Below are 57,671 nucleotides of genomic sequence, written 5' to 3' on the forward strand. Positions count from 1 at the left end.
GCCTAAGCGGGGCCGCCGGGGCGGAGTCGTCTGGTTGGAGCCAGAAGGCGCGCCAGGGGCCGGGCGGGCGCTATTGTACAGCGTCGCAGGAAGGGCTCGCCGGGATTCCGGCAGCGCAGCCCGTGCCCCAATACTTTCAACCTGATGACAGAATAATCACGCGGCCACTGGCGGCAGGCGCTTTATCTTGAGGCTCGCGAGCCCGATGCCGGCCACCACGCAGGCGAGCGCAATGCCGTGTGCGGGCGTGGGGCGCTCGCCGAGAAACGCGATGCCGTACACGGCCGCCGCCACCGGCAGCACGGCCGTGAACACGCCGGCGATGCTGCCCGGCACGTGGCGAATGCCCATCATCCAGAGACAAAACGAGAACACGCTCGCCGAAAGCCCATACCAGAGCGCGAGCCACCAGATGCCCGCGGGCACGCTCGCGAAATCGAACGACAGTACGCTGGGCAGCCCCACGGGCAGCATCAGCAGAAGCCCGAACAGGTGTGTGTATGCGCAGATGTCGAGCGGCGCGAGCGTTTGGGTGAGACGGCGCGAAAGGATCACATAGAGCGATTCGCAGCACACCGCGCCGAGCACCATCAGGTTGCCGATGGACGAGCTCGCACCGGTATCGCCGCTGGCGCCTGCGTGCGCGAGATTGATGACCGCGATGCCCGCAATGGCGAGCACGATGGAAGCGAGCGCGCGCGCGTCGGGGCGCTCGCGCAGGAAGAGCCATGAGAAGAGGGCGACCACGGCGGGAATCGTGCTCGTGATGACGCCTGCCGCGACCGCGCTCGTGCGATGCACGCCGCCGAGCATCAGCAGCGTAAACCCGAATGTTCCAAACAGCGCCTGGAGGAACAGATTGATCCATTCGCCACGCTTCACGTGTTGCATTTTGGAGCGACGCAGGAGCGGGCCGAGCACCGCGAGGGCGATCACGAAGCGCAGCAGCGCGAAGAGTGGAACGGGAATGAAGACGACGATCGACTTGCCGATGCCGACGTTGCTGCCCACGAGCAGCATCGAGGCAATGAGAAACAGAGAATAGCGATTCAAGCTGGAATCCGGGTGCGCAGTTCAGTTAGCATTCTAAATGCCTGCTTACTTGCGTGCCATGGCGCGCCGCTTGCCTTATCTGCATGTGCGCGCGTAAGTGGCCGGTAAGTTGCTACGCTTAATCTTGCTGGCATGGGTGGTTTGGAAGATCGCGCACGTTCGTGCCTGTATCGCGCGCCCATGCATGCTGCGATGCCACAATGGTGGCTCCCAGCGCAAGCCAATAGCGCCGCGCCCGCATGCGGGCGGCGGCGCACGGAGACGGCGCGCACGGGCATTGAAGATGCCCGTGCGTGTCCACGAGTTTGACGTTTCATCTTCACCAAGGGGTTGTCGATGTCTGCGATTGAATCGGTTCTTCAGGAACGCCGCGTCTTTGCGCCTTCCGAGCAAACGGTGGCTGGCGCCACGGTGTCCGGCATGGACGCATACAAGGCGCTGTGCGCCGAAGCCGAACGCGATTACGAAGGCTTCTGGGCGCGCCTCGCGCGCGAAACCCTGAGCTGGCAAAAGCCCTTCACGAAGGTGCTCGACGAATCGAAGGCGCCGTTCTACACGTGGTTCGAAGACGGCGAACTCAATGCCTCGTACAACAGCCTCGACCGCCACGTCGAAGCGGGCAATGGCGAGCGCGTCGCGATTGTCTTCGAAGCCGACGACGGCACCGTCACGAACGTCACCTACAAGGACCTGCTCGCGCGCGTATCGCGCTTCGCCAATGCGCTGAAGAAGCGCGGCGTGAAGAAGGGCGACCGCGTGGTCATCTACATGCCGATGTCCGTGGAAGGCGTCGTCGCCATGCAAGCTTGCGCGCGCATAGGCGCAACGCATTCGGTGGTGTTCGGCGGCTTCTCGTCGAAGTCGCTCAACGAACGCATGGTCGACGTGGGCGCGGTCGCGCTCATCACAGCCGACGAACAGATGCGCGGCGGCAAGGCGCTGCCGCTGAAGAACATCGCCGACGAAGCGCTCGCCATGGGCGGCTGCGAAGCGGTGCACAGCGTGATCGTCTACCAGCGCACGGGCGGCAAGGTCGCATGGCACGAAGGCCGCGACCAGTGGATGCACGAACTTTCGGCGGCCGAGAGCGACACGTGCGCGCCGGTGCCTGTGGGCGCGGAACACCCGCTCTTCATCCTCTACACGTCGGGCTCGACGGGCAAACCGAAGGGCGTGCAGCACAGCACGGGCGGCTACCTGTTGTGGGCCGCGCAGACCATGAAGTGGACCTTCGATCACAAGCCCTCGGACGTGTTCTGGTGCACGGCCGACATCGGCTGGATCACGGGCCACAGCTATATCGCCTATGGCCCGCTCACGATCGGCGCGACCCAGGTCGTGTTCGAAGGTGTGCCCACGTATCCGAACGCGGGCCGCTTCTGGGACATGATCGCCAAACACAAGGTCACGGTGTTCTACACCGCGCCTACGGCGATCCGCTCGCTCATCAAGATGTCCGAAGCCGACGCGAAGGTGCACCCGAAGAGCTATGACCTTTCTTCGCTGCGCATTCTCGGCACGGTCGGCGAGCCGATCAATCCCGAAGCGTGGATGTGGTACTACGAAAACGTGGGCGGCAAGCGCTGCCCGATCGTCGACACCTGGTGGCAGACTGAAACAGGCGGCCACATGATCACGCCGCTGCCGGGCGCGACGCCCCTCGTACCGGGCTCGTGCACGCTGCCGCTGCCGGGCATCATGGCCGCGATCGTCGACGAAACCGGCCAGGACGTGCCGAACGGGCAGGGTGGCATTCTCGTCGTGAAGCGTCCGTGGCCCGCGATGATCCGCAACGTCTGGGGCAACCCCGATCGCTACAAGTCGGGCTACTTTCCCGAAGAACTGGGCGGCAAGCTGTATCTGGCCGGCGACGGCAGCGTGCGCGACAAGGACACGGGCTACTTTACGATCATGGGCCGTATCGACGACGTGCTGAACGTCTCGGGCCACCGCCTCGGCACGATGGAGATCGAGTCGGCGCTGGTGGCGAACCCGCTCGTGGCCGAAGCCGCCGTGGTGGGCCGCCCCGACGACACCACCGGCGAGGCCGTGGTGGCCTTCGTGGTGCTCAAGGCCACGCGTCCGCAGGGCGACGAGGCCGTGAAGCTCGCCAACGATCTGCGCGCCTGGGTGGGCAAGGAGATCGGGCCGATCGCCAAGCCCCGCGACATTCGCTTCGGCGAGAACCTGCCGAAGACGCGCTCGGGCAAGATCATGCGCCGTTTGCTGCGCTCGCTGGCCAAGGGCGAGGCGATCACCCAGGACGTTTCCACGCTGGAAAATCCGGCGATTCTGGACCAGCTCGGCGAATCGCTCTAAACGCTGAGGTTCGCGCGGCGCCTTGCCTGGCGCCGCGCGCAGCATTGATCCCCGCATTGCCCCGGATTGCCGGCCATACGCGTTTTTGCTACACAAGCGCATGGCCGCGCCACACACTACCCCGCAGAACAATCTCAATCCATTGCCTGAGCCACCCCCGGTGAGCGAGGCGATGGCGCGCGCGCATCGGCGCTACTGGCGCTTCAATCTCGCGCTGATCGCCGTGCTCATGACGATTGGCTTCCTCGTCTCGTTCGTCGCGCCGCTCTTTGCGCGGCCGCTCGCCGACCTGCGCTTCGCGGGCTTCAGCCTGCCGTTCTACCTCGGCGCGCAGGGCGCGATCCTGATCTACGTGTTGCTCGTCGCGATCTATATCGTGTTGATGCAGCGCGCAGACCGCGTGCTGCAAGCCGCGCTCGAAGCCGACGTCGCCATTCGCGAGGCGAGCAGGGCCCAGCAACGATGAAGCTCGCGCACCGGCTCATTCGCTCCTACGCGTTGTACACGCTCGGCTTTCTCGCCTTCGTGTACGTGATGTGGCGTATCGAGCTTGCTACCGGTCCCGGCATGTGGATCGGCTATGTGTTCCTGTTCGTGCCGATTGCGGTGTACGCGGTGATCGGGCTGCTTTCGCGCACCTCGGACCTCGTCGAATACTATGTGGCGGGGCGGCGCGTGCCCTCGTTCTTCAACGGCATGGCGACAGCCGCCGACTGGCTTTCCGCGGCGTCGTTCATCGGCCTTGCGGGCTCGCTCTACGCAAGTGGCTACGACGGCCTGGCTTACCTGATGGGCTGGACGGGCGGCTATTGCCTTGTCGCCTTCCTGCTCGCGCCGTATGTGCGCAAGCTCGCGCGCTACACGATTCCCGACTTCCTCGGCACGCGCTTTTCGAGCAACCTCGTGCGTGCACTTGCCGTGCTCGCGACCATCCTCTGCTCGTTCGTCTATCTCGTCGCGCAGATCCAGGGCGTGGGGCTGATTGCCACGCGCTTCATCGGCGTGGATTTCGCCATCGGCATTTTCTGCGGGCTGGCGGGCATCCTCGTGTGTTCGTTTCTCGGCGGCATGCGCGCCGTAACGTGGACGCAGGTCGCGCAATACATCATTCTCATCGCGGCCATCCTGATTCCGGTTTCGCTGATCGCGCACCGCGACGGCCTGGGCTGGCTGCCGCAAATCGACTACGGCAACGCGATGCAGCGCGTGGAAGCGCTCGAGCACAACGTGCGCGGCGCGAGTACCGAAGCCACCGTGCGCGACGCATACCGCAAGCGCGCCGCGCAATGGCAGACGCGGCTCGACACGCTGCCGCAGTCGTACGTCGCGGAGAAGATGCACCTCGTCGAATCGCTCGCGGACCTGCGCCGCCACAACGGCCCGCTGCGCGATATCGATTCACTGGAGCGCGAGCTCAACGCCTTCCCGCGCGACGTGGACGCCGCGCGCATGGTGTGGACGCACCAGCGCGACGACCTGCTCGAGCGCGCCGCGCCGCCCGTGCCGATGAACGAACCGTTTCCCGCCGCCGACGATGCCGAGCGGCGCATTCATCAACGCAACTTCCTTTCGCTGCTCTTGTGCCTTTCGCTTGGCACGGCGAGCCTGCCGCACATACTCACGCGCTACAACACGACGACCTCGGTGGCCTCGGCGCGGCGCTCGGTGGGCTGGACACTTTTTTTCGTCGCGCTCTTTTATCTGACCGTGCCGGTGCTCGCGGTGCTGATCAAGTTCGAGATCCTCACGCATCTGATGGGGCAGCGCTTCGACGATCTACCGCATTGGGTCATGCAGTGGCGGCGCGTCGAGCCGTACCTCATCAGCATTGCGGATATGAATGGTGATGGCGTGGTGCGCTGGAGCGACATCCAGATGCAGCCCGACATGGTCGTGCTCGCCGCACCGGAAATCGCGGGATTGCCGTACGTGATGTCGGGGCTCATCGCCTCGGGTGCGCTCGCGGCCGCGCTTTCGACCGCGGACGGCCTGCTGCTCACCATCTCGAACGTGCTCTCGCACGACGTGTACTACCACATGGTCGATCCGAGCGCGTCGAGCCAGCGGCGCGTGACGATGTCGAAGATCATGCTGCTAGGCGTGGCGCTATTCGCCTCGTATGTGGCGTCGCTCAACGCGGGCAACATTCTTTTTCTGGTGGGGGCGGCGTTTTCGCTCGCGGCGTCGAGTCTCTTTCCCGTGCTCGTGCTTGGGGTGTTCTGGAAGCGCACGACGCGCCTGGGCGCCGTGGCGGGCATGACTGCGGGGCTGACTGTGTGCGTTTATTACATCGTTTCGACTTACCCGTTCTTCACGCAGCTTACGGGCTTCGCAGGCCCGCGATGGTTCGGCATCGAGCCCATCAGCTCGGGCGTATTTGGTGTGCCCGCCGGCTTTCTCGTGGCGATTGGCGTGAGTCTGTTCGATCGCAAGCCGGACGCGTATACGGTTGCGTTGGTGGACTATATCCGCCACCCGTGAGGGCAGGGACCTGATTGCCGGTGTGCGGTCGAGCACTTAAAAAACGGGCGGCCGAGGAGATACTGAAGTCCTCTCGTTCCCGCGCCGGTCCTCGAAGCAGTACGCGGGAATTCGACGTCGGGCCGCGGCCCGACGTCTTTTTCTGTTGCCTGATCTGATCGACTCCGCCTTCCTTCCGACGTTAAGTGTTCAACGACTAGCGGCGCTACCGTTCTCTTTCCGCTCATCAAGTCATCCGTTTTTTGTCCGATAACTAACGGGAGCATGCGATGCAGCGCATCCAGCGCATCCGGTAGATCGCCTTGGCGGCTACGGTACAATTTCGCGCGCCGCCGGCTTGGGATTCGCGGTGAATCGAGCCAGAAAAAGGGCGTTTTCTCGGGGAAGTCATTGAAGCGCATTGCACTCAGCCTCATCATTTTCTGCGCCTTTGCGGCGCCTGCCGCATTCGCCAAATGCTGGGGCAACGACGCCTTCCAGAATTGCGTCGACGAATCGGGCAATTCGTACACGGTGCAGCGCTTCGGCAACACGTCTACGGTCAACGGGCATCAGCAGAAGCTGCCGGGCGAGGCCTGGGAGCAGACCGGCGCATCGATTGGCGACACGACGTTCATCACGGGACAGGCCGCGGATGGGTCGACGTGGACCGAGACGATCACGAACTACGGCAACGGCACGCGAACGATTTCGGGCATGGATGGGAAAGGGCTCGTGTACAACAAGTATTGCACTTCGAGTGGGTGTAATTGAGGGTGCTCGGGTGCGCTTCAACTGGCGAGACAGGGATTCGCCTCGCGCAGTACGACTGCGCTTGGCAGCGTGCGCTGAAGGCTTTTGCTGCTGGGGGGATTTCCAGGCTTGACCAAGCGCGGAAGAAAAGTGGCGGAGAGACGGGGATTCGAACCCCGGATAGGCTATTAACCTATACACGCTTTCCAGGCGTGCGACTTAAACCGCTCATCCATCTCTCCGGCGGGAGGCGAATTATAGCAGAGTCCGCGCGCGGGAGGAAAGCACCCGCGCAGCGCCTGGCACGATCTGCACTTTGCAAAGTCTCTCACACCCCGACGCACCGCAGAAATTGTTCGTTCCCCGCTTGCCGGGCATTCCGTAACGTTGCCGCACCGGCCTTGCAACCGCCTCGCAAGGACCGCGCCGCGACAACCACCCACGCAACGGAACGCTCCGCATGAACAACAAAAACGCCTCCCTCACACGCCGCCCGCGCACCGTCTCTCTCGCGCTTGCCTTCGCGGCATCAGGCGCCACTATCGCCACGAGCGCCCACGCGCAAAGCAGTGTCACGCTGTACGGCATCGTCGACGCCGGCCTGGCCTACGTGCACAACGCTCAGGCCGCGAACGGGCAGAACCAGTCCACGCTCGTCAAGCTGAGCAGCGGCAATCTCTCGGGCAGCCGCTGGGGCCTGCGCGGCACCGAAGAACGGCCTCGCCGCCATCTTCCAGCTCGAAAACGGCTTCAACGTGGGCAACGGCGCGCTCGGGCAGGGCAGCCGCGAATTCGGGCGCAAGGCCATCGTCGGCCTCGCCAGCACGACGTGGGGAACGCTCACGCTCGGCCGTCAGTACGATCCGCTCGTCGATCTCGTGCAGCCGCTCACCGCAGACGGTCCGTTCGGCGGCGTGTTCGGCACGCCCGGCGACCTCGACAACTACGACAACAGCCTGCGCGTGAGCAACTCGGTCAAGTACGCGAGCCCGCTCGTCGCAGGCCTGCAGTTCGAAGCGCTGTACGGCTTCGGCGGTGTTGCCGGCGCGACCGGCAGCGGCCAGACATACAGCTTCGGCGCCGCATACTCGAACGGGCCGCTCTCGCTCGCGGCCGGGTATTTCTTCGCCAACGGCGGCAGCACGCTCACTTCCGGCGTGCGCACCTGGACGAGCAGCTCGGATAGTCTCTTCAACACGGTCATCAATCAGGGTTTCGCGAGCGCAAGCTCCATCCAGATCGTGCGCGCTGGCGGTAGCTATTCGGTGGGCGCATTGAGCTTCGGGCTGGCCTACTCGAACACGCAATACGGAAACGATGCGTACTCAACCTTCCACCAAACCGCCAAATTCAACAGCGGCTCGGCGTTCCTGAACTACCAGATCACACCGGCGCTGCGCGCGGGCGCGGGCTACAACTACACGTCGCTCACGGGGCCCTCGTCCGCGCACTACAACCAGGTGAACCTCGGCAGCGACTACTCGCTGTCCAAACGCACGGATCTCTACGCGCTCGCCGGTTACCAAAAGGCGAGTGGCGGCACGCTCGACGCAAAAGGCTCGAGTGTCGTTGCGCAGGCTTCGATCGGCGACTTCGGCGTGAGTTCGGGCGCCGACAATCAGGCGCTCGTCGTGGTGGGGATCCGTCACAAGTTCTAACGCAAATTCGCGCCCGTGCAGCGAGCGTCGGCAGTTGCGCGGGGGATCGCCGATAATGATTCGTCGATTTCCCGAGGAGAGTCTGCTTGAAGGTCAGCGAAGCCGTTACCAGCCGCAAGTCCGTGCGTCAGTTTTTGCCCGATCCAGTGGATCCCGCGATCATTCGCCGCGTGCTCGATGCCGCTGCGCGCGCGCCCTCGGGCGGCAATCTGCAGCCGTGGCATGTTCATGTCGTGGGCGGCGACTCGCTCGCGAAGCTCAAGGCGATCATGGCCGATCGCATTGCACAGGCGCCTGCGGGCGAGCAGATGGAGTACGACGTGTATCCGCGCGAATTGAGTTCGCCGTATCGCGAGCGTCGTTACCAGGTCGGTGAGGATCTTTACCGCAGCATCGACGTTGCGCGCGAGGACCGGCCGGGCAGGCTGCGCCAGTTCGCGCGCAACTACGCGTTTTTCGACGCGCCGCTTGCGCTCTTTTGCAGCGTGGATCGTCAGATGGGGGCGCCGCAATGGGCCGACCTCGGCATGTTCCTGCAGACGGTGATGCTGCTCCTGCGCGAAGCCGGCCTCCATAGCTGCGCGCAGGAATGCTGGGCGCGCTATGCGCAAAGCGTTGGCGAGTTTCTCGCCTTGCCGCGCGAACGCATGGTGTTCTGCGGCATGGCGATCGGTCACGAAGACCCGGGCGCGCCCATCAACCAGTGGCGCTCGGCTCGCGCACCGCTCGACGAATTCGTTCAATTCGACGGTATTTGAAACTTAAGCGCCGCCCACGCCGACGATTACATATCGCTTACAGCGCGGCGCGAATGCGCGCGGCCAACGTTTCGAGTTGCGCCATGTCGGCCATTTCACGCGCATGCGGGCGCAGTTCTTCGCCCGCGCGGCGCGGAATCACGTGAAAGTGCACGTGCGGCACGGTCTGCCCAGCGGCAGCGCCGTTGAACTGCGCGATCAACAGGCCTTCGGGCGCAAGCACCTTGCGCACGGCGGCCGCCATCTTCTGCACCGTCGCCATCGCGGCGGCGCCAGCTTCCGGCGAAAGATCGTAGATGAATTCGGCGCCTTCCTTCGGCAGCACGAGCAGGTGGCCTTCGGATTGCGGCATGACGTCCATGATCGCGAGTGTCGCGTCGTCCTCGTACACCTTGATGCAGGGTGCTTCGCCGCGAAGGATGCGCGCGAAGATATTTTTCTCGTCGTAGGCCATGGTCTGTCTCTCCAGTTCGGGCGCGCCGTTTGCTCGCGCCGGGGCGATGGGTTGAGTCGAGTTTGCGATTATGGCCCGCCCTGTATGGGCTGTGCGTGTTCCTGCACGTTTTTTGAAGTGGGTGCATCATAGCGTTTCTCGCAGCGCGCGCGACGACGAACGTCTTGATTGCAACCTCTTGAATGGCATCGGAGCAAGGTATTAAGGACCCAACTCCAGCCGCATGGAGCACGTATGGCAACGACTGATTTCGAAGCAGTTCATCCCGTTCGTGAGGCCACCGTTTCGGCGGCCTGGCGGTTTACAGCCCAGCTATTGGCGCGCGCAGACGTCAAGTACAACGGCACCCGGCCGTGGGACATGCGCATCCACGATCCGCAGGTGCCCGAGCGCGTGCTGGCGCTAGGCAACCTCGGCCTTGGCGAGTCCTATATGGACGGCCAGTGGGACTGTGAGCAGCTCGACGAATTCTTCGCACATGTGTTGCGCGCGCATCTAGATGACCAGATCGATCCGTCCCGTCTCGTCTTCTACGCGCTCAAAGCGCGCCTTATGAACCGCCAAACCTTACGCCGGGCATGGAAGGTGGGCCAGCAGCACTACGATATCGGCAACGAGTTCTACGAAGCGATGCTCGACAAGAACATGGCCTATACCTGCGGCTACTGGGCGGGCGGCGCGAAGACGCTCGACGAGGCGCAGGACGCCAAGCTCGATCTCATCTGCCGCAAGCTGGGCCTGAGGCCCGGCATGCGCCTGCTCGACATCGGGTGCGGGTGGGGCAGCTTCATGAAGTTCGCAGCCGAACACTATGGCGTGTCGTGCGTGGGCGTGACGATCTCGAAGGAGCAGGCCGCGTACGGCGCCGAGCGATGCAAGGATCTGCCCGTCGAATTCCGCATGCAGGACTATCGGTTGCTCGACGAGAAGTTCGACCGCATTGCGAGCGTGGGCATGTTCGAACACGTGGGCCCGAAGAACTATCGCACCTATATGGAAGTCGCGCAGCGCTGTCTTGCCGACGACGGTCTCTTCGTACTGCACACCATTGGCAAGAACCGGCGCGACACCACGCCCGATCCGTGGATCGACAAATACATCTTCCCGAACGGCGAGCTGCCAACCATCGGCCAGATCGCCGACGCATCGGGCGGCCTCTTCGTGACCGAAGACCTGCACAACTTCGGCGCCGACTACGACCGCACGCTCATGGCGTGGCACGCGAATTTCGAGGCCGCGTGGCCGCGTTTCAAGGCGCAGATGGGCGAGCGGTTCTACCGCATGTGGCGTTACTACCTGCTTTCGTGCGCCGGGGCGTTCCGTGCGCGCGACATCCAGTTGTGGCAGTGGGTGTTTTCGAAGAACGGCTTGCCGGGCGGTTATCAGCGTCCTGCCTGAATTTCCCGTCGCCTCACCAATGCGGCCGCGTTTCGCGAATGGCGAACGCGGCCGTTTTCTTTTCGGTTCAGCGAACCAGTGCTGAGATCGTTGCGATGCCAAGGATCGTCATGATGACCGAGGCGCACACGTGAATGGCGATCTCGCCCGCGGCCCAGCCGAAACGTCCATGCTGCAGATGCGAAACGACTTCGGCCGAGAACGTCGAGAACGTGGAGAGGCCACCCATGAGGCCGGTAATGACGAAGAGGCGCCACTCGGCGGAGAGCTGGGGCATGCGCCCGAAGTACGCGACCGCGACGCCGATCACATAGCCCGCGATGATGTTCGACGCGAGCGTGCCGAGCGGCAGCTCAGGGTAGAGGGCATTCAGGCGTAGCCCGAGAACCCAGCGCAGCAGCGAACCGAGCGCGCCGCCAATGCCGACGGCGAGGATGGACAAATACATGGTATGGAGTGGTTGAGGGCGCAATATGAGCCGGTGCGCCATGCCGCCGGCTCTGTCTTTCTACCGTTTTCGAGCACGGAGTGTAGCACCGGCCGGGACCGGCGGTTTCACGCCAGGGTTGCTCGCCCTCAGACCTCGCCTGCCCGGGTTCTGTTGCGAACCCACGCCGGGCGGCGTGTCAGACGATCCCGCCGTTCGCGCGCAGGACCTGGCCATTGACCCAGCCACCGTCCGGGCCCGCGAGGAACGATACGGCACTCGCAATGTCGCCGGGTTGCCCGAGGCGCTGCAGCGGCGGCATGTTCGCGAAATGCTGGACCTGCTCTTCGGTTTTGCCGCTGAGGAACAATTCTGTGGCCACCGGCCCCGGCGCGACCGCGTTCACGCAAATGGAGCGTCCGCGCAGCTCGCGTGCGAACACGCGCGTGATCGTCTCCACGGCCGCCTTGCTTGCCGTATAGAGCGCGTAACCGGGCAGATTCATCGCGAGCACGGAGGTCGAGAAGTTGATCACGCGGCCGCCTTCCGCGAGCTTCGTCGCCGCTTCGCGCAGCGTGTTGAGCGTGCCGCGTACGTTGATGTCGAAGGTTTCGTCGTAGATCGCGTCGGTCGAATCGGCAACCGTGACCGTCTTCATGATGCCCGCGTTGTTCACGAGCAGCGTGGGTTGGCCCAGAGCTTCGGCCGTGGTTTCGAAGAGGCGGCGCACGTCGCCGGTCTTCGCGATGTTCGCTTGCACGGCGATGGCGCGACCGCCGCCCGCCGCGATCTTCGCGACGAGCGCTTCGGCTTCGGCGCTGCGCGAAGCGTAGTTGATGACGACGGCGTAACCGTCGCGTGCGAGACGTTCGGCAATGGGGGCGCCTATGCCGCGCGAGGCGCCCGTGACGATGGCGACGCCGCGCGAGTTCGTGGATGCGTTCATGATCGGAGTCCTTCTCGTGAGGGGTGAGAACGGGCTCGATCATGAACGAAACCATGGCGGCGATCGTTGTGTGCCGCCGGATTTCATCATTCCATTTCGATTAACAATGCTGCATTGCGGCGCTCAGTAGGCGATGCAGACGGATTTCGTCTCCGTGTACGCGTCGATGATCGCCCGGCCGTGCTCGCGGCCGATGCCCGAGGCCTTGAAGCCGCCGAAGGGGAGTGCCGGATCGACCATGTTGTGCGTGTTCACCCATACGGTGCCCGCCTGCACGCCGTCTACTACGCGCAGCGCGCGGTCGAGCTGGTTGGTCCAGACGCTCGCGCCCAGACCGTACTCCGAAGCATTCGCCGCCGCGACGGCCTCCTCGACATCGTCATACGGCATGGCGACGAGCACCGGCCCGAACACCTCTTCGCGTACGACGGTAAGCGGCTTGTTGGCCGCGTTCGAAATCACCGTTGGCTCGATGAAGAAGCCGGGTCGATTGCCGTCGCCGCCGCCCGCCACGATCTCGCCGCCTTCGGCGCGTCCCTGCGCGATCATGCCGGCGACCTTGGCGCGATGACGCGCCGAAACGAGCGGGCCCATCTGCGTGGCCGCATCGAAACCCGAACCGAGCACGGTTGCGCGCGCAACGTGTGCGATGCCGTCGACGATCTCATCAAAACGCGCTCGCGGCAGATACAGGCGCGAGCCTGCCGTACAGACCTGGCCGTGATTGAAGAAGATCGCGCCGGCCGCGCCTTCGATCGCACGCTGCGGATCGCAGTCGTCGAGCACGATCACGGGGCTCTTGCCGCCCAGCTCCAGCGACACGCGCTTGAGGTCGCTCGCGCATTGCTTGCCGATGATGCGGCCGACTTCGGTCGACCCCGTGAAGGTGACTTTGTCCACCTGCGCATGGCGAACGAGCGCCGCGCCCGCCGTTTCGCCCTGGCCCGTGACGACATTGAACACGCCCGGTGGAAAGCCGGCTTCGTGCGCGAGTTCGGCAAGGCGTATGGCGGTGAGCGGCGTTTCCTCGGCGGGCTTGAGCACCACGGTGCAGCCGCAGGCGAGCGCGGGCGCAATTTTCCAGACCGCCATCAGCAGCGGAAAATTCCACGGCACGATCGCGGCGACCACGCCCGCGGGCACGCGCCGCGTGGAGGCGTTGTAGCGCACGCCGGGTGGGAACGCGAGCGAGAGATCTACGGTGCTGCCCTCGATCTTGGTGGCCCAGCCGGCCATATAGCGCAGCCATTGCACGCTGCCGCCCACTTCGAGCATCTTGGAGAAGCCTAGCAGCTTGCCCTGGTTGAGCGTTTCGAGCGCGGCGAGTTCGTCGCCGTGCTGCTCGACGAGGTCGGCGAGTTTGAGCAGCAGGCGCTCGCGCGCGGCGGGCGGCATGCACCGCCACGTGTCGGCTTCGAAAGCGCGGCGCGCGGCGGTGACGGCGGCGTCGATGTCGGCGTCGCTGGCGTCGGGCACCTGGGCGATCTCCGCGCCCGTGGCGGGATTGAATACGGCAAACGTGCGGCCGTTGCCGCTTTCGCAAAAACGGCCGTCGACGAACATCTGTGTGCGGATCGTGTGCGTGAAGTCATGGCGGTCCATACCGTCTCCTGATTTAAGTAGCAATGCGAACGTTTCTTCGGTGATTGTTTCAGAGTAAGTCGATTGTGCTGCCCGCAGCGAGTGCGGCTGAAGCAGCGTAGGGCGCGTGCGTAGGGAATCGGCGTGGCGTCGCGAATGCGTATGCACATGCAAGATTGAGCGCGCCGCCAACGAGGAACAGCGCGTAAAAGCCTTGTCCAAAGCCCCATGACGTGGTGGCGAGCGCCGCGCCTGCAAGCATGCCTGCGTGATGCGCGAGGCCGGGGCAGCCGGCACCCGACGCGCGAGACGCTCGGCCGCCGCGCATGAGCGTGGGGAGCGTCAGGTAATCGAGCACGGCGAATGCGGGGGCAGCGAGCGCAGCCCACGGCGCGAGACAATCGAACGTGAGCGAGGCGAGCAGCGAGCCGCGCAATACGAAGAGCACGAGCAGCGCGCGCCGGTAATCGACGCGATCGGCGAGCCAGCCTGCGAGACTCACCACGGCGAGCGACGTCACTACCTGCGTCACGGATATCGGAGCGCCACCGCAGAGCGCAAAAAACTGGAAGCGCGCGAGCACGCCGCTCGATAGGCCCGCAAGCAGCGCGGGTGCGGTGAGCAGTATGCCGTTGTGCCACACTGGCGCCGTTGCGTGCGTATGCATCGATCGTGCCGCGCCATCACGCGCGCACCGCAAGTGCGCACACGCAGCGGCGATCAGGGCGATGCCGCCCAGGATGAGCGGCGTCTGCGCGAGCGTTGCACCTGCGCGCGCGCCGGCGCTCATTGCCGCGATCGTGAGGACGAGTGCGCTCGCGATCGGCACGGTGGCACGCGTCGCGATGCAGCGAGCAAGCGTGCCTGGGATCAGCGCCATCGCAAGCAAGGCAAGCGCGCTCGCGGCGAATGCGGCAAACGGCGCGCCGGCCTGCATCGCCGCGATCATGACGCCTCCAGCAAGCGCGCTCGCGCCGCCTGTGATCGACGCCCAGACACACAGCGGACGTCCCGCGTGCATCACAGCAAGGCGGCGCTCGCGCGGCATCATCGCGTGCTCACTGCTTGCTGCGGCAGCACGATTTTGCTTCGGGCGCATTTGCATCGTCCTGCACGCTATGCGGATCGCGCCCGCCCGGCAGGTCCATCGCGGGATTGCCATAGAAGAAGTTGTTGGGCTTGAGCATGAAGCCCGCATACTCCACCGGCATCACGGGGAAATCCTCGGGCTTGCACACGTGCGTGTGGCCGAAGCTGTGCCACAGCACGATGTCCTCGTTCTCCACGTTGCGGTTCGCCTCGATATAGCGCGGCAGGCCGTCGCCGCCCGCGTGCTGGTTCGGATAGTCGCCGCTCGCGTAGCGCTGCGTCGCGTCGTACGGCGTGACCCACACGTGGCGTGTGGCAAAGCCGCCGCGCTGGCGCACTTTCGAGTTGGGATCGGCGAGCATGAGCGGCGAGTCGTTGATGATGAGCTTGTAGCCCGGATTCGCACCCACGCGGTTTTTCACGTTCGGGTTCACGACTTTCCAGAAACGCCCGGTTTGACCGTTGGCGTTACGCGCCGCTTCCTGCTCGGTCTTGAGCACGCGCTTGCTCGTATCGAATACGTTGCCGTACGGATTCTCGGCACCCATCGCGCGCGGCGTGAATTCATGCTCGGTGACGGAGTTCTTCTCGCCGTCCACCATCATGTGCAGGCGCGCGTTGAAGAAGTGCTGATGCGTCGGGCCGCCCAGGTTTTCGGTGACCATGCCGCCCCACGGGTAGGTGTCGCCGTCTGCCACTGCCGAGGTCTGGATGATGCCCGTGAGCTTGCATTCGAGCTGGATCGTGCCGTCTTGATAGAAGTACCAGTAAAAGCCGTAGTCGTAATTGCCCACCGTCGCGAAGAAGGAGATCACGAGGCGCCGCGAACGGCGCATCTCGAACACGCCCGTGCGGAACTCATAGTGCTTCCAGAGTGTGCCGTAATCCTCCTCGTGCAGGCACACCGCATTCTTCATGTTGAAGCCGTTGCCGAAGTCGTCGGCGGACGGAATGTCGAAATAGCGGATCGTGCCGAGGCAATCGCAGCCCAGTTCGAGCTGGTTCGCGAGCTTGCCGAGTCCATATTCGCCCGCATCGAAGGCGCTTTTCCAGTAGTGGTTCGTGGTGGGGTCCGAGTAGGGCACGCACATCTCGGTCACGCTCGCGCGGTAGACGATAGGGCGCGGCGCGCTCTTACCATCGTCCCACGTGATCTGGTGCAGCACGAGCCCTTCGCGCGGCGTGAAGCCCACGCGAAATTTCCAGTTCTGCCAACTAACCTGCCAGCCGTCTATCGTGAAGCTCGGGCCTTCAGGCTGGCTGATGGAGAGCGGCTTGACGGTGGCGCGCGGCGCGCCGAGGCTTGGCGTGTCGTAATTGTGCTTTGCGCGCGGAATGGGGATGATGCGGCCGTCGTCGATCAGCTCGATCACCTTGTGCGCGAGCAGGTCCACCACGGCGACGACGCCTTCGATGGGGTGCGCGTAACCATTGTCGGTCAGGGACTCGCGGTAGTAGCTCACGCAGCGCACGAGGCGGCGGCCGTTTTCGTTCGGACGGTCGAACGCGCCAGCGGAGAACGGATCGACCTGCACGCGCTCGAGTTCGTCTTCGGTGAGGCCGCGCTTTTTCATGGCCTCGCGCCACGCCGCGTCTTCCTTGACGATGCGCTCCGCATTCATGAAGTCTTCGATCATCACGGGCGGCTGGCCATAGGGCGCGCTTTGCAAGCCGAGCGCCTTGCGCGATTCCACTTTCTTCTCGCGCAGGTCCACGACGAATTCGAGCGTCTGGCTGCGGGTGCGATCGATCGCGATGACGAAGGCGCGGCGCGAGTAGTAATCGCCATGCTTGTATGCCAGCACTTCCGCTTTGGGCGGCTCTCGCAGTTCGGCGACAGGAAAGCGCCCATATTCATCGAGCTGCTCCGTGGCTTTCACGATGTCACAGGCAAGCTGCATTTCGGCAAGGCTCAACGGGTCGAGCGGATACGCGTTCGGATTCGTGTTCATAAGCATTTCGTAAGGATGACGTTGGGCGCAACATGGCGTGGGACGGGATGAAGAATCCGCATTCGTCTCACACGATGTCGATGGGTCAATCGTAGAAACGCCGTAATTTTTTCGCGCTTGCAAAACGCGCCAAAGGGGCGATAGAGTGCGCCAGAGACGATCGATGGCTAAAACCGTCGGCGCATACAGGCCCTAATGGAGCGAGACATGAAAAGAGTGCCTGTCAATAGCGGTTTCCCCATGATTCGCGGTGCCGTGATGGGTCCCATCGTGCGTGCGCTCGACGCCGCTGGTGCGGACTGCGATGCATTGCTGGCCGAGTTCGGCCTGAGTCGCCGGCAACTTTCCAATCCCTATGAAATCGTGGCGCTGGGGCGTTACGTCGGCGCATTCGAACGCGCGGCGCAAGTGCTCGACGAACCCTTTCTCGGCCTGCGTTTAGGCGCTGAATTGCAGCTCACGGAACTGGGGCCGGCTGGCCTCGTGTTCATGTCGTCGCCCACGCTCGGCGCCGCAATCCGTAAGTTCACCGATACGCTTGGCTCGTGGCAAAGCGCGACGGCTGTCGATCTCGTGAGCGACAACGCATGGCCGATGTGGAGCTATCGCATCGCGCATACGCAGATCTGGCCGCGCCGGCAGGACGCCGAGTACAGCGTATCCGCCATGTGCCACATGATTCGCCAGGTGCGGGGCGTGGCGTGGACGCCGTGCGAGATTCATTTCGAGCACGCAGCGCCCGAGGACCTCAAGCCCTATATGCGCCTCTTTCGCGTGCCGGTGCGCTTCCAGCAGCCGGCAAACGGCGTGGTCGTGCACCCGCACGATCTCGACACGCCGCTCAAGAGCGCCGACGTGCAGATGGCGCGCATGATGGAGCGCCACGCGACCGACCTCATTTCGCGCGACACGATCCCGCATACGCTCGTGGACCAGGTGCGCGATCTCGTGACGCGCCGGCTCGCGCGCGAGAAGCTCGTGGTCGGCGATATCGCGAAGGACCTCGGGCTTTCGGACCGCTCCTTGCAGCGGCACCTCGCCGACGCCGGTACCTCCGTGCGCCAGATCATTCGCGAAGAGCGCGAGCGCAGCGTGGCGGTGCTGCGCGAGCAGGAGGGCATGACCAACGCGGCCGTGGCCCGCGCAGTAGGTTATGCCGACGCCACGGTGCTATGGCGTGCGACGCGCAACTGGGGCCGCCCAGGCGCTAAACGAAGCCGCTAGCGCCAAAGTCGTGAAAGCAGATTGATGGCTTTCGGTAAGTTTGTGGGCTGAATAAAGTACGAATTCCCAGCTCAAGGCATTAATGAGGATGCCGAAGGTAATATCGACCGCTTCCACGCGGTTAAGTGAAAACCCGCTCCAGCCCTGGCGCACTTTATCGAGTAATTGGCGCGTTGCGCCAAGTCGGCGAGTTTATTAGCTGCCTACCATGCGCTCAATCCGAATCGGGAAATTCGATTCGTCGAGCGCCAGAGGCACGCGGTTCTTCATCGTGTCGTATGGCGAACCCAGAACAGACACCAGCAGAGGCAACGATGAACGAACCGTATTCTCCCGCTCACCTCGTTGGAGACAACGCGGCAGTGGACTCACAGCGCAGCCTGCTCGGACTTTGGCAGATCGTCTTTCTCGTCATTTCCGCAGCGGCGCCGCTCACCGGCATGCTGGGCGCGGTGCCGCCGGCCATCAGCCTTGGCAACGGTGCGGGCATTCCCGGCGCATTCGTGATCGCGGGCGTGGTGCTGCTCGTGTTCAGCGTGGGCTTCGCTTCGATGAGCCGCCACATCGTGCGCGCCGGCGCGTTCTACGCTTACATCACGGCGGGTTTCGGCCGCCCCGTCGGCATGGCCGGCGCGCTCGTCGCGCTGCTCTCGTACACGAGCATCCAGATCGCGCTGTACGGTCTGTTCGGCTTCTTCTGCACGGTGGTGCTCGGCCCATTGATGCATGGTTCGCTGCCGTGGTACGCGTATTCATTCGCGTGCCTCGTCGTCGTGCAGTTCACCGGCATTCGCGGCATCGACCTGAACAGCCGCCTGCTCGGCGTGCTCATGTGTCTCGAACTCGGCATCCTGCTGGTGCTGAGTCTCGCGATCGTGATTCATCATGGCGGACCGGATGGCCTCACGCTCGCGCCGTTTTCGCCGCGCCACGTATTCAGCGGACACCTCGGCATCGCGGTGATGTTCGCGCTCGCGTCGTTCATCGGCTTCGAGGCCACGGCGATCTATGGCAAGGAGTGCCGCGACCCGAAGGTCACGGTGCCGCGCGCCACGTATGTTTCCGTTACGCTGATTCTCGTATTCTTTGCGTTCGTCACGTGGGCCATCGTTTGTGCCTACGGCATCAGCAACGTCACGGACGTCGCGGCGAAACAGCCGGGCGACTTCTGGTTCATCCAGTCGACGAAGTACCTGGGCGGCGCGATGACCACGACGATGAGCTTCCTGCTGCTTTCCAGTATCTTCGCGAGCCTGCTGTCGTTCCACAACACAATCGTGCGATACATCCACGCACTCTCGGGTGAGGGGATTCTTCCCGCGTTGCTCGACCGCCTGCATCCGAAGTATGGATCGCCGTATCTCGCGAGCTATCTGCAGACGCTTTCGGTCGCTGCGCCGGTGGGCCTTTTTGTTGTCGCAGGCAGCGATCCGTTCAATATCGTGTTCAGCTGGGGCTCGGCGCTCGGCACCATTGGCATTGTCATGCTGCAGGCGGTCACGAGTTTTTCGGTGGCGGCGTTTTTCCGCGCCACCAGGAAGGACACGCGCCTGTGGCACGCGTTCCTCGCGCCTGTGCTGGGCGGCTGCGGTTTGCTCGCCATCGGCATCGTGCTAATCGGCAATCTCGACGCGCTCGCCGGCTCCGATAGCCCCGTCGTGCGCGCCTTCCCGTGGGTCGTTCTCGCGGTGGCGCTGATCGGCGTGGCGATTGCCTTCGTGCTCAAGCGTTCGCGACCGGACATCTACGCCCGGTTCGGTCAATAAAAATTCGCCAGCGACGCGCTTCGCGCAAAGCCCTCGATTCACGCAGTTCTTGACAAGTGCGGCGCACTCTCCGGCGCCGCGCTCCGGCCGCGCACGTGCATGCAGCGCAGCGGCCCACCTCTCTCGAAAAGACAACGACATGGCAAATATCGTCAAGCGCACGGCGCTGGCGCTGGCTTCGTGCGCCGTAGCGATTAGCGCACACGCGCAATCTTCAGTCACGCTTTACGGCACGGTGGACGCGGGCCTCATCTATTCGAGCAACCAGCAGACCACGCACGCAGACGGCAGCACGAGCGGCCACGCAAACTGGCAACTGGGTGGCGGCAACCTCGTGCCGTCGCGCTGGGGCCTCACGGGCAGCGAAGACATTGGCGGGGGCACAAGCGTCAATTTCACCCTCGAAAACAGTTTCTTTTCGCAGAACGGCGCGCTGCTGCAGGGCGGCACGCTCTTCAACCGCAACGCCTGGGTGGGCGTTGCGAACAGCCACTACGGCACGCTCACGCTGGGTCGCCAGTACGATCCGTTTTCTGACGACCTGGGCGCGTATGTGTCGAGCAACAACTGGGCGACGCTATATGGCTCGCACTTCGGCGACGTGGACAATCTCAACGAAGCATTCAACTTCAATAACTCGATCAAATACGTGAGTCCGAGTTTCGGCGGCTTCACGCTAGGCGGCCTGTTCAGTTTTGGCGGCGTGGCGGGGAACTTCTCTCAGAACCGCGGCTGGTCGGTGGCTGCGAATTACGCAAACGGGCCGCTTTCGCTCTCTGCCGGTTACCTCGAGTTGCGCAATCCGCTGCAGGCAGCGCTGGGCGGAGAGACCGGCTATATCGGCGATTTCAGTTGCAGCAATCCGAATGCATCGTACTGCCAACTTCAAAATGCGCAGCGCGTGAGCATTTTCGGCGCGGGTGGCTCGTACGCGTTCGACAAGGTCAGCGTGGCGCTCAGCTATACCCATACGCTTCTCTCACAGAGTCTCTATTTCGCGGATGCGGCGCGGCCGCAGGGCGCGGACATCTCGTTCGATATTGCCGAGCTGAACACGTCGTGGCAATACTCGCCCGCGCTGCAGTTCGGCTTCGCTTATATCTTCAACGACGCGCATCCGGACGGCGGTTCGTCCACACGGCTTCACCAGATCAATCTGGGCGCGGTCTATAGCCTCTCGAAGCGCACGGCGGTTTATGCGGTAGCGATCGGCCAGAAGTCGTCGGGGGCGGGTCTTGGGATCGATGCTGCGAGCGGAGCGACGCAGAACCTGGCGCAGATTCCGAACCTCGTGAATTCGAACACCGACAAGCAGCTTGCCGTGATCGCGGGTATTCGCCACAACTTTTAAACGAAAAGCCGCAGCGCAGCATGATGCGCCGCGGCAACCCGCGGCGCGTACACGCTGGCGCGACGCACGCGCCGTTCGGCAGTAGAATGTTCGGGTCCGCTTTTCGTGTGAGCCCGCGCATGAAAGTTGCCTTATTCGTCCCTTGCTTCATCGACGCGTTCTACCCCGAAGTCGCAATCGCCACACTGGAACTGCTGGAGCGTTTCGGCTGCGAGGTCGACTATCCGCTCGAACAGACCTGCTGCGGCCAGCCCATGGCCAACAGCGGCGCGCAGGCCGAGGCAGCCGGCGCGGAGCGGGTGTTTGCGCGCGCCTTCGCGGGCTACGACTATATCGTCGGGCCTTCGGCGAGTTGCGTGAATCACGTGCGCGACCACTTCACCGCGATCGAGCAGACCGACGCCGTGCGCAAGGTGCGCGAGAGCACGTATGAACTCGTCGAGTTCCTGCATGACGTGCTGGGCGCGCGCGATTTCCCCTGGGCCGAATTTCCCTGGCGCGTGGGTTTGCACAATAGCTGCAGCGCGCTGCGCCATTTGAAGGAAGCTTCCGTTTCGGAAATCGCGGGTCCGACATTCTCGAAGCCACTCGCGCTGCTCGAACACGTGAAGGGCATCGAGTTCGTGAAGCCGGCGCGCCCCGACGAATGCTGCGGTTTTGGCGGCACCTTTGCCGTGACTGAGGAAGCGGTGTCGGTGCGCATGGGTCAGGACAAGGTGGTCGATCACGTGAGCGCGGGCGCGCAATACATCGTGTCTGCCGACATGTCCTGCCTCATGCACCAGCAGGGCTGCGCCGAGCGCATGAGCGCGGACATCCGCTTCATCCATATTGCCCAGGTGCTCAACGGAGCGCGCGAATGAAGCGAGTCGAACACGCGAAGCTCGCTGGCACGTTTCTCTCGCGGCCGGAGCATGTGGCTTTCCACGACAAGCGTCTGTGGGACTTGCGTTCGAAGCGCGACGCGCAGGCGCACGCCATTCCCGAATGGGAAATGCTGCGTACGCTCGCCTCGCAAATCAAGGCGCATACGCTCTCGCATCTCGCCGACTACCTCGACCATTTCACGCGCACGGCGCAAGCCAATGGCGTGCAGGTCCATTTCGCGGATACGGCCGAGGAGCACAACGAAATCGTTTATCGCATCCTGAGCGAGCGCGGCATGACGGCGCTCGTGAAGAGCAAGTCGATGCTTACCGACGAGTGCGAGATGCGTCCGTACCTGGAGTCGCGCGGCATTTCGGTGATGGAGACCGACCTTGGGGAGCGCATCCAGCAGCTCGACAAGCAGCCGCCCAGCCATATCGTCGTGCCCGCCGTGCACAAGCTGCGCGACGACGTGGCCGAAGTGTTCGGCCGCACCATCGGCACGGATCCGCACAACAACGACATTCACTATCTGGCGGAAAGCCAGCGCATGAATACGCGGCCGTGGTTCGTGCGCGAGAAAACGGCGGGCATGACCGGCTGCAATTTCGCGGTGGCCGAAACGGGCACGGTGGTGGTGTGCACCAACGAGGGCAACGCGGACCTTTCCGCCAACGTGCCGCCGCTGCACATCGTCTCGATGGGCATCGAGAAGCTGATTCCGCGCCTTTCCGATCTCGGCGTATTCGTGCGCATGCTCTCGCGCAGCGCGCTCGGCTCGCCGATCACGCAATACACCTCGCATTTCCGCGCGCCGCGGCCCGGTGCGGAAATGCATTTCGTGCTCGTCGACAACGGCCGGTCTGAGCGGCTCGCCATGCCCGAGTTCTGGTACTCGCTCAAATGCATTCGCTGCGGCGCGTGCATGAATACCTGTCCCGTGTACCGGCGCAGCGGCGGCCTCTCGTACGGTAGCACCTATGCGGGGCCGATCGGCGCGATCATCAATCCGACCTTCGATCTCAAACGTTTCAGTGCGTTGCCGTTCGCTTCGACGCTCAACGGCAGTTGCACGAATGTGTGCCCCGTGAAGATCAATATTCACGAGCAGATCTACCAGTGGCGGCAGGTCATCGCGGCACAGCACGAAGTGCCGTTCGTGAAGCAGGAGGTGCTGAAGATGGCTGGCCGATTGCTCGGTAGTCCGACGCTTTATCGCGGCGCGGTGAAGTCGCTCGAGGGCGCGTTGCGGCGCTTGCCGAACTTCATGCTCTACAACCCGCTCAATATTTGGGGCAAACAGCGCGATCTGCCGCACGTGCCGCATACCACGTTCCACACGTGGTACCGGAAAAACCGCAAAGGAGGCGGCGATGGCGGATCGTGAGGCGTTTCTCGCGCGCGTGCGCGCCGCGCAACCCGCGCACGAACCGTTGCCGGAGGTGCCGCTGTTCGACGCGCCCGCCGGCGATTTGCGCGAGCGCTTTGGCGTCGCGCTGAAACTGATGGGCGGCGGCGAGACGCAGGTGCAAAGCGCGGCCGATGTGCGCGCCATGATCTTGCGCCGCTTTGGCAGCGAGGCGCGCATCGCGTCGGCCACGCCAGAGGTGCAGGGCACGCGCGAAATCAGCGCTGCCACGAAACCGGCCTCGCTCGAAGACGTCGACGTGGGCGTGGTGCGCGCGCGCTTCGGCGTGGCGGAAACGGGATCGCTGTGGCTGAGCGAGCGCGAGTACGTGGTGAACGCGCTCGGCTATCTCGTGCAGCATCTCGTGGTGCTGCTCGATCCCGCGCAACTGGTGGCGGGGCTGCAAGACGCGTACCGCCGCGACGATTTCCGCGGCGCGCGCTACGCGGCGCTCGTGACAGGGCCGTCCGCGACGGCCGATATCGAAGGCGTGCTGATCCAGGGGGCACAAGGGGTGCGGTCGTTGACGGTGGTGTGGCTACCGGCGCCGTGACGGTCGCACGCCATGGTCATCCACGTCCTTCTCCTGAGCGGCTTTCTGCTGGCGAGTATCGCTCTCGTGCAGGCGGTGAGTCTGCGCTGGTCGATTTCCGAATCGGTCCTGCTCGCCGCGTGGGGTTTCACGCTGGGCGGCATCTATCTCGTGAGCGGCGAGGCGTGGCCCACGCTCGCCGCGAACTTCGTGATGCCCGCGCTTGCGCCTCGATTGCCGCCCGAGGCTTACCTGTGGATCTTCCTGCCGCCGCTGCTATTCCAGGCCGCGCTCAGCGTGAACGTGCGCGAGATGCTCGGGGACGCGGCGCCCATTTTGCTGCTTGCCGTGGTGGCCGTGTTCGTTACGACCGGCGTGGTGGGCGGCGCGATCCGGCTCACGGGCCTCGGTCCGCTCGCCGACGGCCTCCTGCTCGGCGCAATGATCGCGACGACCGACCCTTCCGCCGTGCTCGCCGTGTTCCGCGAAGTGGGGGCGCCCGAGCGGCTCGTGCGCCTCGTGGAAGGCGAGAGCCTGCTCAACGACGCGGCCGCCATTGCCATTGCTGGCGTGCTGATCGCCGCGATCACGGGCGATGCCGCCAATGTCTCGGCAACGGCCGCGCTGCGTGCGCTCGGCATCGCACTCGGCGGAGGGCTGCTGGTCGGGGCGTTGGCCGGGCGCGCGTTCGCATGGCTCCTGCCGGTGCTGGGCGGCGAGGGCAAAGCCGAGATCTCGCTCAGTTTCGCGTTGCCGTATCCGCTCTATCTCCTCGCCGACCAGACGTTGCACGTCTCGGGCGTGGTGGCCGTGGTTGCGGCCGGGCTCGTCATTAGCGGTCTGGGAAGCACGCGCCTGTCGCCTGTCAACTGGAAGCATCTGCAACTGATCTGGGAACAGATCGCGGCCATGGCGGGCGCTGCGATCTTTCTGCTCGCGGCGATGCAGATTCCCGCGACGCTGCGTAACGCGCAGTGGATCGATCTCGTTGCGCTCGCCGTCGTGGTGGTGGCGGCGTTCGCGGCGCGGGTCGTCGTGGTGTTCGGCATGCTGCCGTTGCTGAGCCGCCTGCGGCTCACCGAGCCCGTGAGCGCTGCCTACAAGCTCGTGATTGCATGGGGCGGGCTGCGCGGCGCGGTGACGCTCGTGCTCGCGCTCGGCCTCGCGCAGGACACGGCGCTGCCCGATTCCACGCGCCGCTTCGTTGCGATTCTCGCGACGGGCTTCGTGCTCGTGAGCCTGATCGTGAACGGCACGTCGCTCAAACTGCTGATCCGGCGGCTGCACCTCGATCTGCTTTCGCCGCAGGAGCAGGCGCTGCAGCAGAAGGCGGTGCAGCTTTCGTCGATCGGCGTATCCGAACGCGTGCATATGGCGGCACGCACCTTTCACATTCCCGATGCGATCGCCGACCAGGCCTGCCATACGTTCCGGCGCAGCGTCGACATGAGCGCGACTGCATTCGATTTCGAAGCGGCGCTCTCCGACCGCGAGCGTCTTGTGATCGGCCTCGTCACGCTCGCGGCGAAGGAGCGCGACCTCATTCCGCAGTATGGCAGCGGCATCATCACGATCCGCAATCTCGACGCCATGATGCGCAACACCGACGCCATGATCGAAGAGGCGCGCGTAGGCGGGCGCCTCGGTTATCAGCGCGCCGCCGCAAAAATACTGGCGGATACGATTGAGATGCGCGTCGCACGATTGCTTTATCGCTGGCTACGCGTGCGGCAGCCGTATGGCGACGCGCTCGCCGATCGATTCGAACTCCTGATGTGCCGCCGGGTCGTGCTGCATCAGCTGATCGTCTTCAACGACCGAAGCCTCACGCCGTTGCTGGGCGAGCGTCTCGCGGCGCTGCTCAAGACGATACTCAGGGCGCGCATCGCGACGGCCGAGCATGGGCTTGCGGACGTGCGCCATTGCTTCGGCCAGGCTTCGGACGTGCTCGAGCGGCGCATGCTGCTGCTCTACGCGCTGCGGGAAGGGCGCGAACGCGTGCAGGCCATGTATGAGGACCGCTCCATTTCGAAGGAGATCTACGATTCGATCAAGCGCGAACTGGACACCGCGTGGAAGCTCGCCGTACCGCGGGCGCATCCGGATCTCGTGCCGGGCGAGACGCAGGCGAAGGCGATTCATACGCGCATCGACGCATTGAGCGTCGGCGGCGCCGAGGCGTACACAGAGCCTGCAAAGGCGCGCCCCGACACCGCCGCACAGGTGGAAAACGCCGCCGCCGATGAACGGAGGCCGTCGCCATGACCGAAATTCAGCAGGCCTTGCTCGTGTTCGCGCTATTGCTCGGGGGCACGGGCCTCGGCGTGCTGTTGCGACCGTTGTTGCCCGAGGAGCATCGCAAGCATGAAACCGTGCAGCTCGTGCAACTCGTGATCGGCATGCTGGTGACCTTTGCGGCGCTCGTGCTGAGCCTGCTCACCGCGTCGGCGAAATCGAGCTTCGATACGGCGACCAACGACATGCGCGCCTACGCCGCCAACCTGATCCAGCTCGATCAACGCCTGCGCGAATACGGTCCCGACGCGGCCGCGGCGCGCACCTTGCTGCGCGCCTATACGGCAAGCGCCATCGCCTCGACCTGGGCGCAGGAAAAGCCGCCGTCGGGCAACTACTATCCGCATGATCCGGGCGTCGGCAACGACGAACTCGAAAGCCGGCCACTCGGCGCGCTGCTCGACTCGGTAGGGCACGAAATCGAAACGCTCGCGCCACACGACGCCTACCACCAGGCGCTCGTGAGCCCGCTCTCGCAGATGTTCGACCGCGTGACCGATACGCGCTGGCGTCTCATCGAAGAGGCGCATGGCACGATTTCGCGGCCGTTCTTCACGATGCTCGCGCTCTGGCTGATCCTGATCTTCCTGAGCTTCGGGCTCGTCGCGCCGCGTAACGCGCTGGCGATCGTGCTGATCGTGCTTGGCGCGGTGTCGATTTCGTCGGCGGTCTACGTGATTGCCGACCTCGATACGCCGTTCACGGGGCAACTCATCGTGCCGAGCGATTCGATGCGCGACGCGCTCGCGCACATGAATGCGCAGGCGACGTAGCGACGCGGGCGAGCCACTGCGCTAGACTCGCGCGACGTGACGCCTACAGGAAAGGAGGTTCGCAATGTTGCGCAAGACGCTCAATGCTACGCGGCTGCAGGAGCAAGTGCACCGGCGCATCCACCGGCTGCAGGAGGTGGTCGACGACGGCGTGAAGATCGGCGTGCCGCGCCCGCAGTTACAGGAGCCCGACCGCGGCGGCTGCAACTGGACGATGCAGCACTTTCATAACGCGGCTGGCTTCGAAGCGAGCGTGGCGCGCGTGCTGGAGCAGGTGCGGTCCGAATACAACCTCGCGCAGACACAGGATGACGGCGTGGAGGACGATGCCGGCCAGGCGGCCGACGCGCGCGATCCGTTCGGCGGAGCAAAGCGCGCCGCCGCGGAGAATCCGTTTGGCGGACCGAAACCCGCCCAGGCTGCGAACCCGTTTGGAGAGGCGAGGCCGTCGGGCAAGCCGGATCCTTTCGGCGATACCGCACCCGCGAGTGATGAAGCGCCGCCTGCGAAGGACAAACGCCGGGCGAATCCGTTCGGCGATTGAGCGATGCGCCGCGCGCCGCCCATTTCGAGCGGCGCGCGTGGCGCAATTTTCAGCTTTCTTCCGCTGCGGCCTTGCTGCGCGCTCGGCGCGCACGCGACGGCGCTTTCTTTGCAGCGGGCTCGGCCGGCGCTGCGGCCGCGCCCGCCGGTTCGTCCGCGGCGCTCGCCGGCGTCTCGGCTGCTTTCTTCGATGTCCTCTTGCGCGCGGGGCTCTTGCGAGCCGCCGTCTTGCGCGGCCGCGCGGGGGCGGGCGCGGCGGTCTCGACATTGGTGGCCTGTTCGGGCGCCTCGTATGCCTCTTGCGGCGCGTGGGTGCTCCCGTTCGCGTCGAATGGCTCGGCGGAGAAGGGCGGCGCGGCGTCGTGCCGATGCGCTGCGTGAGCGAGCACTTCGACCGGCTCGAACGGAATCTCGCCTTGCGTCTCGACCGGTTGCTCGACTGCCGTTTCGCGCACGTCGGCCGCGCCGCTTCCACGCCCATTGCGGCGGCCCTTGCGCCTGCCGCGCGGCTCCTCGGCACGCGCCGCCGTGTTTTCCGGCGCTGACACACTGGCGGCGGCAGCCGCGAGCGGGGGCGGGTTCAGCCGTGACACCCACGTACCCGACTTGTCGTCGCGGCCCACTTCGAGCAGGCCGCGCGACTGCGCCTCTTCGAGCAGATTGCCGAACGCGCGGAAGCCGTAGCGCGTTTCGTTGAAGTCAGGCCGGCGGCGCTTGATGGCGCTCTTGAGCACGGAAGCCCAGATCTTGCCGCTTTCGCCACGCTCCAGCAAGAGCGCGTCGAGCGTTTCGATCGCAAAGGCAACGGCTTTCGACTTGCGCTCGTCGCCGTCCTGCTTGGGCTGGCGCTCCTCGCCGCCCTGGCGTTTCGCGCCGCCGGCGTCCTTGCTCTTGCCCTTGCCATGCGCCTGCTGATCGCGCACGAGGTCGCGCACCAGATCGTCATAGAAGATGAATTCGTCGCAATTGGCAACGAGCAGGTCGGAGGTGGAGTCCTTCACACCCACGCCGATCACCTTCTTGGCGTTTTCGCGCAGCTTCGAGACGAGCGGCGAAAAGTCGGAGTCGCCGCTCACGATTACGAACGTGTCCACGTGCGACTTCGTGTAGCAGAGATCGAGCGCGTCCACGACGAGGCGGATATCGGCCGAATTCTTCCCCGACTGGCGCACGTGAGGAATTTCGATCAGCTCGAAGCTTGCTTCGTGCATCGCGGCCTTGAAGCCCTTGTAGCGCTCCCAGTCGCAATAGGCCTTTTTCACGACGATGCTGCCCTTGAGCAAGAGCCGCTCCAGCACGGGCTTGATATCGAAGCGGTCGATCTTCGCGTCGCGCACGCCGAGCGCGACGTTCTCGAAGTCGCAGAACACCGCCATGCTGACGTTTTCCTGTGGGGAAGCCATGTGATTGATTCGTTCCATCTACCGTTTGAATTCACATGATAGCCGGTTGCACAGCGATGGGCCGGGAATCGTCATAGTGGCGTGTCGCCCCGCGCACCTGTTGGTTGTGTGCGCAAGCATGGTTATCTGGAGCGATTTTCGAATGTGAGGCCGTAAAACGCAGTCATTTTCACGTTTATCCAATTCCCTAACAGCTCCTTAACAAGCGTGTAACACAACTTACATAGACTTTCCGCGAGTCAAAATCCGTCGGGTGTGTCCGACTTATAACGAGGGACAGTTGTGAAGAAAATACAGTCGCGCAGGGGCGCGCTCGCGATGCTGGCGAGCATCGGCGTAATGGCGGGGTTATCTGGTTGCGGAAGCAACGGTTCGGACGGCGGACCGAAGGTCACCGGTCAGGTGCTCGGCAGCTATATCCAGAATGCGGCGGTCTGCCTGGATGTGAACAACAATGGCAAGTGCGACCCGGGCGAGCCGGTCGCGCGCTCGGATGCCCAGGGCAAGTTCTCGATCTCCGATACGAGCAATGGGTCGTGGAAGTACATCGTTGCCGACCTGAGCGGCGCCACGGAGAACGACGCATCGGGCAAGAACATGGGCACGGCGTTCAACAGCACGGCTACGTTCCGTTCGCCGCGCGGCGTCAGTTCCGTCAGCGCGATCACCACGCAGCTTTCGCAACTGATGGACAGCGGCCTGTCGCAGTCGGATGCTCAAACGCAACTGGCGAACAAGATCGGCACGACGCCGGACACCCTGCTGGGCGACTTCAACACCAACGGCAACGCCGTGGTGAAGGCAGCGAGCGACCAGTACATTGCAACCGTCGCTTCGAGCAAGGCCATCAAGCACGTCTGGGTTATCGTGCTCGAAAACAAGAGCGCGGAATCGACGTACGGCACGACGGCCTCGGATTCGAACCAGGACCCGTACCTGAAATCGCTGATGCCGCAGGGCACGTTCCTCTCGAACTACTACGGCACCGGCCACGTTTCGCTGGACAATTACATATCGATGGTGTCGGGTCAGCCGTCGACGCACGACACCGAAACGGACTGCTTCCAGATTTGGTCCGATATCGTGGATGCCGGCAACGACTCGGCGAACCCCAAAGTTCTCAAGGCAGGGACGGACGTAAACGGCCACCAGAGCGGCGGCTGCGTGTTCCCGGCTCGCGTGCAGCATATTGGCAACCAGATGGAACAAGCCAGGCTCACGTGGCGCAGCTACAACGAGGACATGGGCAACGACCTGAACCGTGACGGCACGAGAACCTGTTCGTTCCCGCGCCGTACCGCGCAGCTCGCGGGCACCGACCCGACGAAGGGTGTGGACGGCACGCAGGCCGCGCAGGCTCCTTCTGCTTCGGGTGACGTGGCGGGCGATGAGTACGCAACGCGCCATAATCCGTTCCCGTATTTCCATTCGACCATCGATGATCTGGCGAACTGCGACGCGCACGTGGTCAACCTGCAAGACGACCTGGCAACGGATCTTCAGTCGATTGCCACGACGCCGAACTTCTCCTTCATCACGCCGAACCTGTGTGACGATGGTCATGATGGTGACGGTACGGGCGCTGCGGGCAAGGGCTGCAAAAACGGTCAGCCTGGTGGTTTGGCTTCGATCGACGCGTTCCTGAAGAACACGATCCCGCTGATCCAGGCTTCGCCCGCCTACAAGCAGGACGGCCTGATCATCATCACCACGGACGAAGGCGTCGTGACCGGACTGACGCCGACAACGGCGGTCAGTGCAGATGGCACGACGCTTTCCCTGCTGGAGCCGGAGATGGGCAACCAGTGCCCTGGCTGCAACCAGCAAACGGGTCCGAACGTGACGCGTCCGGAACAGGTCACGATGTCCACGCTGCCGGTGGCTCAAGCAGCCCTGCTCGGTATCAACCCGGCGACGCTGCCTGCATCCGTGCAGAGCGTGTCGATTGCGTTGAACTACCTCGGAGTCGGTGGCGATCAGATTGGTACGCTTCTGCTGTCGCCGTTCATCAAGGGCGGTCACGTGGATAGTACGGGCTACAACCACTACGCGATGCTGCGTTCGCTCGAAGACAACTTCGGCATGGGCTCGTATCTCGGCTACGCCGATGATGCATCGCTCAAGCCGATCTTCACGTCGGCCAACATCGATAACCGCTAGTCTCTAGCGGTCTCACAAGTACTTTGTTGTCTAAGCCCGGTTCTCCGTTTGAACCGGGCTCTTTTCTTGATCCGTCATGCGCCAATTTCCTTTAAGGGCTGTTCTCGCAACGGCCCTTTGCATTTGCCTGCTTTCCGCATGCGACCAACATGTACCGGACGCTCAAGCAGCCACGGTCAAAGCACGTGCGCCTGATCTGGCAGCTATCGGCAAGGCAGCGTTCTTTGATCCGTCGCTGTCGGCTTCCGGCAAGCAGTCATGTGCCTCCTGCCACAGCCCTGAGAATGCCTATGGGCCGCCGAACGGTCTGGCAGTCCAGTTGGGTGGTCCAAACCTCGATCGAGCCGGACTGCGCTCGGCGCCGTCGCTGCGCTATCTGCGTGCTGTGCCTTACTGGACGTTCACGCAGGCAAATAGCCTGAAAGAGCGTCTCGAGGACGGAGATAATCAGCCCATCGGCGGATACACCTGGGATGGCCGCTACAACACCCCTGCGGATCAGGCTGCATTTCCCCTGCTCAATCCGGATGAAATGGCAAACAGCAGCGCGGATGACGTGGCGCAGAAGCTGAGCAAAAGCGCCTACGCACAGCAGTTCCGGGAAGCATTCGGTCAGGACATTTTCTCGCGACCGACGCAGGCGCTGGCGGACCTTGGAAAGGTATTGCAGGCATTCCAGTTCAACGATCCGTCGTTCGCGCCGTACTCCAGCAAGTTCGACCGAGTGCTCGACGGCAAGGATCATTTCACGCCACAGGAAGCGCACGGATTGGTGCTATTCAGCGACCCGGACAAGGGCAACTGTGCAAGCTGTCACCTGATCAACAAAGGCGCTCACGGCGCGCATCCGGCACTGACGGACTACAACTTTCAGACGCTGGGTGTGCCACGCAACATGGAAATTCCGGCCAACCGTGATCCGAATTTCTTCGACATGGGGTTATGTGGGCCGCTGCGTCAAGACGAGGCGAAGCAGCAGAAGTGGTTCTGCGGGATGTTCCGCACGCCCACGCTTCGCAACGTCGCCACGCGACGCGTCTTCTTTCACAATGGCATGTACCATACGCTTGAAGATTCGTTACGCTTCTATGTCGAGCGCGACACGAACCCGGAGAAGTGGTATTCGAAAGACGCGCACGGCCACGTCGTGAAGTTTGACGACCTGCCGAAGAATCTGCGCAGTAATGTGGATACCAAGACGGAGCCGCTGACGAATCACCTGGGCGGCAAACCGGTCTGGTCAGACTCGGATATCCGCGACGTGGTGGCGTTCCTGGATACCCTGACTGACGCGGACGCACAGACAGTGCCTCGCTAACATCGTGCAGAAAAAAGAAAAGCCCGGTCAGTTTTTGAACCGGGCACCAACGAAGCCGGCCGCCCCCGCGCCGACCAAGCTAACGAAGCGTTAAGCGCTGCGCGCCACGTAGCCGAGGAGGGCGCTAACGGCGTCGGCCTCGCGGCGTACGGCGCGCCCGTTCGGGCCCTCGGGCGTGGCGTCGAAGCCGCCCGTGGCGCCCAGCGCCGTGAGCACCCCGCAGAGCTTGCCGGTGTGATCGAAGAGCGGCGCCGAAACGGCGCTGATGCCCTTGAGATTCGTGTCGCGCACGCTCGCGCAGCGCGCCGCCTGCACGTCGCGCCGCAGCGTGCCGATCGGATCGCTCGCACTCAGTTGCGCGCGCAACGAAGCATCGGCGTGCGCCAGTTCTTCTTGCGCTTGCGCGAGCACGCGCGTGTCGTCGAGCAGGCCGAGAAACACGCGGCCCGTCGACGACCAAAGCAGCGACATCACCGAACCCACCCGCACGTTGACGGTCACGGGCAGCCCCGGCTCCTCGAAACGGATGATCGTGGGCCCCTTGTTGCCCATCACCGCGACGAACGACGTCACTTCGAGCGTCTCGCGCAGGCGCACGAGCGCGGGCTCCGCCATGCGCACCGGATCGGCCTGGCGCATGGCGGCCACGCCGATCATCATCGCCTCGGCGCCGAGCAGATACTGCTGGGTGGCGGTGTCCTGCGCGACGAGGCCTTCCTCGATCAGGCTCACCAGGTAGCGATGCACCTTCGCAGGACTCTCGCCCACGCACGCGGCGAGCCCCGAGAGACTCGCGCGGCCGCCCAGGCGCGCGAGACCCTTGAGCACAGCCATGCCCGTTTGCGCGGATTGCACGCGCTGGCGGCGCTCGCGCGGTGCGGCTACGGCCTCCGTCTCTCTGGCGACTTTGGGCGGCGTTGAGGCTTCGGCGACTTTGGCCGCGGGGCGACGGGGAGTGGTTTTCCTGCTTTCCATGCTGGGCGGGGACGCTGCGGAATCGATTGGGTTCACGCGGGATTTTAGGGCGCGTAGGCGCGGCACAGTGCCTGCCATGCTTGCACGTTAACCCCTATCTCGCAATTACGCAATGCGTACTAGAGTTACGCAAAACGTAACGCATGCAGGATGCAGGAGAGGCATATGAGCGAGACACCTTCCCAGTCGACGGGCCGCTGCCCGTTCCCCCACGCAGCGAATCAGACACCAGGCGCAACGCCGCGCTGCCCGGGCAGCGCCAATGCCGCGGCATTCGACCCCTTCAGCGACGGCTACCAGCAGGACCCGCCCGACTATGTGCGCTGGGCGCGCGAGCAGGAGCCCGTGTTCTATAGCCCGCAGCTTGGCTACTGGGTCGTCACGCGCTACGACGACATCAAGGCGATCTTTCGCGACAACCTCACGTTTTCACCCTCCATCGCGCTCGAAAAGATCACGCCCACCGGTCCCGAGGCGAACGCAGTGCTGGAGTCGTACGGCTACGCCATGAACCGCACGCTCGTGAACGAGGACGAGCCTGCCCACATGCCGCGCCGCCGCGCGCTGATGGAGCCGTTCACGCCCGAACATCTCAAGCACCACGAACCGATGGTGCGGCGCCTCACGCGCGAGTACGTGGACCGTTACATCGACGATGGCCGCGCCGACCTCGTGGACCAGATGCTCTGGGAAGTGCCGCTCACCGTGGCGCTTCATTTTCTGGGCGTGCCCGAGGAGGACATGGACCTGCTGCGCAAGTACTCGATTGCGCACACGGTCAACACGTGGGGCCGGCCGCGCCCCGAAGAGCAGGTCGAAGTCGCGCACGCGGTGGGCAACTTCTGGCAGTTCGCGGGCAAGGTGCTCGACAAGATGCGCCAGAACCCGGATGGCCCGGGCTGGATGCAATATGGCATTCGCAAGCAGAAGGCGCATCCGGAAGTCGTCACGGACTCCTATCTGCATTCGATGATGATGGCCGGCATCGTGGCCGCGCACGAGACCACGGCCAACGCCGCGGCGAACGCGATGAAGCTGCTGCTGCAGCACCCGCACGCGTGGCGCGAGATCTGCGAGGACCCGAGCCTCATTCCGAACGCGGTGGAGGAGTGCCTGCGCCACAACGGGTCGGTGGCGGCCTGGCGGCGCCTCGCGACGAAGGACGTGCAAATTGGCGGCATCGACATTCCGGCGGGTTCGAAGCTGCTCATCGTGACTTCCTCGGCGAATCACGACGAGCGCCATTTTGCCGATGCCGACCTGTTCGACATTCGCCGCGACAACGCGAGCGACCATGTCACGTTCGGCTATGGCTCGCACCAGTGCATGGGCAAGAACCTCGCGCGCATGGAGATGCAGATCTTCCTCGAAGAGTTCACGCGCCGCTTGCCTCACATGCGTCTGGCCGGGCAGACGTTCACGTATGTGCCCAACACGTCGTTCCGGGGTCCTGAGCATGTGTTCGTGGAATGGGACCCCGCGCGGAATCCGGAGCGCGTGAATCCGGCGCTGCTCGGCGCGCATGTGCCGGTGCGCATTGGCGAGCCTTCGGCGCACGCGCTTTCGCGGCCTGTGGTGGTCGAGCGTGTGGACGCCGTGGCCGACGGCATCGTCCGTTTGCGTCTCGTCGCGCCGAACGGCGGTGCGCTGCCGCGCTGGGCGCCGGGCGCGCATATCGACGTGGAGTGCGGCGACACCGGCATCTCACGCCAGTACTCGCTGTGCTCGGACCCCGCCGACACGGGCGCGTTCGAGATCGCCGTGCTGCGGGAAACGCAAAGCCGTGGCGGGTCGGCCTGGGTCCACGACACGTTGCGCGCAGGCATGCGCTTGAAAATTCGTGGCCCGCGCAATCACTTCCGGCTCGACGAAGAGGGGCGCCGCGCGATCTTCATTGCGGGCGGCATCGGCATCACGCCGGTGAGTGCCATGGCCCGGCGCGCGCGCGAGCTGGGCATCGACTACGAATTGCACTATAGCGGGCGCTCGCGCAAGACAATGGCGCTCGTCGAGGAACTCGCGCAGCTGCACGGCGAGCGCCTGCATCTGCACGTGTCGGAAGAAGGCACGCGTAACGATTTCGCGGCACTGCACGTCGACGAACACACGCGTGTCTACGCGTGCGGCCCCGCGCGCATGCTCGAAGCGCTCGAAGCCTGCAGCGAGGCGTGGCCCGAGGATGCGCTGCGCGTGGAGCATTTCGCCGCGACCGGCGGCAAGCTCGATCCCTCGCAGGAGCAGGCATTCGAAGTCGAGTTGAAGGACTCGGGGCTCGTGCTCAACGTGGGTGCGGACCAGACCGTGCTCGACGCGCTGCGCCGCGCGAACATCGACGTGCAAAGCGATTGCGAGGAAGGTTTGTGCGGCTCGTGCGAGGTGCGCGTGCTGGCGGGCGAGATCGACCACCGCGACGTGGTGCTCACGCGCGCCGAGCGGGACACGCAAACCCGCATGATGACCTGCTGCTCGCGCGCGAAAAGCGGGCGATTGATACTCGAACTCTAGTCGCCGCAGAGCGATCGAGATGACAAAACAATGATTGGAGACATTGCATGAATCAGGCGGTGGAGGTTACCGGCATCATCGACGAAAGCCGGTTCGGGCCGTATCAGCTACTCGTGGTCACGCTGTGCGCGCTGTGCCTCGTGATGGACGGCTTCGACGTCCAGGCGATGGGCTATGTAGCGCCGGTCGTGATCCGCGAGTGGGGAATCGCGAAGGAAACGCTCTCGCCGGTGTTCGGTGCGGGCCTCTTCGGCATGCTGGTGGGCTCGCTCACGTTCAGCACGCTCGCCGACAAGATCGGCCGCCGCCCGGTGCTGATCGGCGCGACGCTGTTCTTTTCCGCGTGCATGGTCGCGACGGGCTTCGCGCATTCGATCGCGGAACTGGTGGCCTGACGCTTCGTCGCGGGGCTGGGTCTTGGCTGCATCATGCCGAACGCGATGGCGCTCGCGGGCGAGTACAGCCCGCGCCGCATGCGCGTCACGCTCATGATGATCGTCTCGTGCGGCTTTACGCTGGGCGGCGTGGTGGGCGGCCTGATCACCGCGGCGCTGATTCCTGCGTTCGGGTGGCGCGCCGTGTTCTTCGTGGGCGGCGCAATTCCGCTCGTGCTCGGGGTGCTGATGTGGCTCGCGTTGCCCGAGTCGATCCAGTTCCTGCTGTTTCGCGGCCGTGGCGAGCACATTCAGGCGCGCGTGCGCCGCAATCTGTCCCGCGTGGCGCCTACGCTCGCGTTGCCGGCCGGCGTGCAGTTCACGACCGCGGAAACGCGCTCGCGCGGCGTGCCGTTCGTCGAGCTGTTCAAAGAAGGGCGCGCGCGGGTGACCGTGCTGCTGTGGGTCGTGAACTTCGCGAACCTGCTCGCCATGTATTTCCTCTCGAACTGGCTGCCGACCGTGATCCGCGACGCCGGCTATTCGACCCAGACCGCCGTGTTCGCCGGCACGGCGTTGTGGGGCGGCGGTGTGATCGGCACGCTGCTGCTCGGGCGCATCATCGACCGGGCGGGCTTCACGCGCGTGCTCGCCACGACGTTCCTGATCGCCATCGTCTCGACGGCCGCCATCGGCAATCCCGCCGTGATGGTCTCCGTGGCCGCGATGTTCGTGGCGATCTTCGTGACGGGCTTTACGATCATCGGCGGCCAGCCTGCGCTCAACGCGCTCGCCGCCACCTACTATCCGACCTCGCTGCGCTCGACCGGCATCGGCTGGAGCCTCGGCGTGGGGCGGATCGGCTCGGTCGTCGGTCCGGTGCTAGGCGGCGCGCTCCTGCACTTGCAGTGGTCGTCCTCGTCGCTCTTTCTCGCGGCTGCCGCGCCGGCCTGTGTCTCGCTAGCGGGCATCGTGGCGATTCATCGGGCGAATAGTGCCGCTAAGGGCACGATGGGAGGCGAGCGTGCGGCGGCGCAGATGGAGTGACTGGCGGCAGCGCCTGCGTATGGCCGCGCAGGCGCAGGCGAGGCGCCCGCACGGGCATGGCGGCTACGCCGCGTGGGCCGGCCCGGCGAGTTCGTGCGCGGATCGGGCCGCCGCTACCGCGCGCCGGCGCCTCGCACGCGTAACCCGCGAGGACTGAGCGCCAGGCGAACACGCGAGCGGATCGAGACGATAGTCATCCCGAAGCCCCGGCTATCGGGGTGAATTCCGACTTCTCGGCAGACGAATGCCGGCTTTATCGAAAACGAATTGTTGGCAGGCCGCGCCTGAACCACACTGATACCTGTCGCGATGCGGCGTGCCACGGCGCGCCGTACGCAGTCAAAGAGCAACGACGGGAGGTGAGAGTGGTGAGGCGAGCGGCGCGCAAGATCAGCGATATCGCGCGGCACTGGGCGGAGGCGTCGCCCGAGGCCGTGGCGATACGCGAAGAAGCAAAGGTGACGAGCTTCGGGCAGCTCTGGAGCGACGTTGGGCAAGCGCAGCGGTTTTTGCGCGAGCAGGGTGTGGACGTGGGCGACCGCGTGCTCATCGTGGCCGAAAACTGCTCGGCCGTGGTGACGCTGCTGTTCGCGCTTGCGGAAATCGGCGCGTGGCCGGCCGTGGTCAATGCGCGGCTCTCGGAGCGCGAGATCGAGACGATCCGCGCGCATTGCGGGCCGCGTCTCATGCTGTTTACGCACGGTGCTTCGCCAGACGCGCTGCGTCACGGTGTGCGCTATCGCGCGCGCGAAATCGCGCCCGCCGGACTCGGTCCGCTGATGATGGCCGCGCCCGATCTCAACGCCGTGCGTGAGGCCGAAGCGCTCGCGCACGAGGTCGCGGTGCTCATCTACACGTCGGGCACGACGGGCCAGCCCAAGGGCGTGATGGCCACGCATCGCGGCCTGCTGCATTTCGCGCATGTATCGGCGACATCGCGCGACATGACACAGGCGGACTGCGCGTACGCGGTCATGCCGATGTCGCATATCTTCGGCCTCGCCACGCTGTTGCTCGCCACCTTCGAGGCGGGCGCGAGCCTGCATCTCGCTGCGCGCTTTTCGGCGGAGGAGGTCGTGAAAGCGCTCGGCGCCTCCGAGATCTCCATCCTTCAGGGCGTGCCGACGCTCTTCACGCGCATCGTCGCCTATGTGCGCGAGCACGGCGGCACGGTGCATGCGCCGCGTCTGCGCTACCTCTATACGGGCGGCGGTCCGCTCGATCCCACGCTCAAGCAGCAAGTCGAAACGCTCTTCGGCATGCCGCTGCATCACGGCTACGGCATGACCGAGTACGCGGGCTCGCTCTTCATCACACGTATGGACCGGCCGCGCAAGGACGTATCCTCGGGCGAGATCGTGGAGGGCGCCGAGTTGCGCGTGGTCGGGCCCGACGGCCGCGATGTGCCGCGCGGCGAAGCGGGCGAGTTGTGGGTGCGCGGTCCCGGCGTCATGCACGGCTACTATCGCGAGCCGGGCCTGACCGCTGAAGTGCTCGATGCAGAAGGCTGGCTCAAGACCGGCGACCTCGGCCGGCTGGACGCGGACGGCGCGCTCTTCATCGTGGGCCGCTCGAAAGATCTCATCATCCGTTCGGGCTTCAACGTGTATCCCATCGAGGTCGAGTCGGTCATCAACACCTACGAGGCGGTGCGCCAGAGCGCCGTGGTGGGGCGGCGCGACGCCGAAGGCAACGAGGAAGTCGTGGCTTTCGTGGAAGCGAAGGAGGGCGCGACGATCGACGCAGCCGATCTCGCCCACTACTTGAGCGAGCGGCTCTCGGCTTACAAGCGCCCCTCGGAGATCGTGACGATCGACATGATTCCGACGACGGCCAGCGGCAAGCTGCAAAAACAGCCGCTGCGCGAAATGGCCAAACGCGCCGTGCATGCTCGCTGAGCATTCCTGATTTTCCTTTCCATAGGGGCGGCGGCGTGCCGCCCGATCAACGATTGCAGGGCATACACCATGATTCGCGACCAGGAAACGATGAACGTTCTGCTCGACAACGTCGCGCGCTTCGTGCGCGAGCGTCTCGTGCCGAACGAAGAGCGCGTGGCCGAAACCGATGAAATTCCGGCCGACATCGTCGACGACATGAAGGCCATGGGTCTCTTCGGCCTGACCATACCGGAGCAGTACGGCGGGCTCGATCTCACGATGGAAGAAGAGGTGCTCGTGATGTTCGAGCTGGGCAAGGCCTCGCCGGCGTTTCGCTCGATCATCGGCACGACGGTGGGCATTGGCTCGCAGGGCATCGTGATCGACGGCACCGAAGAGCAAAAGGCGACGTGGCTGCCGAAGCTTGCGAGCGGCGAGATCATCGCGAGCTTTGCGCTCACGGAGCCGGGCGCGGGCTCGGACGCCGCCTCGATCAAGACGCGCGCCGAGCGGCGCGGCGACCATTATGTGGTGAACGGCACCAAGCGCTTCATCACGAATGCGCCGCAGGCCGGCATGTTCACGCTGATGGCGCGCACCCATCCCGACGAGCCGCGCGCGGGCGGCATCACCTCGTTCATCGTCGACGCGAAAACGCCGGGTATCAGCTTCGGCAAGCGCGACAAGAAGATGGGGCAGCGCGGCGCGCATACCTGCGACGTCATCTTCGAGGACGTGAAGGTGCCCGCGGAGAACATCATCGGCGGTAAAGAAGGCGTGGGGTTCAAGACCGCGATGAAGGTGCTCGACAAGGGGCGCATCCATATCGCGGCGATCTGCGTGGGCGTGGCGCAGCGCATGCTCGACGACGCGCTGCGCTACGCGATGGAGCGCGAGCAGTTCGGCGAGAAGATCGCCGAGTTCCAGCTCGTGCAAGCCATGCTAGCCGATAGTCAGACCGAACTCTACGCGGCGCGCTGCATGGTGCTCGACGCGGCGCGGCGCCGCGACGCTGGCCAGAACGTCAGCACGGAGGCCGCGTGTGCGAAGCTGTTCGCATCGGAGATGTGCGGGCGGGTGGCAGACCGCGCGGTGCAGATTTTCGGCGGCGCGGGCTATATGTCCGACTATGGCATCGAGCGTTTCTACCGCGATGTGCGCATTTTCCGCATCTACGAAGGCACGAGCCAGATCCAGCAGATCGTCATTGCGCGCAACATGATTCGCGCGGCCGGCGGACGGTAAACGATCGGGGCGGCGCGCAGCACGCGCGCCGCGTCATGGGTTTTATTCGAGGCGGCCGATGCCGTCGGCCACCAGCAGATCGACGAGCTTGCGCGCGAAAAGCGGCAATGCGTCGCGGTCGGCTATGCAGATCTGCAGTTTGCGCACGGCCCACTCGTCGGTGAGCGGCACGATCTTGAGCGACATGGTCTGCGCGTGGCGGCGCGCCGTGCCCTCGGGCAGCACGCCAATGCCGATATTCGCCTCGATCATGCGGCACGCGGCTTCGAAATTGCCGATCTGGATGCGCCAGCGTATCGTGCGCTGCAAATCCGACGAGGCGCGCTTGAGAAACGAGAAAATCGCGCTTTCGTCGGGCGGCCCGATGAAGTCGTAGCCAAGCGTATCGGCAAACGCCATTTCGCTCGCTTGCGCAAGCGGGTGGCTGAGTGCGGTGACGAGCACGAGCCGGTCGCGCCGGTAGGGCAGCACCTGCAGTCCCTCGGTGCGTACATTGCCGGCCACGATGCCGATATCGATCGTGCCGTCCTGCACGGCGCGTACGATATCGGGCGAAAGGCGCTCGTGAATGTCCACGTACACGTCGGGATGATTGATGAGGTAAGTGCGCAGCACGGCAGGCAGGAACTCGCTCATCGCCGTGGTGTTCGCAAACACGCGCACGTGGCCCTTCACACCCTGCGAGTATTCCTGCAGGTCTCCCGTGAGTTGCTCGAGCTGCTTGAGCACGCGGCGCGCGTGCGCGAGCAGCGTCTCGCCAGGGCCCGTCAGCGTGACCCCCTGGCTCGTGCGGCTCAAGAGCTTCACGCCCACCTGTTCTTCGAGATTCTTGATACGCGTGCTCGCCGCGGGCAGCGACAGGTGCGCACGTTCCGCGCCGCGCGTGAGGCTGCTCGCCTCGGCCACGTGGGTGAAGAGCTTCAGGTCGACGAGATCGAAATGCATGGGTTGACTTGCCGTGACTCCAATGTCTGTCAGCTCGTTTGTTCGAGGGATGCGTGAAACATAGGGGACGAGCAGACTCTGAGCATTATTGCGCCGCAGCGCAATGCACGCCATTAGCGATAGTACGGGTTAATCCTGGCCGAAACAGGCGTTCGGCATATCCAAATTGTGCAGCCGTAGCCGATGCGTCAAGCTGCAACACGAACGGCACAGCCTGCCGCATAACGAATCCAATCGAATGAATGCCCGGCGCAATGCCGGCTGGAGGAGCGAAAACGATGACGACTCAACGAATGCTGGACGGTAAGGTCGTGGTGGTGACGGGATCGGGCGGGGGCATTGGCCGCGATATCGCGCTCATGATGGCGCGCCACGGCGCGAAAGTCGTGGTGAACGACGTGGGCGCCTCGCTCACTGGCGAGGGACATAACGACGGCCCCGCGCAGGCTGTTGTGAACGAGATCAAGTCTTTCGACGGTCAGGCTACTGCGAATACCGACAGCGTGGCCTACGCTGCAGGCGCCGCCCGCATCGTGCAGAACGCGCTGGACGTGTTCGGCCGGATCGATTGCGTGGTGAATAACGCGGGTATTCTGCGCGACCGCTTCTTCCACAAGATGAGCGAAGAAGAGTGGGACGCCGTGCTGAAGGTCCACCTCTACGGCTCGTACTATGTCTCGCGCGCCGCTGCCGACCACTTCAAGGAGCAGCGTAGCGGGGCGTTCGTGCATATGACGTCCACGTCCGGGCTGATCGGCAATCTTGCACAGGCCAACTACAGCGCGGCGAAGCTCGGCATCGCGGGTCTTTCGAAATCCATCGCGCTCGATCTGGAAAAATTCGGTGTCCGTTCGAACTGCATCGCGCCGTTCGCCTGGAGCCGCATGATCAACTCGATCAAGATCGATTCGCCGGAACAGGAAGCGCGCGTCGCCAAGATCAAGCAGATGACGCCCGCGAAGATCGCACCGCTCGCCGTCTACCTCGCCAGTGAGCAGGCCGCCGACGTGACAGGCCAGATTTTCGCGGTCCGCAACAACGAAATTTTCCTGATGAGCCAGCCGCGCCCCGTGCGTTCGGTGCATCGCGGCGAGGGCTGGACGCCGGAGACGATTGCCGAGCATGCCATGCCTGCGCTGCGCAAGTCGTTCCATACGCTCGATGTTTCCGCCGATGTCTTCAACTGGGACCCCGTCTGATGACGCGCGGCCCGCGCGCGGCGCGCATCGTTGACGCCGCGCAGCTCGATTTCGCCGAATACGTGCGCCCGGGCGACACGCTCGCGTGGGGCCAGTGTGGAGCCGAGCCGTGCACGCTCACCGCGCTGCTGATGTCGCAACGCAAGGCGATGGGCGGGCGCTTTCGCGTGTTCGTGGGCGCGTCGTGGTCCGACACGCTCGAGCCCGCGTATGCCGACTGCGTGGACTTCATGGCCTATGGCGCGTCGGGTACGAACCGGCGGCTCGAACGCGAGGGCGTGCTCGATATCCTCCCGTGTCACTACTCGCAGTTTCGCAGCGCGTTGACCAGCGGTCCGAATCGCATCGACGTGTTGCTTCTGCAAGTTGCCCCCGCGGATAAGGCGGGCCGCTATAGCCTCTCGATCGCCCATGAGTATCTGGTGCCGCTGATCGACAGCGCGCGCGTGGTCATTGCGGAGGTGAGTGCGGCGGCGCCCTGGACCTACGGCGAACGCATGCTGCGCGCCGATGACTTCGACGCGCTGATCCACACCGACCGCGCGCCGCTGGAAGCGCCGGCCACGCAGGCCGGCGACATCGAGCGGCGTATCGCACAGCACGCCGCATCGCTGATCGAAGACGGCTCGACGATCCAGTTCGGGCTAGGCGCGCTGCCCGAGGCCATCGTCGCGCAGTTGCGCGACCGGCGCGACCTTGGCGTGCATAGCGGGACCATCGGCGACGCCGTGGTCGATCTGATCGAAGCCGGTGTGGTGACGAATGCCCGCAAGTCGCGCGATCGCGGCGTGAGCGTGGCCGGCACGATGATGGGCACGCGCAAGGTCTACGCGCATGCGCACCGCAATGCGCAGATTCAGTTTCGCGGCACGGCCTACACGCACGACATCGACGTGCTCGGCAGCCTCGATCGCTTCGTGGCGATCAACTCGGCACTCGAAGTCGATTTGACGGGCCAGGTCAATGCGGAGGCCGCCGGTGGCCGCTATGTGGGCGCGGTGGGCGGGGCGCTCGATTTCATGCGCGGCGCGGCGCGCTCGCACGGGGGCGTCGCGATCGTCGCGCTCGCCTCCAGCACGCGGCACGGCAGCCGCATCGTGGCGCGTCTTTCGGGGCCGGTCAGCACGCCGCGCAGCGACGCGGCGGTGATCGTCACCGAGCACGGCGTGGCGGACCTGCGAGGGCTTACGCTCGCGCAGCGTACCGAGCGCATGCTCGCCGTCGCGCCGCCGCAGTGGCGCGAACAACTGGCCGCGCAACACCATGAGCGGCGGGATGCGATAGCGGTTTGACGGAACGCAGGCGCATGGCGCGGCGAACAACAACCAGACAACATGCAAAGGAATCCGAAATGAGAAGAGCAGCGATAGTCGCGCCGGTACGCACGCCGGTCGGCACGTTCGGCGGCAGTCTGCGCCCTGTTTCCGTCGAGACGCTCGCGGCCACGGTGCTGCGCGAAACCATCGCGCGCAGCGGCGTGGACCCGGTGCGCATCGAAGACGTGGTCTTCGCGCAATCGTATGCGAACAGCGAAACGCCTTGCATCGGCCGCTGGGCCGCTCTCGAAGCGGGGCTGCCCGTGCAGGTGCCCGGCATGCAGCTCGATCGCCGTTGCGGCGGCGGGCTGCAGGCGGTCGTGACCGCCGCGATGATGGTGCAGAGCGGCGCGGCGGACGTGGTCGTGGCCGGTGGCGTGGAAAGCATGAGCAATATCGAGTACTACACGACCGACATGCGTTGGGGCGCTCGCGCGGGCTCAGTGAAGATGCATGATCGCCTCGAGCGTGGCCGCGAACGCTCGCAGCCCGAAGCACGCTTCGGCTATATCTCCGGAATGATCGAAACGGCGGAGAACCTCGCGAAGGAATACGGCATCACGCGTGAGGAAGCGGACGCTTACGCTGTGCGCAGCCACCAGCGCGCGGCGGCGGCATGGGAGTCGGGCCGTTTCGCCGAGGAGGTGGTGGCGGTTTCGGTTCCGCAACGCAAGGGCGACCCGGTGCTGTTCGCGCGTGACGAGGGCGTGCGCGCCGACGCGAGCGAGGCGTCGCTCGCGAAGCTCAAGCCGCTCATGAAAGGCGGCACGGTGACCGCGGGCAACGCGAGCCAGCAGAACGACGCCGCGGCTGCGTGCCTGATCGTCGCCGAAGATCAGCTCGACAAACTGGGCCTTACGCCGCTTGGCTACCTGACCGGCTGGGCCGCCGCGGGATGCGAGCCTGCGACGATGGGCATTGGCCCGGTGCCGGCAGTGCAAAAGCTGCTGCAAAAGACCGGGCTCACCTTCGACCAACTCGATCTCGTCGAACTGAACGAGGCTTTCGCGTGCCAGGTGCTCGCCGTGCTCAAGGGTTGGGGCTGGCACGACGAATCGCGGCTGAACGTGAACGGCTCGGGCATTTCGCTCGGTCACCCGATCGGCGCGACCGGCGTGCGCATGCTCACGACCTTGCTTCACGAACTGCAGCGCCGCAAGGGCCGCTATGGCCTCGAAACGATGTGTGTAGGCGGCGGGCAGGGTATCGCGGCTATTTTCGAGCGAGCGGCTTGAGTACGAACGCTTCGCACCCGTACTGGCCATAAATAGGAGGAGACGATGCTCGATGCACTCAACGCGCAGCTCTCGCGGCTGCAAACGCACCCGTTCTATGAGGGACGTCTGCCGCGTAGCGTCGCGAGCGCCGCGGAGTTCGCCGAGCGCGTGCCGCTCATGACGCGCGCCGAACTGGTGGCCGAGATGAATCGCCCGGGCTACGGCGCGTTCGCGCCTGCCGTGCCGCCGGTTCGCGTGCACCTCACGCCGATGGGCGCTTCGCTCGTGCCGATCCTGCAGAGCGCGGGCGATCTGCGTGCGATGGAAGCCGCGTGCAGCCAGCATCTCGACGCGTGCGGCATCGGTCCCGGCGACGTGTGCATGGTGACGTTCGGCTATCACCTCTTCGTTGCGGGGCTTTTCTATCAGACCCAGATGGAAGCCCGCGGCGTGGCGTGCATACCGCATGGTCCCGGCGAGACCGAGCGCGCCGCGCGCGTTGCGCAGCAATGCGGCGTGACGGTGCTGGCCGGCAATCCGTCGCACGCGCTCAAGCTCATCGAAGCGGGGTGCCCCGTGCCGCGTGTGTTCTTCGCGGGCGGCGAGGCGTTCACGGGCAATGCCGCGCTTTACGCACGCGTGCGCGAAGCGATGCCGGGCACGTTGCTGATCGACAGTTACTCGCTTTCCGAATGCCTGCCCGTGGCGCGTACATTCCCCGGTGGTACGGGTGTGCATGTGTTCGATGAACTTCTCTATGCCGAAGTCGTCGACCCGGACACCGGCATGCCGGTTGCCGAGGGCGAACGCGGCGAACTCGTGCTCACCCATCTGCAGAAGGAACTGCAGCCGCTCGTGCGTTATCGCACCGGTGACCTTACCGTACTCGAGCGCACCGCGCCCGTGCATGGGCGCACGGTGTCGTTGCCGCGTGTGGTGTTCGGTCGCGCCGATTCGATGGTGAAGATCAAGGGGGTGAAGGTTTATCCATCCGAGTTGAAGACGGTGCTGCTGGGCGTAGAGGGCGCGACGGGTGGGTATCGGCTCGTGGTCGGCACAAAGGCTCATGGCGGCGACCATCTCACGCTGCAGGTGGAAGGGGAGGTGCAGGGCGGCGCGATCGAGACCATAGCGGAGCGCTTCAAGCGCCAGACGCTGATACACGCGGACGCCATCGAGACGGTCGCGAAACTCGAAGGCGCAGCCCTCGTAGAAGATCAACGGAGAGAGACGACATGAATGCAAGCGCAACGCATACCCCAACCCCGTGGCGCCTCGTCGTAGGCGGCCACAGCTACGCGGACTTTTCGATTTCGGTGTCGCCGGCCGTCGAGCGCGCGGTGGCCGAGAATCTCGCGCCGCCCACGGTCTATCTGAACGTCTTCAACGAAGACAGCATCACCGTAGGCGTGAACGAAGATCCGAACCAGGTGCTCGACCTGCCGTTCTGCCGCGACAACAACGTGCTAGCGCGGCGGCGCGTGAGCGGCGGCGGCGCGATCTACGCAGGGCGCGGTTCGGCATTTCTCGCGTTCTATCTGCCGATCGGTCTGCCCGGCGTGCCGCAAACGGCGGCGCAGGCGTTTCCCACGATACTCGGCCACGTCGCCGAAGCGCTGCGCGATGTGTTCGGCCTGCAGGCCGCCTACCGACCGCTGAACGACGTCGAGATCGACGGACGCAAGCTCGTGGCCACGTCACTCAAGATCGAAGGCGGGGTGCTGACGTTCCGCATTCTGCTGAACGTGAAGGCGATCGACACGGCGATCGCGGCGCGCGCCATGCCCATGGCGCCCGAGAAGGTCAAGGACAAGAAGCACAAGGATCTCGGCTCGCGCTACACGTACCTGGAGCAGGAACTCGGCCGCAAGGTGAACGCCGATGAGTTGACTGCCTGGGTCACGGCCTGCGTTCGCCGCGCGTTCGGCGAAATGGCGCTCGAGTCCGGCGCACTGGGCAGCGAAGAACTCGTTTTCGCCCAGCAATACGAGCGCGAACTGCACGAGGAAAGGTGGTTCCATGAAAAAAGCGAGGCCACGCGCTACAGCCCGGTCACCCTGACGGGCGACCGTATCGTGCGCGGACGCGAAAAGGCGCCGGCCGGGCTGATCTGGTTGAGCCTGCTCGTGCGTGACGGCACGGTGGTCAAAGCGATCGTCAATGGCGACTGGCACCCGCGTCCGCTGGCTTCGGTCGCCTGGCTCGAAGACGGCTTCAGCGGACTCTGCGCCACACGCGAGGCGTGTGCGGCGCATATCGAGGCATTTCTCGCACGTCCCGACGTGGAGTTCGCCGGCGTCGAGCCTGTGCATCTCATCACGGCGCTCGACAAGGCGCTCGCTGAACTCGCAAGCGCCGGGGTGAGCGCATGAGTGAAAAGACGTTGCTGGTTGAACTGGACGCGGGCGTCGCGACGCTTACGTTCAATCGTCCGGAGGCGAAGAACGCGCTCAACGGCGAGATGCGGGTGGAATTGCTCGAAGCCGTGCAGCGCGTACGCGCCGACCGCGGCGTGCGTGCGGTCATTTTGCGCGGCGCGGGCAATGACTTCTGCTCGGGCGGCGATGTGCGCGGCATGAACGTGACGAGCGCCGAAGCGGGACGCGATCGTATCGACGACTTGCACGGCTGGGTGAGCATGCTGATCGACCTCGACCGCCCGGTGATCGCGGCCGTGGATGGGGTGTGCTACGGCGCGGGCTTCAGCTTCGCCCTCGCCGCCGATTTCGTGATTGCCAGCACGCGGGCGCGCTTTTGCATGCCATTTATGAAAGTCGGTCTCGTGCCCGATTGCGGGGCGTTCTATACGCTGCCGCGCGTGGTGGGACTCGCGCGCGCCAAGGATCTCGTCTTTACGGCGCGCGAAATACGCGCCGCAGAAGCGAAGGAGATCGGCGCGGTGCTCGAAGTCGTCGAGCCGGAACAGGTCCATGCGCGCGCCGCGCAGGTCGCGGCCAGTCTCGCGGCTGCGTCGCCCATTGCGTTCGGTCTGGCCAAGCGCGCGTTGAATCAGTCGCTTGGCAGCGACCTGCGCGCGATGCTCGAAATCGAGTCGGCGGCGCAGGGCATTGCCTTCACGACCGAATTTCATCGCGAAGCCGTGAAGCGCTTTCGCGAGAAAGCCGATCCGGTCTTCAAGTGGCACACCGCCGAGGCCTGAACTTTCATTGAACGCACCGCCATGACGATCGACTATCACACCCTGCGCAACTGGCCGTTCAAGGACGTCGAGCAGACCTATACCGCGCGCGACGCCATGCTCTACAGCCTCGCCGTGGGATACGGCGCAAATCCCGTTGATTCGGACGACCTGGCATTCGTCTACGAAAAAGAGTTGCGCGTGCCGCCGACGCTTGCCGTCGTGCTCGGTTTTCCCGGCTTCTGGGCGCGCGACCCGCGCTCGGGCATCGACTGGGTGCGGCTATTGCACGGCGAGCAGAGCCTCGTGATGCACAAGCCGTTGCCGCCGGCCGCGACTGTGATCGGCCGCTCGCGCATTACGCGCGTGGTCGACAAAGGCGCAGGCAAGGGCGCGCTGCTCGAAATCCAGCGTAGCATTACGGACAAGGCAAGCGGCGAGCTGTATGCCACCGTTACGCAGCTCACGTTCTGCCGTGGTGACGGCGGCTTCAGCGTGAACAACGGGTTGAGCGATGAAGCGCCTGCGCCGCCGCCGCCGATGCCCGAGCGCGCGTCCGATCATCATTGCGATCTGCCTACGCGCCCGGAAACGGCGCTGATTTATCGCCTGTGCGGTGACGACAACGCGTTGCATGCCGACCCGCAGGTCGCGCGCGCGGCGGGTTTCGAGCGGCCTATCCTGCACGGGCTTGCCACGTGGGGCGTGGCCGCGCATGCCGTGCTCAAGACGCTGTGCGCAAGCGACCCGCAACGCCTGGCGGCCTTTCACGCGCGCTTTACCGCGCCTGTTTATCCGGGCGAAACGATCCGCACCGAGATGTGGCGAGACGGCAGCGAGGCGAGTTTTCGCGCGCGCGTGCTGGAACGCGACGTGCTCGTGCTCAACCATGGCCGCGCGCAATTGCGTTGAACGCTATTCTGTATAACGAAGGAATCAAGACTATGGCTCGTCAACCGAAACCGCTCGTGCGCTCCGATATCGCGTACAGCACGCCCGATCGTATCGTCGTGCGCGGCAAAAGCCTGCCCGACGAAGTGCTCGGCCACATGAATCTCGGCGACTTCGCGTTTCTGCAACTCACGGGCAAGACGGCCACGCCGCAGCAGTCCGCGATGTTCAACGCCATCGTCATCACGCTCGTCGAGCACGGCATGACGCCGAGCGCCATCGCCGCGCGCATGACGTACGCGGGCGCGCCCGAGTCGCTGCAGGCGGCCGTCGCAGCGGGGCTATGCGGGCTTGGCTCTGTGTTCGTCGGCAGCATGGAAGGCGCATGCCGCATGCTATCCGAAACGCTTCCTTATGACGGCCACTGCGACGACCTGGAGAAACTCGCAGTCGATACCGTCGCCGCATGGCGCGCGCGCGGCACGCCGATTCCGGGGCTCGGTCACCCGCTGCACAAGCCCATCGATCCCCGCACGCCGCGCCTTTTTGAACTGGCCGCGCAAAACGGCATGTCGGGGCGCTATGTGAAGCTGATGCAACTCATTGGCGCAGAGGCGGAGCGTGCATCGGGCAAAGCACTGCCGATCAATGCTACGGGGGCAATTGGCGCGATCTGCTGCGAATTCGGCTTCCCGTGGCGCATCGTGCGCGGCTTCGGCGTGATGGCGCGCGCGATTGGACTGGTGGGTCATCTGCTCGAAGAAGGCGAGCGCCCCATGTCGTTCGAGTTGTGGCAGCGTGTGGAGGACGAAGCCTCCGCCCATCTGCGCGGCGAAGCGTGAGGCGCTCGCGCGGTCCCGGTTGAAAGCTGTGTGCAAGTATCGCGCAGCAATGGTCGGGGGATTAACGAAAGCGAAAGGGCTGATTCGGCAAAGGCAACTTCGCGAAGCGGCGCGAGCCGTTCATAGTATGGCCAACAGTCTCGCTACGGAGAAACGCCATGCCGGAATCGCAAACGCCAACGCTCAGTGCGTGGCTCGACAAGACCGAAACGCTCACCGACGACATCACCGCGTTCCCGCTGCGCGCGCTTGCGGCCACACTCGACCGCGAAGCACCCGATAGCGCCGTGCCGCCGCTGTGGCACTGGCTCTATTTTCTGCCTGTCTCGCCGCTCGCGGAAGCGGGCCCTGATGGACATCCGAAACGCGGCGGCTTCCTGCCGCCGGTCGAACTGCCGCGCCGCATGTGGGCGGGCGGCCGCCTGACCTTTCACGCGCCGCTGCGCGCGGGCAGCGAGGCCGCGCGCACTTCCACCATCGCGAACATCGAGGACAAGACCGGCCGCAGCGGCCGCCTCGTGTTCGTGACCGTGCAGCATCGCTACGAGAGCGGCGGGGCGCTGTGCATCGAGGAAGAGCACGACATCGTCTATCGCGACGCGCCGCAGCCCGGTGCGAGCGCACCCAAACCGGTCGTCGCTCCTCAAGGCGAGACATGGTCGCGAACGCTCACCGCCAGCGCGCTCATGCTGTTCCGCTATTCGGCGCTGACCTTCAACGGTCATCGCATTCACTACGACTTCCCGTACGTCACGCAAGAAGAGGGCTATCCGGGCCTCGTCGTGCACGGCCCGCTCATCGCCACACTGCTGCTCGACCTCGTGCACCGTGAGCGGCCCGACGCCACGATCGCGACGTTTGCGTTTCGCGCGGTGCGGCCCACGTTCGCGGGCGACGCGTTCACGCTGTGCGGCAAGCTCGCCGACGACGCGCGCTCGGTCGAACTCTGGGCGAAAGACCACGACGGCTATCTGACGATGCAGGCCACCGCCACGCTGGCCTGAGCGGCAACACGACTATTCAAAGCGAATTCATATCGATCATGCAAACCACGCAACAAGATTCGTTTCAGGACATCCGCGAAGCCGTGCGCGATCTGTGCCAGCAGTTTTCTGGTGAATATTTCCGCAAGATCGACGAGGCGCGCGGCTATCCCGAGGAATTCGTCGATGCGCTCACGAAAGCCGGCTGGCTCGCTGCGTTGATTCCACAGGAGTACGGCGGATCGGGTCTGGGCCTGACCGAGGCCTCGGTCATCATGGAAGAGATCAACCGCTCGGGCGGCAACTCCGGCGTGTGCCACGGCCAGATGTACAACATGGGCACGCTGCTGCGCCACGGTTCGGCAGAGCAAAAGCGCAAGTACCTGCCGAAGATCGCGAGCGGCGAACTGCGCCTGCAATCGATGGGCGTGACGGAGCCCACCACGGGCACCGATACCACGAAGATCAAGACTACGGCGGTGCGCAAGGGCGACCGCTACGTGATCAACGGGCAAAAGGTGTGGATCTCGCGCGTGCAGCATTCGGACCTCATGATCCTGCTTGCGCGCACTACGCCGCTTGCCGACGTGAAGAAGAAGTCTGAAGGCATGTCGATTTTCGTGGTGGACTTGCGCGAGGCGATCGGCAACGGCCTCACCGTGCAGCCGATTCTCAACATGGTCAATCACGAGACCAACGAACTCTTCTTCGATAACCTCGAAATTCCGGCGGAAAACCTGATCGGCGAGGAGGGGATGGGCTTCAAGTACATTCTCGACGGCCTGAACGCCGAGCGCACGCTCATTGCGGCCGAATGTATCGGCGACGGCTACTGGTTCATCGACAAAGTCAGCGCTTACGCAAAGGAGCGCATCGTGTTCGGGCGGCCGATCGGCCAGAACCAGGGCGTGCAGTTTCCCATCGCGCGCGCGTTCGTCAACGTCGAAGCCGCGAGCCTGATGCGTTTCGAGGCCGCGCGCCGCTTCGACGCGCACGAGGCCTGCGGCGCGCAGGCCAACATGGCGAAGCTGCTCGCCGCCGACGCTTCGTGGGAAGCCGCGAATGCATGCCTGCAATTCCACGGCGGTTTTGGGTTCGCCTGCGAGTACGATGTGGAGCGCAAGTTCCGCGAGACGCGCCTCTACCAGGTCGCGCCGATCTCGACCAACCTGATCCTCTCGTACGTGGCGGAGCATGTGCTCGGCCTGCCGCGTTCGTTCTGACCGGAGGCGCGCGCCATGAGACCACTCGACGGTATCAAGGTCGTCACGCTCGAACACGCGATCGCAGCGCCCTTCTGCACGCGCCAGCTTGCCGATCTCGGCGCGCGCGTCATCAAGATCGAGCGGCCGGGCGTCGGGGACTTCGCTCGCGGCTATGACGAGCGGGTGCATGGACTCGCATCGCACTTCGTGTGGACGAACCGCTCGAAGGAAAGCCTCTCGCTCGACGTCAAGCACAAAGAGGCCGCGCCGATCCTGGACGCGCTGCTCGCCGACGCCGACGTGCTCGTGCAGAATCTCGCGCCAGGCGCTGCTGCGCGACTCGGGCTCGGTTATGAGGCGCTCAGCGAGCGCTATCCGAAGCTGATCGTGTGCGACATCTCCGGTTACGGCGACGACGGTCCTTACCGCGAGCGCAAGGCATACGATCTGCTGATCCAGAGCGAATCGGGCTTCCTCTCCATCACGGGGTCGCCCGGCGAGCCTGCGAAGGCGGGTTGCTCGATCGCCGACATCGCCGCGGGCATGTATGCCTACTCGAACATCCTGAGCGCGTTGCTGATGCGCGGTCGCACTGGACGCGGTTGCCGCATCGACGTTTCGATGCTGGAGAGCATGGTGGAGTGGATGGGCTATCCGCTCTACTACGCGATCGACGGGCAATCGCCGCCGCCGCTCGCGGGCGCCTCGCACGCGACGATCTACCCTTATGGGCCGTTTCCAGCGGGCGACGGCAAGTCGGTGATGCTCGGCCTGCAGAACGATCGCGAATGGAAGCTCTTTTGCGAGCACGTGCTGCTGCAGCCCGAACTGGCCACCGATGAGCGCTTTGCCGCGAACTCCCAGCGTTCCGCGTGCCGTGCGCAATTGCGCGAACTGATCGTCGAGGCGTTTTCGAAGCTGAGCGCGGCTCAGGTCATCGAACGGCTCGACCGCGCCGGCATTGCCAATGCCCAGATGAACACGATGGCCGATGTGTGGGCGCATCCGCAACTGCAGGCGCGCGAGCGCTGGCGCGAGGTGCAGACGTTGGCGGGGACCGTTCCGGCGCTATTGCCACCAGGCGCGCCTTCCGCATTCGATGCGCGCATGGATGCAGTGCCGGCACTCGGTCAACATACCGAATCAATATTGCGTGAGCTTGGCTTTGACGCGACGCGCATCGGTGCGCTGCGCGAAGCCGGAGCCATCTGATCGCGCCTGGCGCCTCGCAATCTGACTTCACTGAACTACGCTGCCATGACAGATCATCCCAGCCGCGCACTTGCGGCCTTCGCCTCGCAACTGCGCTTCGATTCGATCCCGACTCACGTGGTCGAGCGCACCGTCAATCTCTACGTGGACTGGTTCGGCTCCGCGCTGGGCGGCAAGGGCGCGCGCCCGGTCGAAACGATCGCGCGCTTTGCTCGCGCCGCGCGCGGCGCGCCCGAGGCGCAAGGCCCGTGCGACGTCATCATCGACCGCACTCGCACCACGGCGTATTTCGCCGCCATGACCAACGGCGCCGCTTCGCATTTCGTCGAGCAGGACGACGTGCACAACGGTTCGGTGCTGCATCCGGCCACCGTCGTGTTTCCGGTGACGCTGGCGCTCGCGCAGGCGCTGGGCGCCTCAGGGCACGAGTTCATCGCGGCCTCGGTGGCGGGCTACGAAGTGGGCATCCGCGTAGGCGAATTCATGGGACGTTCGCACTACAAGATATTTCACACGACCGGCACCGTGGGCACGATCGCGGCTGCAGCCGCGGCGGGCCGTCTGCTCAAGCTCACGCCCGAGCAGATGCTCGACGCGTTCGGATCGGCGGGCACGCAGGCGAGCGGTTTGTGGGAATTCCTGCGCGACGCGGCCGACTCGAAGCAACTGCACACGGCCATGGCGGCCGCGAACGGCATGGTGGCCGCCCAACTCGCGGCGGACGGTTTTCGCGGTGCGCAGCGCATTCTCGAAGGCGCACAGGGCATGGCGGCGGGCATGTCGAGCGACGCCGATCCCGCGAGGCTGGTCGATCGCCTGGGCGAGCGTTGGGCCACGGTCGAAACGTCGTTCAAGTATCACGCAGCGTGCCGTCACACGCATCCGGCCGCCGACGCGCTGCTCTCCGTGATCGAAACGCACCGTCTGAATCCCGACGATATCGCCAGCGTGACGGCGCATGTGCATCAAGGCGCCATCGACGTGCTCGGCAGCGTGGTCGTGCCGAGCACCGTTCACCAGGCGAAATTCAACATGGGGACCGTGCTCGGCCTGGTCGCATACCGCGGCTATGCGGGAGTGAACGAGTTCGAGCGCGACTACGCGGCGGGCGATATCGCCGCGTTTCGCGACCGCGTGACGATGGCGCTGGACGCGGAAGTGGATCGCGCGTATCCGGCCCGCTGGATCGGCAAGGTGACCGTCATGACGCGCGACGGCCGCACGCTGCAAGGCCGCGTGGATGAACCGAAGGGCGATCCGGGCAATACGCTCTCGCGCGAGGAGATCGGAGCGAAGTTCGTGCGCCTCGCGGCATTTTCGGGCGCAGCGAGCGAAAGCGATGCGCAGCATCTGCTCGACGCGGCGTGGGGGATTGCCGAGGCGCGGCGCGTAAGCACGCTGTTCGGCGAAGGGGCGAGTGTATGAGCGCTGCGCTTTCCCGCTCGTATCTCTTCGTGCCGGGCAACCGGCCCGAGCGCTTCGAGAAGGCGCGCGGCGCAGGGGCGGATGCCGTGATCGTCGATCTGGAGGATGCGGTTGCGCCGGCGCACAAGGGCGCGGCGCGCGACGCTGTGCTTGCGGCGCTGGACGCTGCGCGTCCTGTGTGGGTGCGCGTGAACGGCACCGACACGCCCTGGTTCGCCGATGACGCCGCCGCACTCGCGGGACATGCGGGCGTGGCGGGCATCATGTTGCCGAAGGCGGAAAGCGCGGAGCAGGTCGCGGCGGTGCGTTCAGGCGCGCACGGCGCGCTACACGTGTTGCCGATCGTGGAAACCGCGCGCGGTATCGCGGGCCTGAATGCGCTGTGCGGCGCGCAAGGCGTGCTGCGTGTGGCGTTCGGCACGCTCGACTTTCAGGTGGATATGGGCATCGACGGCGAGGGCGAGGAACTCGACGCGTTTCGTTCGCAGATCGTGCTGGCCTCGCGGCTTGCGGGCATTGCGGCGCCCGTGGACGGCGTTTCGACCGGATTCGACGATGCCGATGTGCTCGAGCGCGAGGCGCGGCGCGGGCGGCGATTCGGCTACGGCGGCAAGCTTTGCATTCATCCGAAGCAGATCGAGCCCGTGCATCGCGCGTACGCATGGACCGAGACCGAGCGCGCATGGGCGCAACGCGTGCTCGATGCGGTGCAGGCGAGTGGCGGGGCCGCGGTGGCGCTCGACGGCAAGATGGTCGACATGCCGGTGATCCTCAAGGCGCGGCGGATTTTGGGTGTGTAACCACAAATGCAGTTGTGGTTGCTGCGGTTAGAGTCGATAAAAAAGGCGCCTTAGTTTTCACCAAGGCGCCTTTAGTTTTTGCTGCAAGCCAGGGGACGGTATTAGCCGATTGCGCCAGCGAGTTCGGGTACGGCCGTGAACAGGTCGCCCACGAGGCCGTAGTCGGCCACGCTGAAGATCGGTGCTTCCTCGTCCTTGTTGATTGCGACGATGACCTTCGAGTCCTTCATGCCAGCGAGGTGCTGGATTGCGCCGGAGATCCCCACTGCAACGTACAGTTGCGGCGCGACGATCTTGCCAGTCTGACCGACCTGATAGTCGTTCGGCACGTAGCCTGCGTCCACTGCTGCGCGCGACGCGCCGAGCGCAGCGTTGAGCTTGTCCGCGAGCGGCTCCAGAACCTTGGTGTAGTTTTCGCCGCTACCAAGACCGCGGCCACCCGAAACGATGATCTTAGCGCTCGTGAGTTCCGGCCGGTCGAGCTTCGTGACTTCGCGGCTTACGAATTGTGAAAGTCCACTGTCTGCTGCGGCTTCGATCTTTTCGATCGGTGCGTTACCGCCGACGGCCGCGACTGCATCGAACCCCGTCGTGCGGACAGTGATGACCTTGATCGCATCTTGAGATTGCACCGTCGCGATCGCATTGCCCGCGTAGATCGGACGCTCGAACGTGTCCGCGCTGCGCACAGCGGTGATGTCGCTGATCTGGGCAACGTCCAGCTTCGCGGCGATGCGCGGCGTGACATTCTTGCCCGCTGCCGTTGCGGGCGCAAGGATGTGCGAGTAGTTCCTTGCGATATTGAGGATCGTCGCTTCGACGTTTTCCGCGAGACCTTGCTCGAGTTGTGGCGCGTCGGCGAGCAGTACCTTCGCAACGCCTGCGATCTTCGCTGCTGCATCCGCTGCAGCTTGCGCGTTGTAGCCTGCGATCAGCACATGCACGTCGCCGCCAATCTTCTGCGCTGCTGCAACCGTGTTCAACGTCGCGGCCTTCACGGTCGCGTTGTCGTGTTCGGCTATGACCAGATTCACCAGATTCGTCATTTTCAAATCGCTCCCTTACAGCACCTTGGCTTCGGTTTTCAGCTTCTCGATCAGCGCCGCAACGTCCGGCACCTTCACGCCTGCCGAACGCTTGGGCGGCTCGGCAACCTTCAGCGTCTTCAGACGCGGCGTGACGTCCACGCCGAGGTCTTCGGGCTTCACGATCTCGAGCGACTTCTTCTTCGCCTTCATGATGTTCGGCAGCGTGACGTAGCGCGGCTCGTTCAGGCGCAGATCCGTCGTGACGACAGCGGGCAGCGTGAGCGACAGCGTTTCCGCACCGCCATCCACTTCGCGCGACACGGTGGCCTTGCCGTCGGCAACGACAACCTTCGAAGCAAACGTGGCTTGCGGCAGGTTCGCCAGCGCGGCGAGCATCTGGCCGGTCCGGTTCGAATCGTCGTCGATGGCCTGCTTGCCGAGAATGATCAGCGACGGCTGTTCCTTGTCGACGAGCGCTTTCAAAAGCTTCGCCACGGCGAGCGGCTGCAGATCGTCATTCGACTCGACCATCACGGCGCGATCCGCACCGATAGCAAGGGCCGTGCGCAGCGTTTCCTGGGCCTGCGAAACACCGCATGAAACGGCGATCACCTCGGTCGCCACACCGGCTTCCTTTAGACGCACTGCTTCTTCAACGGCAATTTCATCGAACGGGTTCATCGAAAACTTCACGTTGGCGATATCCACCCCCGTGCCGTCCGACTTCACACGAACCTTCACGTTGTAATCGACCACGCGCTTGACGGGCACCAGAATTTTCAAGCTCTTTCTCCTCGATAGGGGCAATGCTTTCGTCGCTGACGAAGACCTTCGTCACTGTGACAGACGCGTGAGCTGCGCGGAATTCAGCTTTGTGAAAGGCATTCTTCGAGCGCGCTAAAGCCGCGCCGCGCAACCTGTATGGGCGCGAAGCGTCGCACGAATGCGGCGCGCG

Annotated in this window: 44 protein-coding genes, 1 tRNA gene and 3 pseudogenes; 35 read left to right on the forward strand and 13 right to left on the reverse strand. The window is 64.6% G+C overall.

All coding sequences use genetic code 11. The features are described 5' to 3' along the window. Positions 1 to 156: 156 nt before the first annotated feature. Positions 157 to 1,053, reverse strand: a complete 897-nt coding sequence (locus M3I54_RS26890; RefSeq protein ID WP_254341610.1) for a DMT family transporter — start codon at positions 1,051 to 1,053, stop codon at positions 157 to 159. Between the two features lie 336 nt (positions 1,054 to 1,389). On the opposite strand from M3I54_RS26890, the gene acs reads away from it, so the two are divergent. The 4 genes from acs (at position 1,390) to M3I54_RS26910 (ending at position 6,606) form a co-directional block, all read left to right on the forward strand. Further along, entirely contained in the window at positions 1,390 to 3,372 is a 1,983-nt protein-coding gene (gene acs, locus M3I54_RS26895) for an acetate--CoA ligase (RefSeq protein WP_254341612.1), read from the forward strand. A 100-nt stretch (positions 3,373 to 3,472) separates the two neighbouring features. After that, complete coding sequence (locus M3I54_RS26900; protein ID WP_254341613.1) at positions 3,473 to 3,838, forward strand: DUF4212 domain-containing protein; 366 nt, start codon at positions 3,473 to 3,475, stop codon at positions 3,836 to 3,838. Further along, positions 3,835 to 5,853 (forward strand): sodium:solute symporter family protein, encoded by a 2,019-nt coding sequence (locus tag M3I54_RS26905; protein ID WP_254341620.1) that lies wholly within the window; start codon positions 3,835 to 3,837, stop codon positions 5,851 to 5,853. Before M3I54_RS26900 ends, M3I54_RS26905 begins: the two co-directional genes overlap by 4 nt. Positions 5,854 to 6,243: 390 nt before the next feature. After that, on the forward strand, positions 6,244 to 6,606 hold the full coding sequence (locus M3I54_RS26910; RefSeq protein WP_254341622.1) for a hypothetical protein: 363 nt from the start codon (positions 6,244 to 6,246) through the stop codon (positions 6,604 to 6,606). Between the two features lie 130 nt (positions 6,607 to 6,736). On the opposite strand, the gene M3I54_RS26915 is transcribed toward M3I54_RS26910, so the two are convergent. Continuing rightward, a tRNA-Ser gene (locus M3I54_RS26915) sits at positions 6,737 to 6,827 on the reverse strand. A 218-nt stretch (positions 6,828 to 7,045) separates the two neighbouring features. Here M3I54_RS26915 and M3I54_RS26920 point away from each other — a divergent pair. After that, positions 7,046 to 8,243 (forward strand): annotated as a pseudogene (locus tag M3I54_RS26920) (porin). An 86-nt stretch (positions 8,244 to 8,329) separates the two neighbouring features. Further along, on the forward strand, positions 8,330 to 9,001 hold the full coding sequence (locus M3I54_RS26925) for a nitroreductase (protein WP_254341624.1): 672 nt from the start codon (positions 8,330 to 8,332) through the stop codon (positions 8,999 to 9,001). A gap of 37 nt (positions 9,002 to 9,038) precedes the next feature. Here M3I54_RS26925 and M3I54_RS26930 read toward each other — a convergent pair whose 3' ends face one another. After that, positions 9,039 to 9,455: an HIT family protein gene (locus M3I54_RS26930; RefSeq protein ID WP_254341626.1), complete on the reverse strand. Its 417-nt coding sequence runs from the start codon at positions 9,453 to 9,455 to the stop codon at positions 9,039 to 9,041. A gap of 234 nt (positions 9,456 to 9,689) precedes the next feature. Here M3I54_RS26930 and cfa point away from each other — a divergent pair, with 234 nt between their 5' ends. Further along, positions 9,690 to 10,853: a cyclopropane fatty acyl phospholipid synthase gene (gene cfa / locus M3I54_RS26935; RefSeq protein ID WP_254341628.1), complete on the forward strand. Its 1,164-nt coding sequence runs from the start codon at positions 9,690 to 9,692 to the stop codon at positions 10,851 to 10,853. Between the two features lie 67 nt (positions 10,854 to 10,920). Here cfa and crcB read toward each other — a convergent pair whose 3' ends face one another. The 5 genes from crcB to M3I54_RS26960 all read right to left on the reverse strand — a co-directional run bounded on the left by crcB (position 10,921) and on the right by M3I54_RS26960 (position 16,848). Continuing rightward, positions 10,921 to 11,301 carry a fluoride efflux transporter CrcB gene (gene crcB / locus M3I54_RS26940; RefSeq protein ID WP_254341630.1) on the reverse strand — a complete coding sequence of 127 codons (381 nt, stop codon included), beginning with the start codon at positions 11,299 to 11,301 and terminating at the stop codon, positions 10,921 to 10,923. Between the two features lie 178 nt (positions 11,302 to 11,479). Continuing rightward, a complete protein-coding gene (locus M3I54_RS26945) occupies positions 11,480 to 12,226 on the reverse strand; it encodes an SDR family oxidoreductase (protein WP_254341632.1) in 747 nt (248 codons plus the stop codon). Positions 12,227 to 12,349: 123 nt separating this feature from the next. Continuing rightward, positions 12,350 to 13,828 (reverse strand): phenylacetaldehyde dehydrogenase StyD, encoded by a 1,479-nt coding sequence (gene styD, locus M3I54_RS26950; RefSeq protein ID WP_254341634.1) that lies wholly within the window; start codon positions 13,826 to 13,828, stop codon positions 12,350 to 12,352. A 49-nt stretch (positions 13,829 to 13,877) separates the two neighbouring features. Next, positions 13,878 to 14,906, reverse strand: a complete 1,029-nt coding sequence (locus M3I54_RS26955) for a hypothetical protein (RefSeq protein WP_254341636.1) — start codon at positions 14,904 to 14,906, stop codon at positions 13,878 to 13,880. Then, positions 14,866 to 16,848 carry a primary-amine oxidase gene (locus M3I54_RS26960; RefSeq protein ID WP_254341638.1) on the reverse strand — a complete coding sequence of 661 codons (1,983 nt, stop codon included), beginning with the start codon at positions 16,846 to 16,848 and terminating at the stop codon, positions 14,866 to 14,868. Before M3I54_RS26960 ends, M3I54_RS26955 begins: the two co-directional genes overlap by 41 nt. A gap of 207 nt (positions 16,849 to 17,055) precedes the next feature. On the opposite strand from M3I54_RS26960, the gene M3I54_RS26965 reads away from it, so the two are divergent. The 9 genes and pseudogenes from M3I54_RS26965 to M3I54_RS27005 form a co-directional block, all read left to right on the forward strand. After that, on the forward strand, positions 17,056 to 18,072 hold the full coding sequence (locus tag M3I54_RS26965) for an AraC family transcriptional regulator (protein WP_254341640.1): 1,017 nt from the start codon (positions 17,056 to 17,058) through the stop codon (positions 18,070 to 18,072). A gap of 314 nt (positions 18,073 to 18,386) precedes the next feature. Then, the gene (locus tag M3I54_RS26970) at positions 18,387 to 19,838 is read left to right on the forward strand and encodes an APC family permease (protein WP_254341642.1); all 1,452 of its coding nucleotides are present in this window, start codon (positions 18,387 to 18,389) and stop codon (positions 19,836 to 19,838) included. Between the two features lie 139 nt (positions 19,839 to 19,977). Beyond that, positions 19,978 to 21,189: a porin gene (locus M3I54_RS26975; RefSeq protein WP_254341644.1), complete on the forward strand. Its 1,212-nt coding sequence runs from the start codon at positions 19,978 to 19,980 to the stop codon at positions 21,187 to 21,189. A 119-nt stretch (positions 21,190 to 21,308) separates the two neighbouring features. Beyond that, positions 21,309 to 22,052: a (Fe-S)-binding protein gene (locus M3I54_RS26980; RefSeq protein ID WP_254341646.1), complete on the forward strand. Its 744-nt coding sequence runs from the start codon at positions 21,309 to 21,311 to the stop codon at positions 22,050 to 22,052. After that, the gene (locus M3I54_RS26985) at positions 22,049 to 23,443 is read left to right on the forward strand and encodes a lactate utilization protein B (RefSeq protein WP_254341648.1); all 1,395 of its coding nucleotides are present in this window, start codon (positions 22,049 to 22,051) and stop codon (positions 23,441 to 23,443) included. The genes M3I54_RS26980 and M3I54_RS26985 overlap by 4 nt, the downstream gene beginning before the upstream one ends. Further along, complete coding sequence (locus tag M3I54_RS26990) at positions 23,430 to 24,017, forward strand: LUD domain-containing protein (protein ID WP_254341649.1); 588 nt, start codon at positions 23,430 to 23,432, stop codon at positions 24,015 to 24,017. Before M3I54_RS26985 ends, M3I54_RS26990 begins: the two co-directional genes overlap by 14 nt. Positions 24,018 to 24,029: 12 nt before the next feature. Then, positions 24,030 to 26,261 (forward strand): sodium:proton antiporter, encoded by a 2,232-nt coding sequence (locus tag M3I54_RS26995; protein ID WP_254341650.1) that lies wholly within the window; start codon positions 24,030 to 24,032, stop codon positions 26,259 to 26,261. Continuing rightward, positions 26,258 to 27,064 (forward strand): hypothetical protein, encoded by an 807-nt coding sequence (locus M3I54_RS27000; protein ID WP_254341651.1) that lies wholly within the window; start codon positions 26,258 to 26,260, stop codon positions 27,062 to 27,064. Before M3I54_RS26995 ends, M3I54_RS27000 begins: the two co-directional genes overlap by 4 nt. A gap of 64 nt (positions 27,065 to 27,128) precedes the next feature. Continuing rightward, positions 27,129 to 27,377, forward strand: a pseudogene (locus M3I54_RS27005) (hypothetical protein); the annotation flags it as partial. Positions 27,378 to 27,657: 280 nt separating this feature from the next. Here the strand turns inward: M3I54_RS27005 and M3I54_RS27010 are convergent. After that, positions 27,658 to 29,010: an NYN domain-containing protein gene (locus M3I54_RS27010; RefSeq protein WP_254341652.1), complete on the reverse strand. Its 1,353-nt coding sequence runs from the start codon at positions 29,008 to 29,010 to the stop codon at positions 27,658 to 27,660. Between the two features lie 282 nt (positions 29,011 to 29,292). Here M3I54_RS27010 and M3I54_RS27015 point away from each other — a divergent pair, with 282 nt between their 5' ends. Next, positions 29,293 to 31,170, forward strand: coding sequence for an alkaline phosphatase family protein (locus M3I54_RS27015; RefSeq protein ID WP_254341654.1), 1,878 nt, complete (start codon positions 29,293 to 29,295; stop codon positions 31,168 to 31,170). Between the two features lie 76 nt (positions 31,171 to 31,246). Next, the gene (locus M3I54_RS27020; protein ID WP_254341656.1) at positions 31,247 to 32,488 is read left to right on the forward strand and encodes a cytochrome-c peroxidase; all 1,242 of its coding nucleotides are present in this window, start codon (positions 31,247 to 31,249) and stop codon (positions 32,486 to 32,488) included. Between the two features lie 90 nt (positions 32,489 to 32,578). Here the strand turns inward: M3I54_RS27020 and M3I54_RS27025 are convergent, their stop codons facing one another. Beyond that, a complete protein-coding gene (locus M3I54_RS27025) occupies positions 32,579 to 33,463 on the reverse strand; it encodes an IclR family transcriptional regulator (protein WP_254341658.1) in 885 nt (294 codons plus the stop codon). A 165-nt stretch (positions 33,464 to 33,628) separates the two neighbouring features. Here M3I54_RS27025 and M3I54_RS27030 point away from each other — a divergent pair, with 165 nt between their 5' ends. The 4 genes and pseudogenes from M3I54_RS27030 (at position 33,629) to M3I54_RS27045 (ending at position 40,514) form a co-directional block, all read left to right on the forward strand. Beyond that, the gene (locus M3I54_RS27030) at positions 33,629 to 35,968 is read left to right on the forward strand and encodes a cytochrome P450/oxidoreductase (protein ID WP_254341660.1); all 2,340 of its coding nucleotides are present in this window, start codon (positions 33,629 to 33,631) and stop codon (positions 35,966 to 35,968) included. Between the two features lie 47 nt (positions 35,969 to 36,015). Then, positions 36,016 to 37,389, forward strand: a pseudogene (locus M3I54_RS27035) (MFS transporter). Between the two features lie 365 nt (positions 37,390 to 37,754). Further along, the gene (locus M3I54_RS27040) at positions 37,755 to 39,287 is read left to right on the forward strand and encodes a class I adenylate-forming enzyme family protein (protein ID WP_254341662.1); all 1,533 of its coding nucleotides are present in this window, start codon (positions 37,755 to 37,757) and stop codon (positions 39,285 to 39,287) included. 69 nt (positions 39,288 to 39,356) lie between these two features. Continuing rightward, positions 39,357 to 40,514, forward strand: coding sequence for an acyl-CoA dehydrogenase family protein (locus tag M3I54_RS27045; protein ID WP_254341664.1), 1,158 nt, complete (start codon positions 39,357 to 39,359; stop codon positions 40,512 to 40,514). Positions 40,515 to 40,556: 42 nt separating this feature from the next. Here M3I54_RS27045 and M3I54_RS27050 read toward each other — a convergent pair whose 3' ends face one another. Further along, positions 40,557 to 41,459, reverse strand: a complete 903-nt coding sequence (locus tag M3I54_RS27050) for a LysR substrate-binding domain-containing protein (RefSeq protein ID WP_254341666.1) — start codon at positions 41,457 to 41,459, stop codon at positions 40,557 to 40,559. Positions 41,460 to 41,752: 293 nt separating this feature from the next. On the opposite strand from M3I54_RS27050, the gene M3I54_RS27055 reads away from it, so the two are divergent. The 13 genes from M3I54_RS27055 to M3I54_RS27115 all read left to right on the forward strand — a co-directional run bounded on the left by M3I54_RS27055 (position 41,753) and on the right by M3I54_RS27115 (position 55,688). Then, complete coding sequence (locus tag M3I54_RS27055) at positions 41,753 to 42,658, forward strand: SDR family NAD(P)-dependent oxidoreductase (protein WP_254341713.1); 906 nt, start codon at positions 41,753 to 41,755, stop codon at positions 42,656 to 42,658. Further along, on the forward strand, positions 42,658 to 43,950 hold the full coding sequence (locus M3I54_RS27060; RefSeq protein WP_254341668.1) for an acetyl-CoA hydrolase/transferase family protein: 1,293 nt from the start codon (positions 42,658 to 42,660) through the stop codon (positions 43,948 to 43,950). The genes M3I54_RS27055 and M3I54_RS27060 overlap by 1 nt, the downstream gene beginning before the upstream one ends. Positions 43,951 to 44,009: 59 nt before the next feature. Then, the gene (locus M3I54_RS27065) at positions 44,010 to 45,209 is read left to right on the forward strand and encodes an acetyl-CoA C-acetyltransferase (RefSeq protein ID WP_254341670.1); all 1,200 of its coding nucleotides are present in this window, start codon (positions 44,010 to 44,012) and stop codon (positions 45,207 to 45,209) included. Between the two features lie 45 nt (positions 45,210 to 45,254). Then, on the forward strand, positions 45,255 to 46,430 hold the full coding sequence (locus M3I54_RS27070; RefSeq protein WP_254341672.1) for a phenylacetate--CoA ligase family protein: 1,176 nt from the start codon (positions 45,255 to 45,257) through the stop codon (positions 46,428 to 46,430). Next, the gene (locus M3I54_RS27075) at positions 46,427 to 47,563 is read left to right on the forward strand and encodes a hypothetical protein (RefSeq protein ID WP_254341674.1); all 1,137 of its coding nucleotides are present in this window, start codon (positions 46,427 to 46,429) and stop codon (positions 47,561 to 47,563) included. The genes M3I54_RS27070 and M3I54_RS27075 overlap by 4 nt, the downstream gene beginning before the upstream one ends. After that, positions 47,560 to 48,351: an enoyl-CoA hydratase/isomerase family protein gene (locus M3I54_RS27080; RefSeq protein WP_254341675.1), complete on the forward strand. Its 792-nt coding sequence runs from the start codon at positions 47,560 to 47,562 to the stop codon at positions 48,349 to 48,351. The genes M3I54_RS27075 and M3I54_RS27080 overlap by 4 nt, the downstream gene beginning before the upstream one ends. A gap of 21 nt (positions 48,352 to 48,372) precedes the next feature. Beyond that, on the forward strand, positions 48,373 to 49,242 hold the full coding sequence (locus tag M3I54_RS27085) for a MaoC/PaaZ C-terminal domain-containing protein (RefSeq protein WP_254341677.1): 870 nt from the start codon (positions 48,373 to 48,375) through the stop codon (positions 49,240 to 49,242). Positions 49,243 to 49,274: 32 nt separating this feature from the next. Then, a complete protein-coding gene (locus M3I54_RS27090) occupies positions 49,275 to 50,063 on the forward strand; it encodes a citryl-CoA lyase (RefSeq protein ID WP_254341679.1) in 789 nt (262 codons plus the stop codon). Positions 50,064 to 50,221: 158 nt separating this feature from the next. After that, a complete protein-coding gene (locus M3I54_RS27095) occupies positions 50,222 to 51,067 on the forward strand; it encodes a MaoC family dehydratase N-terminal domain-containing protein (RefSeq protein WP_254341681.1) in 846 nt (281 codons plus the stop codon). Between the two features lie 38 nt (positions 51,068 to 51,105). Then, positions 51,106 to 52,269 (forward strand): acyl-CoA dehydrogenase family protein, encoded by a 1,164-nt coding sequence (locus M3I54_RS27100; protein ID WP_028208315.1) that lies wholly within the window; start codon positions 51,106 to 51,108, stop codon positions 52,267 to 52,269. A 15-nt stretch (positions 52,270 to 52,284) separates the two neighbouring features. Further along, positions 52,285 to 53,463: a CaiB/BaiF CoA-transferase family protein gene (locus M3I54_RS27105; RefSeq protein ID WP_254341683.1), complete on the forward strand. Its 1,179-nt coding sequence runs from the start codon at positions 52,285 to 52,287 to the stop codon at positions 53,461 to 53,463. A gap of 45 nt (positions 53,464 to 53,508) precedes the next feature. Beyond that, positions 53,509 to 54,888 (forward strand): MmgE/PrpD family protein, encoded by a 1,380-nt coding sequence (locus tag M3I54_RS27110; RefSeq protein WP_254341685.1) that lies wholly within the window; start codon positions 53,509 to 53,511, stop codon positions 54,886 to 54,888. Continuing rightward, entirely contained in the window at positions 54,885 to 55,688 is an 804-nt protein-coding gene (locus M3I54_RS27115) for a CoA ester lyase (protein WP_254341686.1), read from the forward strand. Before M3I54_RS27110 ends, M3I54_RS27115 begins: the two co-directional genes overlap by 4 nt. Before the next feature lie 101 nt (positions 55,689 to 55,789). On the opposite strand, the gene M3I54_RS27120 is transcribed toward M3I54_RS27115, so the two are convergent. Then, positions 55,790 to 56,725: an electron transfer flavoprotein subunit alpha/FixB family protein gene (locus tag M3I54_RS27120; protein WP_254341715.1), complete on the reverse strand. Its 936-nt coding sequence runs from the start codon at positions 56,723 to 56,725 to the stop codon at positions 55,790 to 55,792. Positions 56,726 to 56,749: 24 nt separating this feature from the next. After that, on the reverse strand, positions 56,750 to 57,499 hold the full coding sequence (locus M3I54_RS27125; RefSeq protein ID WP_254341689.1) for an electron transfer flavoprotein subunit beta/FixA family protein: 750 nt from the start codon (positions 57,497 to 57,499) through the stop codon (positions 56,750 to 56,752). Positions 57,500 to 57,671: the final 172 nt, after the last annotated feature.

The sequence above is a fragment of the Paraburkholderia sp. CNPSo 3274 genome (assembly GCF_024206475.1).
Taxonomy (GTDB): domain Bacteria; phylum Pseudomonadota; class Gammaproteobacteria; order Burkholderiales; family Burkholderiaceae; genus Paraburkholderia.

Bases quoted from the DNA above. Each gene is read 5' to 3' on its own strand.
- M3I54_RS27090 (WP_254341679.1), top strand. From the start codon at position 49,275: ATGGCTCGTCAACCGAAACCGCTCGTGCGCTCCGATATCGCGTACAGC.
- M3I54_RS27110 (WP_254341685.1), top strand. From the start codon at position 53,509: ATGACAGATCATCCCAGCCGCGCACTTGCGGCCTTCGCCTCGCAACTG.
- M3I54_RS26905 (WP_254341620.1), top strand. From the start codon at position 3,835: ATGAAGCTCGCGCACCGGCTCATTCGCTCCTACGCGTTGTACACGCTC.
- M3I54_RS26900 (WP_254341613.1), top strand. From the start codon at position 3,473: ATGGCCGCGCCACACACTACCCCGCAGAACAATCTCAATCCATTGCCT.
- M3I54_RS27045 (WP_254341664.1), top strand. From the start codon at position 39,357: ATGATTCGCGACCAGGAAACGATGAACGTTCTGCTCGACAACGTCGCG.
- M3I54_RS26970 (WP_254341642.1), top strand. From the start codon at position 18,387: ATGAACGAACCGTATTCTCCCGCTCACCTCGTTGGAGACAACGCGGCA.
- M3I54_RS26975 (WP_254341644.1), top strand. From the start codon at position 19,978: ATGGCAAATATCGTCAAGCGCACGGCGCTGGCGCTGGCTTCGTGCGCC.
- M3I54_RS27055 (WP_254341713.1), top strand. From the start codon at position 41,753: ATGCTGGACGGTAAGGTCGTGGTGGTGACGGGATCGGGCGGGGGCATT.
- M3I54_RS27105 (WP_254341683.1), top strand. From the start codon at position 52,285: ATGAGACCACTCGACGGTATCAAGGTCGTCACGCTCGAACACGCGATC.
- M3I54_RS27030 (WP_254341660.1), top strand. From the start codon at position 33,629: ATGAGCGAGACACCTTCCCAGTCGACGGGCCGCTGCCCGTTCCCCCAC.
- crcB (WP_254341630.1), bottom strand. From the start codon at position 11,301: ATGTATTTGTCCATCCTCGCCGTCGGCATTGGCGGCGCGCTCGGTTCG.
- M3I54_RS27100 (WP_028208315.1), top strand. From the start codon at position 51,106: ATGCAAACCACGCAACAAGATTCGTTTCAGGACATCCGCGAAGCCGTG.
- M3I54_RS27025 (WP_254341658.1), bottom strand. From the start codon at position 33,463: ATGGAAAGCAGGAAAACCACTCCCCGTCGCCCCGCGGCCAAAGTCGCC.
- M3I54_RS26995 (WP_254341650.1), top strand. From the start codon at position 24,030: ATGGTCATCCACGTCCTTCTCCTGAGCGGCTTTCTGCTGGCGAGTATC.
- M3I54_RS27020 (WP_254341656.1), top strand. From the start codon at position 31,247: ATGCGCCAATTTCCTTTAAGGGCTGTTCTCGCAACGGCCCTTTGCATT.
- M3I54_RS26930 (WP_254341626.1), bottom strand. From the start codon at position 9,455: ATGGCCTACGACGAGAAAAATATCTTCGCGCGCATCCTTCGCGGCGAA.
- M3I54_RS27095 (WP_254341681.1), top strand. From the start codon at position 50,222: ATGCCGGAATCGCAAACGCCAACGCTCAGTGCGTGGCTCGACAAGACC.
- cfa (WP_254341628.1), top strand. From the start codon at position 9,690: ATGGCAACGACTGATTTCGAAGCAGTTCATCCCGTTCGTGAGGCCACC.
- M3I54_RS27080 (WP_254341675.1), top strand. From the start codon at position 47,560: ATGAGTGAAAAGACGTTGCTGGTTGAACTGGACGCGGGCGTCGCGACG.
- M3I54_RS27060 (WP_254341668.1), top strand. From the start codon at position 42,658: ATGACGCGCGGCCCGCGCGCGGCGCGCATCGTTGACGCCGCGCAGCTC.
- M3I54_RS27000 (WP_254341651.1), top strand. From the start codon at position 26,258: ATGACCGAAATTCAGCAGGCCTTGCTCGTGTTCGCGCTATTGCTCGGG.
- M3I54_RS27010 (WP_254341652.1), bottom strand. From the start codon at position 29,010: ATGGCTTCCCCACAGGAAAACGTCAGCATGGCGGTGTTCTGCGACTTC.
- M3I54_RS27050 (WP_254341666.1), bottom strand. From the start codon at position 41,459: ATGCATTTCGATCTCGTCGACCTGAAGCTCTTCACCCACGTGGCCGAG.
- M3I54_RS27075 (WP_254341674.1), top strand. From the start codon at position 46,427: ATGAATGCAAGCGCAACGCATACCCCAACCCCGTGGCGCCTCGTCGTA.
- M3I54_RS26990 (WP_254341649.1), top strand. From the start codon at position 23,430: ATGGCGGATCGTGAGGCGTTTCTCGCGCGCGTGCGCGCCGCGCAACCC.
- M3I54_RS26960 (WP_254341638.1), bottom strand. From the start codon at position 16,848: ATGAACACGAATCCGAACGCGTATCCGCTCGACCCGTTGAGCCTTGCC.
- M3I54_RS26945 (WP_254341632.1), bottom strand. From the start codon at position 12,226: ATGAACGCATCCACGAACTCGCGCGGCGTCGCCATCGTCACGGGCGCC.
- M3I54_RS26965 (WP_254341640.1), top strand. From the start codon at position 17,056: ATGAAAAGAGTGCCTGTCAATAGCGGTTTCCCCATGATTCGCGGTGCC.
- M3I54_RS27070 (WP_254341672.1), top strand. From the start codon at position 45,255: ATGCTCGATGCACTCAACGCGCAGCTCTCGCGGCTGCAAACGCACCCG.
- M3I54_RS27065 (WP_254341670.1), top strand. From the start codon at position 44,010: ATGAGAAGAGCAGCGATAGTCGCGCCGGTACGCACGCCGGTCGGCACG.
- M3I54_RS26980 (WP_254341646.1), top strand. From the start codon at position 21,309: ATGAAAGTTGCCTTATTCGTCCCTTGCTTCATCGACGCGTTCTACCCC.
- styD (WP_254341634.1), bottom strand. From the start codon at position 13,828: ATGGACCGCCATGACTTCACGCACACGATCCGCACACAGATGTTCGTC.
- M3I54_RS27085 (WP_254341677.1), top strand. From the start codon at position 48,373: ATGACGATCGACTATCACACCCTGCGCAACTGGCCGTTCAAGGACGTC.
- M3I54_RS26985 (WP_254341648.1), top strand. From the start codon at position 22,049: ATGAAGCGAGTCGAACACGCGAAGCTCGCTGGCACGTTTCTCTCGCGG.
- M3I54_RS27115 (WP_254341686.1), top strand. From the start codon at position 54,885: ATGAGCGCTGCGCTTTCCCGCTCGTATCTCTTCGTGCCGGGCAACCGG.
- acs (WP_254341612.1), top strand. From the start codon at position 1,390: ATGTCTGCGATTGAATCGGTTCTTCAGGAACGCCGCGTCTTTGCGCCT.
- M3I54_RS26955 (WP_254341636.1), bottom strand. From the start codon at position 14,906: ATGCGCCCGAAGCAAAATCGTGCTGCCGCAGCAAGCAGTGAGCACGCG.